Source organism: Hathewaya massiliensis, from assembly GCF_902143515.1.
GTDB lineage: Bacteria > Bacillota > Clostridia > Clostridiales > Clostridiaceae > Hathewaya > Hathewaya massiliensis.
Window position 1 is genome coordinate 115,343 of sequence record NZ_CABFVD010000008.1, and the last position, 57,671, is coordinate 173,013.

Genomic DNA, 57,671 nt, shown 5'->3' on the forward strand with positions numbered 1-57,671 from the left:
ATTTTCTTCCTTGAAGCCTCTATTGCTTAGAATTTTAACTCCATAATTTATTTCTGGTTTAAATTCATTTACTAACTGGTGTAAAACCTTCATAAAAGGTTCCTGTTTAATTTTCTCATTAAAGTATTGCAATGTTTTGTATTCTTTCCGGTTCTCTATAATCTTTTTTAAATAATTATTTGATGAATCATAATTTTCAAGTATAGTATTATTATCTATACCCTTGCCATAAGATGAATTGATAAAAGCATATTGATTTATATATACTTTAGGATACAATAAAGCCTTTAGCATAAGATAAAATTCCCTAACTGCAATACTTCTATAAAATTCTCCACTTACTTCTTTTTTGCAAATATAATCCTTTTTTTCTAGTTCTCTTACTATGTATTCTAAATCCCTATTAGACCGTACAAGTATGGCTATACTTTCTGATTCTAATCCCTCTTTCGCCCTGGATGCATTTCTTTTATTATTTTTCTTAATTTCATTTGTAATATACTCAATTACACCATCCTTATTAGTTTCATATCCATTTTTAAAAAGGCTTATAACTTCTTCTTTGGAGTTATTCTCTATTACTGGTTCTAACTTGTCTCCCTTGGTAAAAGTAAAATATTTAGTTTCTTCCCTTGATGTTTCTAAATTTGAAATATTATAAAAAAAATTATTTAGTTTATCTATAATAGCCTTGTTGGTACGGTAATTCTTTTTAAGACTTTTTTTAGTAATATTTTTTTCTTCCCCATTTCTCTTTAATTTATCTTCAAATTGTAGGAAAGCTGTATATTCTGCTCCTCTAAATCTATATATGCTTTGCTTAATATCCCCAACTATAAAAGTTTTACACCCCATATTTTCTATAAGCCATATAATAAAATCAACCTGTATTGTATCACTATCTTGAAATTCATCCACCATAATATACTTAATATTTACTGCATTCTGAATATTTACCGTATGTAAATATCTTTTTAGACTAATAACTAAATCATTTAATTCAATTATGCTATTTTCATATTTGTATTGTTTTACTTCTTCACATAAATTTAAAAGTAAAAACTCTAAGAAATGATTAAATTCCTCCTTATCTACACCAAAATTAATATTTTCCTTATTATCACTAACATTTAACCCCTTTGATGTTAAGTATTGTTCAATTTTTAGTATAGCCTTTATAAGTTTATACTGAGGTATATATCTAAATTTCTGATACTTCTCGCTAAATTTAAACCTATACTCATTTATAAGCTTCTCTAGAATTTTATATTTTTCATACTGTATACTTTTAATTTTGGACTTCCTATCAATATTAATTCTATCCCCCAAGAGCTCAATAAAATTCTTTGCAAAGGAATGTATGGTTTGAATTCTCATTGATACTATTTCATCAATCCATTCTAAATATTTAGTATCTTTTGTTGCCTCATAATAGGCTTCTAATCTTTCATATAACTTTTGTTTCATTTGATTTGCAGCCTTGTTTGTAAATGTAATCATAACCATATCTTTAAAAGTTGCTAATTCTTTATGTCTAAGATATATTGTTCTATCAATCATTGTTTTTGTCTTTCCTGTACCCGCCCCTGCCTTAATTATGATATGTTTATCTCTATTAAGATGCTCAATATCATACTGCTCTATATTAAAGCATTCCTCTTTCAATTCCTCTCTTAAATTCTCAGATATATTGCCATCTTCAATAATAAAATCATCTTTAAATTGAAAACTCAAGTTTATATTGTAGTTCATTGATAGCAAATATTTCTGTTCATAATATTTTATATCTTTTTTCTCTACATCTTGAATATAACTATATAAATCTACTTCATCAGATTCTGTTAAAAAATATACCTTAGTCCCTTCGCTTATATAATCCTTAATTAAATAAAAGGTATACTTGCTTACTTCCCTTTGATAAATTAGTACAGAATAAGCATTATTACTCATAATATCACCTGACTTTTTATTATTTTAACCTTAGACTATACATAGATTTTTACATTATGTGTCAATTACAACATTATGGAAAATGGTAAATAACTACTTTCATAGAGAGCTATTTACCATTAGTGTTTAGTATGTTTAATTGTATTTTAAAATTATTAAAGTCTTTATATATTATTATAACAATTATCATGGACTATTAATGTCCATATGATATTTTTTCTAATTCCTATTTAAATTAATACCTACTCATTCCCTATAAACAATTCTCTCCTCTTCATCTACATAAGCGAATCCCCTCTTTATTGCAATGTAAATTCCATTTTCCATTGCTAACTTTACAGCAGAGCCTATGCGCTGATATCCCATCTTTTTATAGGTTTCTTTTATTAAGTCATCCTTTGAAAGACTTATTTGGTTTAAAAGCACTTCTTTTACACAGGAAGCCACTTCTTCTGGTGGTAAGTCCTCGGGATTTCTTCTATCCTTTTCATTTTTAGAAACACGGAATATATTGTATTCTTCCGAGTTCAAACCTTGAGGCCAATAGAAGTTTACCCCATTATAACAAGTTGAGCATAGAGACATTGTTTTAAATATATCCTCAAAGTATCTGTCAATTCTAGCTCCCATTCTAGATATCCCCCAAGCTTGGAGTACACGTTTACATAAAAGTGGCCTGCTTATTGGGCCTTCCACTTCTATGACTTTTAAAATCTGCTCAGATATTTTAGTAAAGTTCTCCCTTAGATAAAACTCCTCAGAATTACTAGAAATACACTCTAAATCTGCAACTTTATACTCTATACTCTCTTCTTCTAATTCTTCTTTTGGTTCTATCTCTATAATAGATTCAATTCTCTTAAAAGGTATTGCTCTCTCAACTGTATTTTTAAGCAGTTTGTTTTCCACTGTGTTACTCTCTGAACATTCTTTTATGCGAAGAAGAATTTTTTCAACCTGTGATTTTGAATCTTCAAACCAATCAAGCGACCATACTCTATGAATATTCCACCCAAGTTGCTTTAACACACTGTTTCTAAGTATTTCTCGATCTTTTGCCGTTTTAGAACTTGCATATGCATGTCCGTCACATACAATACCTAAAATATATTTTCCTGGTTCCTTAGGATCCACTACGCCTAAATCTATCTTATATCCAGAGGATCCTACATGAAGCTTTACTTTATATCCTAAGTCTTCCAATTCCTTCGCTATTTGATTTTCAATTCCTGCCTTTTTAATAAAGGTTTTGCTTCCCTTTCTCAAGGATAATATTTCTTTACCTTTTTCAGCATATTCTAAAAAAGCTTTAAGTCCCATAACCCCTTGAGCATTTGAACATGTTACATCTATCTGCTCATGTCTTAAGGTTGAAAATACCTTCATTTCATATCTGGCACGTGAAACAGCAACATTAAGTCTGCGCCATCCACCCTCTCTATTAAGTGGTCCAAAATTCAAGCTAACCTTTCCATTAATATCCGGTCCATATCCAACAGAAAATAAAATTACATCCCTTTCATCACCTTGAACATTTTCAAGATTTTTAATGAATATAGGTTCTGATAGCTGTAATGCTATATTTTCTATTTCTGGATTCTTTTTAAAGGCTTCATCTAATAAATCTTCAATTAAAGTCTGCTGTACAGAACTAAAGGTTACAACTCCTATACTTCTTTCTCTTAATTTATGATCACTTAATCTATTTATTATCTCATTTACAACTGCTTCAGCTTCAGCATGATTTTGCCTTGTTTTACCCCTATCGTAAAATCCATCAACTGAACACAGGGTTACACTAGAAACTAAGTCCTTAGGTGATGGAAAGGTTAGAAGATTATTTTCATAATACTCCACATTACTAAATGTAATTAGGCTTTCGTGCTTACTTCTATAGTGCCATAATAAATGTTCCTGTGGAAGACCAATAGCCAAACAATCATCCAAAATGCTCTCCAAGTCTTCTGTTGCAATGGCCTCCTCATCTTCTTCACTGCGATTTGTTGTAAAAAAACTAGTTGGCGGCATTTGATTAGGATCCCCTACTACAATTACCTCTTTCCCTCTAGCCATAGCCCCTATAGCCTCACAGGTTGGAATCTGCGATGCTTCATCAAAAATAACTATATCAAAGGGTGGGTTTTTAGGGTCTAAATATTGAGCAACTGAAATAGGACTCATAAGCATACATGGACATAAACGAGGAAGTAAGTTTGGAATTCCATCTATAAGCTTACGTATGGAGATACCTCTTCCATTGCTACGGATTGCACGCTGAAGTATTCCGGCTTCTGAACTTTGTGCAGCTTCTTTAGTGAAATTAGGTACCTTACTTACAAGTCGCACATAAATTTCCTCTCTCGTTAACTCCTCAAATCTTTCGCTAATAATATTAAATTTATTGATTTTTTCTTCAAATAAACTACTTGAAAACTCTTTCAAACTAGGACTTTTAGATATTACGTATTCACTACAAGCCTTATATATTCCTTGCTCAAAAGCTGGTGTTACTTCTTCACCTTTTAATTTACCTTCTTTATAAGGATTTAATAAAGGAGAAAGTCCTGCCTCCTCTGCCTTTTTATGAACTCTTAACCAAGTGCACCAATTACGTAAGTTGTCCATATTATTCTTCCATAGATTTATTTTGTAAAAAATAAACTCAAACCACGCCTTCTCCCTTGCCTTATTTTTCATCTCTTCATAATCTATTGATAATAATTGTGATAGTTCACCTTCTATGTTATCAATATCTTTTTTAAGTTTTATATGCTTCTGAAGATAATCGGTGTTTTTTTCAAGAAATAAACTTCTACCATCTGAAATAATGGATGCAAATTTTCCCCTTAAATCTTTAGCCTTAAGACTATCCTTATATAATAAAACAGTAAGTTTATTAATCTCTAAAATCCATTTACAACTTTGCGAAACCTCTTTCCATTTTGCCTCACCATCACACCATAACCTTCCTAAAAACTTTGATGCAAACTCTTCAGAATTCCTTACAATTTTTTCTTCTTCTCTATACTTAATTAAAGACTGAAGGTCATTCTCTATGGTCTCTTTATTTATATTTATGTTAGAATTAGCCATGGATTTCATTGTTTTTATAATACGGTTTTGCCCCAAAAGTTTTGGTAAAAACCACTGCATATTAAGCTTTTGCCACTCTGAAAGTGCTAATTCCCCATTAAAATTAAGTATAGTTTCTCTATACCTTAAAAGAACATTATCACGTAATTGGTCACGCATTTCTCCATGTCTTGCAATAACTTCAATTTTTGAGATATTATCCTCTAAATTATCCCCCTTAAGAAGTTCCACTGATATTTCAGGCATATCTAAAAATTGCTCACATATATTAAAAACTAAATCTATTTCATTAGAAGTTTTAGACCCTAATTCTATTTGTAAAATATCCAAGACTTTTAAAAATGTATTATTATATTGTTCCAGTTTTTCTTTATAATTATTTAAAATATTTGCTGCCTGAGTTTTAAGAGTTTTGGAATACTCCATACAATTCGAATCCTGCCATGGATTTTCATATGGATGTCCACATTCTTTCCCTGCTATACTTATTTCCTTTGCTAATTCTATCCACTCTGAAAAGTTTTCCTTTGTTAACTCCCTAATCTCCTCTTTCTTAAATATGACCACCTCTGGTGAATTTTTAACCTCTCCATATCTAGTTAAAACCTCATATAAAGATAATCCAAAACCTTGCTTTTCATGAAGTGCTGTTACATAAATATTTAGCTCTTCTCTGGTCTTTGCTAATTTTTCTGCTTCTATGTTCCATTCTTCTAAAGATTTTACCCTACCTACTTCCATAGCCTTTTTCAACTGGTTAAGTACAGCTTTTTTAGTACTTTTATTTGAATGAAGTTCCAAGCAGAAGGGCTCTAATCCAATACCTTCTAATCGTTTTTGTACTACAGTAAGGGCCGCCATTTTTTCTGCAACAAAAAGTACTCTTTTACCAGTCCCCAAAGCATTAGCTATAATATTTGTTATGGTTTGAGATTTTCCTGTTCCTGGAGGACCATGAAGAACAAAACTCTTTCCTTCACTAGAAGAAGCAATTGCAAGTTTTTGTGATGAATCTGCACTTATAGGTAAAAATAAATCCTTAGGATCATACTTTTCATCTAAGTTAAGCTCTTCAGAAAAAGAATCCTCTGGTACCCAAGTTAGCTTTCCCTCTAATAAGCTAGCAACTACCTTATTTTTAGCAAGCTCTTCAGCACGATTTCTTATATCATTCCACATTACAAATTGGCTAAAAGAAAACAGTCCAAGACAGGCTCCTTCAACTACATCCCATCTTGATTTATTCATAATAATATATCTAAAATCTGCAAATATTCTTTTTAAATCAATTCCGCTTTCATCTTTTGGAAGAGGATCCATACCCCCTATGCTAATTCCAAAATCTTGTCTAAGCATCTCTAGTAAAGTAATATTTATTTGAGGCTCTTCATCCCTAGCTCTTATAATAAATCCTGATTTAACAGACTTTCTAATAATTTCAATAGGGATAAGAACTATAGGAGCAAAGCGTGGTGCTCTACTAATATCAGATTCATACCATTTTAGCATACCCAATGCTAAGTAAAGTGTACTAGCCCCATTCTCCTCCATAGCAATTCTAGCCGAACGATATAACTTTGTTATTCTCTCCAAAAGTTCTCTATTATCTAAATCTGCACGAAGTCTTTTATGGTGAAATTCCTCTTTTAAAAGTTCCCTTAGAGGATTATTATTTATTGTATTTTCATATAATTCAGCTGCTCTTGGGGTATGTTCCCAATCGGAGGGTCTTTGTAATATTTCAAAATCTTCCCCATAAGCAAGGGCATCTTCAAGATCACTTAATTCTGTAGCTAGTATAGGAACACTGCTCCTGGTCATCCTAAAATTTAAAAGTGAATTTCTAAGACTAAGATCCAGAAGCCTTCGTTCCCACTGTTTTTGCTTTGTAATAGGAACAGCTTTAACCTCTACTGGTTTAGTAAATATCTCTATTTCTTCAGGAGCATCAGTATGTTCCCTTTTCAGTTCTTCTGTCTTAGATATTTCCCATCCCTTATTAGTTAAAACCCTCATAGGTAAAGGTCTAACCTGGCTTGCCCTTGCCCTTTTAATATCAACAAAACAATAAAACTTATCTATATCTATTAAATTAGCTTCAGCTAATTTAATAGCTTCCTCGAAACTAATATTCTTTCCCGTAGTTACAGCCGTTGATTCTATAATACATAAATCTTGAATTCCTAAGGCAATTCGCTTTGTAATTAGTGAAACATCATCTTGAATGCTTTCAGAAAAAGTTTCATTAATAAGCCATAGGCCCACAAAGGCATGCCCCTCAGTAAATATAACTAAGGGATTTAATCCAACAGCTTCTAAACATCCTGCATAAAGAACTGTTAAATCTAGACAATTCCCCATACGATTCTCTAATAGATTATCCGCAAGCCTGACTCTTTGTCCTATATCTTCAAAACTTGCAGGTGCAACACAATATGTAATATTAATAGCTTGCAATGCTGCATATATTGCAGCTGCCTGCAAACGAACCCTGTTAGGATCATTAGTTTGATATGCATCAAAGGAAGGGTTTCCACTCCATTTCCCTAAGATTACTGAGGCTTCTTTTAAAACCTTCATTACTTCAGGATGGTTAGGAGTTACGAAAGCTCCAACTATCTCTGGCAAAATCCCAAGACCACTCCACTCATCAAAGGCAAGAACATCTATTGAAAAAACCTCTTCACAAAAAATTTTTTCATCTTTTAATACTTTAATAAAAAGACTACCAGCCATTCTTTCTGTTAGTCCTGAAAGATAAGAGGGTGACAACTGAAAATTAATAACCCCTAAATCAATAGTTTCCCCGGCTGGCAATACTTCTAAATTCATTTCAAAAGGTATTGCAAATCCTGGTTCTGCCGTAATACTAACTTTAAGCCCCGAAATGTTTTTTTCAGAACTATTAGTTAGGCATAGATTTCTCACAATAGGTACATGATTTTGCTGCATAGCAAAATTGACCACCGGACTATAGTTACACTTACATTTAATTACCTCTTTTAGTTCCATTGAAGATATCAACTCCCCATTAATACTCTCTTTCAACTTCTTTCTACATGTAATTATAGCATTATTTGACAACCTTTGCAGTAAAATAATAAGGTATAATTTCTTTAATAGTATATGTACCCTAATATATAAATAATGCATAATATATATATAGTGTAAATTTAAACAGGAAGGTGAAGTAATGAAGAAATTTCTATCTTTTAGGGGTAAAATTACTGCAATTAATGATTTTTATACAAGTTCAAATGTAGAGCAATCAGGATGTTATAAATTAATTTCTGTAGAAAATGAATATGGAGCCTTAGTAAATTTTGTTGTATCACCAACTACTTACTTTGTGGATTATGTAAGAGTTAAAGTAGGTGATATGATCACTGGATTCTATGATGGAAATGCACCGGTTCCTCTTATTTTTCCACCACAATATAATGCCCTGGTTATGGCAAAAGATAATCCATATGAAAATGTAAAAGTAGATTTTTTTAATAAGGAATTGGTGAGTAGTGACAATACTTTAAAATTAAATATTGCCCCTTCTACTGAAATATTGCTCCAAAATAATCAGGTTTTTACTAAGAATCTGGGCAATAGAGATTTAATTGTGGTATATGGTCCTAGTACCAAAAGTATACCAGCCCAAACAACTCCATATAAAATTATTGTTATGTGTTAAATAAATTTAATAATTCCCACTAAATGAAACATGGTAAATCCCTTAGATTACATTTCTAAGGCATTTACCATATTTAGGATTAATTTATATTATTAAATTCTTCTCTAATTATTGAATAATACCTAAATTTTTGGTTAAACAATTCTATATCTTTTATATATTTCATTCCCAACTTTTTTATTACATTTTGAGAATCTTTATTGAGGGGTTTTGATAGGGCAATAATTTCTTTAATCCCTAAAGTATTAAATCCATATTCCAAAGAAGCTTTTGCTGCTTCAGTACCGTATCCTTTCCCTCTACCGTCTTTGCCTAAGGCATAAAGTATCTCTACCTTATCAAGGCTTAATATTTTATTAAGTCCACAGTGTCCTATAATTTTCCCTGTATTTATATCCTTAACACCCCAAGCACCATACTCATATTTCTTCCAATGTTCTATAAAGTATTCCATAAGAGCTTTACTCTCTTCAAAAGAATATCCTTTTCCCTTAGGCAACCATTTACCTATAGCATCTTCCTCCATTATCTTAAAATACTCTTTTAAATCATTTTCAATTTTAAATTGTTCTAAGCTTAATCTAGGAGTCCTAATTTCTATTGCTTTGCAATTGCTAATCATACGCAGCCCTCCTATAATGTGTAATACATTTCATATTGACATAATGGCTCTTTTACAAACCCTATATATGTTAAAAATCCTTCTATGCTTGAATTATTAGTAAAACTCATGGAAAGTTTTTTAGGTTTTATATGGCCAGTTACATTTTTAATAAGATTTAATGCTATATTTTTGCCATTATAATCTTTATGAACCCATATAAAATAAATTTTGCCATTAGGATCTATGGATAAAGCTCCTATTAAGTTATTTTCTACATAAGCGCCATAATGCTTAATATTGTTTAATTTAGCCATATAATCAAAGTCATTTTGCCAATTAATATGAACATATTTTATATTATCATTAATATTCTTTATGTCATTAAGGCTGATTTCCTTAATATGAGTTTCTAATCTTTCCTCATAGTTTATAGAATTTGGATTGTTGTGAGAGTAATATTTTATATCGTAAATTTTTTCATAACCCAAGTTCTCATAAAATTTAATGGCTCTATGATTACCTACAATAACCTCCAAAAATAATTGCTTGCAATTTTCACTTATAGCAAGTTCTTTATGCATTTCAAACAACTTTTGACTTATACCTTGTCCTCTATACTCAGGATGAATGCATAAAGCTCCACATCTTAAAGTTTTTAGTCCTTCATAAATTTTTATACCTCCTAAATTTAATCCTATAGGTTTTTCATCATCAAAGGTTATAAAAGAATATTGAAGTGAATTCCCCTCTGGACCAAAAAACCTTTTTTCAAAAAAATCCTTAGAGATTTCTGTCTTTATAATATAATCTGAAAATCCATCTGTAAAAGCTTTGTAAATCTGATCCATACTTACTTTATTGCAACATTTATAGTTTATCATTTTCATACCCCTTTACTATTTTTTTTAATACCATATCCAAATAATTTTCTACAACTTCCTCTGTTATGGGAACTGACATAACACTTGAAACAAAACCTATACCATCCATAGTGGCTAATATTATATAACAAATAGATTCTATGTTAGTATCTTCAAGAAACTCCCCTTTCTCCATACCCTCTTTTATTATTAAAGATAGATCTCTATAAAAAAGCTTATATCTATCTATGGATTTCTCTCTCATTTCAGGATTCCTAGATACAACTGACCAAAACTCAAAAGTAAACCTAGCCCCCTTAGAAGTATTATCATCAAACAATCCAGTTAAAGTCCACTTAATATACTTGATAATTTTTTCCTTATTGGAAATATCCTCATGAAATTCACATACAATTTTATGTCTTTTGTTAAATCTACTTTCGGCGATAGCTAAGAAAATCTCTTCCTTACTTTTAAAATAGTTATATACACCTCCTTTACTCATTCCCAAGGATTGAACTATATCATCCATAGTAGTTTCCGTATATCCTTTTTCTGCAAATAAATCAAAAGCATGTTGAATAATTTTTTCTTTCCTTAAATTCTTTTCTTTTTCACTTATCTTAGGCATGTTTCCTCCATCAAAAACGACTGGTCGGTCTTTTTTTATTTTATTATAAAATATCTTCTTCTCTATTACAATATATTTTTAATTAAATTATCACATTTTATTTTCAGTAACTTATAAAATTTTAATAATAGTATATAAACCCCTTTAAAAGCACATATTATTTTTAAAAGTCTTATTAAAAATTCTTTATTTTATATATACTTAAAATTCATATATTGGAGGTAATTAAAGTGTCTAAAAAAACTAAAGGACATCTATCACTTTTATTAATAATGTTTATTATTTTCTCTCCTTTCACAATAAAAGCTGAAACAAATGAAAAAAATAATGTACCTAATAATTCAATAGATGAAGTGCATCTTGTGCTCGATACGAGAAACATTAATGATATTCCTAAAAATTTTCGTAAATCTTCTGATTTAATAGACAATAAAAATTTAAATCTTTTGGGATTAAATAATTTAAACATCTCGGGAAGTGCTCAATTTTCTGAGTTTAATCTCCCATTAATAATAGATAAGCTGGATACAGCATTACCTAAAATTGTTATTGATTTAAGACAAGAATCTCATGGTTTTATTAATGGACTTCCAGTTAGCTTTCATAATTCAAAAAATAATGCTAACATGGGTTTAACAAGGGAGGAAGTATTATCTACTGAAGCCAAGGATTTAGCAAGTATTAAGCTGAATACCCCTATTTCTTTTTATAATCATCCAAATGAACCTATAATTCCTAAAAAAGTTCAAAGTGAAGAAGAACTTGTTAAGTCTAAATCTTTATCATATATTCGTATCCCTGTTACTGATGGGAAAATTCCTACTGATGATATGGTTGACTATTTCGTCCAAAGAGTTAAAACTCAACCTAAAGACACATGGCTTCACTTTCATTGTAAGGCAGGTATAGGCAGGACTACCACTTTTATGATTATGTATGATATGATGAAAAACTATAATAATGCTACAGCTGATGATATAATAAAAAGACAGTTAGCACTTGCAAACTTTGATGAATCTCATATTGAATCTTTTTATAAACATGAACGAATTAACTTTTTACAAAATTTTTATAAGTACTGCAAAGAAAATGGTGATACATTTACTGTTAAATGGAGTAATTGGAATAAAAATTTTAATACTAATAATGCTATTAATTTACATCCTACTACTTCTCCACATAAAAATACTTCTAAATATATAAAAAATTCTAAATTGTCTAAATTTCTATATGTTATTTTTCAAAATAAAATGACCCCTAGTGAAAGAACCATGATATCTTCTCTTCAAGGTATAGTTAACAATCATTGTTCTTCACAAATATATACCTTAAATTCTTCTCAACCAGATTATGAAATATGGCTAGATGATTTAAGGTATAATTATAAAATTCCTTATAAAGTCATTTCAAATCCATGACAATTATTGGACTTATATAAAGATTATATAGATGGATATGTTCTTTATAGCCAGAAAAATAAAAAAGATCCATCTATAAATAATGCCTGCTCTTTTGCCTCCTTAAATAATTGTCTTGTAATAGATGAAGCTATCCAACATAAATTATTAGTGCATGGTATTAAAAATTTAAAATATGATTGCAGAAATACAGATAAAAGCTGGGCTTATAATAACTTGTGGAATAATGGTTTAAACCATTCCCTAGTAATACAACTTTCCCCTGAAAAAGATTGCTCTTTAAGAGACTATGCTTTAATGACAAAATCTTTAGTATTCTATGAGGATAGTATAAATGATTCTTCCCTTAGAGAAAAGGTTTTTTCCTCCATGGACTCCAACTCTATTTGTCTGGGTTGGGGGCCAGATGAATTTAATAACGTGAGTATAGCCTCAAAATATGGTATAAGTTTAGTTGCTACAGATTGGTCTTATAATTTAACCGTTTTAAGTTCCTTTCCATCATTACCTATGCCTCAAGGCCACTCAACAGATATACCTAAAGAAAAGTCTGCTCATTATGTAACATTTATTATGTCTGATGGAGATAACCAACAATGGTATCTTGGAACTAACTATGGATCTTCTAATTGGTACGGCTCTCCTTATAGAGGGAAATTTAACTTAGGATGGTCCATAAGTCCATCTTTATATTACTTAGCTCCTACTGTTTTTAATTTATATTATAAAAATGCCATTCATGGTAATATTAAAGATTATTTTATAGTATCTCCCTCTGGAAATGGTTATGTCTATCCAAGTAAATTTAACAAAAAATATTTAAATGAATATCTTGAAACATTAAATAATTATATGGCACAAGTAGATGAAAAGTATGTTGCCATCATTGATGATAGTTCATTTTATAATAGTAAACTTTGGGATAAGTTTACTACAAAACCTAATATACAAGGATTATTTTATCTTGATTATCATAGGCATGATAACTATCATGGAAAAATTATATGGTCTAATAATAAGCCTATAGTATCTTGTAGAGATTTACTTTGGAAAGGACTAGAAAATGAAGATGATTTAATTACTAATATTAACGAAAGAGTAGCCTTAGGGCAAACAGATCCCTGTAATCCTAATAGTTATACCTTTGTCTATGTGCATGCTTGGAGTAAAAACATAAGTGATGTACAAAAGGTAGTAAATGTTATAACCAAAAATGAAAAGGTAAAAGTAGTTACCCCAGAAACATTTATGAAGCTTATAGAAAAGAATGTTAAGCATTAAATTGTTTTTTAAATTTAGTATTGTTACCATAAAATATTATTATACAAATTAGTAATTATACTAGTGTACTCAAGTTATTAAAAATAATTTTTATCTTATAGCATGGGGATGTAACATTAGGAATAAATACTACAATATATTATGCTAATTTTAAATTTGCAAATCAATATATTGTATATAAATTTCTTAGTGCAACATCCCCATTAAATTTATAATATGGAAACTTAACTTTAACTAACTTCGTTTTTATAAACCTATTTCTATTGATAGTCTAATAAGAGTTATGTAAATACTATATGTGATATCTAGATTAACTTTAAACTAAACTTATATTTAATGTTCCAGCATTTTTAAAATATTTGAAGTTAGTTTTCCATATTCAGGATTACCTCTATCCCTAGGTCTTTTCATATCTATATTTATAACTTCTTTTATTGTGCCAGGGTTTTTACCCATTACTATTATCTTATCTGAAAGATAAACTGCCTCATCAACACTATGAGTTACAAATAATATAGTCTTTTTATGTGCCTCCCAAATTTTTAATAACTCTTCTTGCAGAATTATACGTGTATGGGCATCTAAAGCACCAAAAGGCTCGTCCATAAGTAATACATCTGGATTATTAACTAAGGCTCTTGCTATAGCCACCCTTTGTTGCATACCACCGGATAACTCATAAGGATATGCTTTTTCAAAGTTTTCCATATTTATTAGCTTTAAATACTCCTTTGCCTTTTTTCTTCTTTCTTTTTTATCTACACCTTTAAATTCTAAACCTAAAGCTATATTATCTATTACTGTTCTCCATTGAAGAAGTGAATAATTTTGAAAAACCATCCCTATATCTGATGTAGGTTCAGTCAATTCCTTATCCCTATAAATCATTTCTCCTGAAGTGGCGCTTTCAAGATTGGCTATTATTCTGAGTAATGTAGATTTTCCACATCCTGAAGGGCCTACAATGCATATAAAATCATTTTCTTCAACAGATAGGTTTATATCTTCTAATGCTTTTACCTCAAATTTTTCTTTTGTTTTAAATGTCTTGCTTAATCTATGAATTTTAATACAGGTAGACATATAAATCCCTCCTATCTATCCTTTCCTTGCCATGAAAAATATTTATGTTCAATAAACCTAAATACTCCATCTAACAAAGCCCCCACTGCTCCAATACAAATCATTCCTGTAATAACTAAATCAGTTCTTGCTAATTCGTAAGCATGAGTAATTAAATATCCCACCCCTGACAAGCTTCCTGGTAACATTTCTGCTGCTACTAAACATGCCCATGCTATACCTAAGCCAGTTCTAAGTCCAGTAATTATGGTAGGTGCTGCTGCTGGAATTAATATTTTAAAGAATATATCTCTTTCCCTTGCGCCTAGAACTTTTGCAGATTCAACCAAGGTTTTTGGAACCGTACTAACTGCAAACATAGTATTAGTTACTACAGGGAAAAATGTTCCTAGAGCAATAATAAACATCATAGAAAACTTAAAATTATTCAAATAGGCTTGAAGTTGTCCACCTTCTACATTGAATACAGTAGATAAGCTAGAGACACCAAACCAAGCTAAAACCAATGGAACCCATGCTATAGGTGGAACTGGTCTAAACACATTTATAAAATTTGAGAATAAGTCATTAACTGTTTTCTTATAACCCATTAATACTCCTATAGGAAGCGCTACTAAAACCCCAACTATGTATCCTGATAATACCCTTATTAAACTAACTACTATATTCTTAGGTATGGAACCTAAGCCTATAAAATTATCTGTAGCATGTTTAAAGTTATTTAACACTTTACTCACAGGTGGCAAAATTATAGGGTTTTTAATCTTGTTTGAAATAATAATCCAAATTATTATAAATAGCATTGGCACTATAAGGCTCACAAAAGATCTTTTTAATCTTTCTTGCATTCTTATTCCCCCTCTTTAAAAAAGCTCTCCTATGCTGTCTCTGCAAGGAAAGCTTTAATATACTATTCTATAAATTTAAATTCAAAAGATTTTTCCTTTACTTCCTCAAAGGATTTTCCTTTTAACTCTCCATTAAATTTACCCATTTCATTTAGTGCCTTTACATAAACTTTTATGCCATTGTACCAATTATCTGAAGGCTTTATAAAATATTTAATTTCACACATTTTTATAGCATTTTCTGATACTCCAATTATATCTGATAATACTTTTGCTACTTCTTCTTTGTTTTCATTACAGAACTTAGCATCATTTCCAATAAGCTTAATCAATGCTTTAGTTACTTCAGGATATTTGTCTATAACTTCTTGCCTAGCTGCAACTGAACAGCATGGGAAGTCATCCCAAGAACCTGTTGGTGGAAAGTTTTTTAAGGTTAGAGCAATGTTTCCTACTCCTGTATCTTGTGCTGCTTCTGGATGATGTGATGGACCAACCCAAGCATCAACTTGTTTACTTGATAAAGATGGCAATAAGTTGTTAATTCCTTTTAAATCTACTAATATAACATTGGCAGTAGTATCATTAGGATCCTCTGTTACCTTTAATCCTTCTGTTCTTAAAACAGATTCCATTACTATTCTGGGAGCACTTACAGGTGAATGGTATCCTATTTTAATTGGTGTCTTAGAATCTTTTATATATTTTTTTATTTCTTCCCATGAGTTAAATTTCTTATCTGGAGGAAAAACTAAAGCAATTCCATTACTTTGAAATGGACTTATGATTTTTAGTGATGCTCCATTATCTACAGCACTTAGCACTGCTGTACTAGAACAAACTCCATAGTCTAAGTGATTTTGACTCATCATGTTAGCTGTTTCTGAACCACCCTTTGTAGGAATAAAGTTTAATACAGCTAATTTTTTATTATTTTCAATAAGCTCAAATTTATCCTTTGATAATACGTTTAAGTATACCCCTTGTTTCTTAAACTCCTCAGTTTTTTTGGTAAGAACATTTAGTGCTCCTGTATGTAATTCATTACCCCAAGAAATTGATAACTCTGGCACCTTAGCATTTTCTTCCTTTGAAACCTTTGAATTTACAGTTTGAGTTTCCTTTTTTGATGAATCATTACATCCTACTAGCATAGTTAAAGATAATAGTGCACAGGCAACTAATGCCATAACTTTATTTTTCATTATTTCACTTCCTTTATGTATATTATTAATTATTATTAATTACAATAGCTATTCTATTTAATTATACAAATTTTGTACAATATTAATTTTAAATAATAAGTTTACCATCTATTATGTTTTATTATGTAGAAAAATACGGATTTTTAATTTTCACCTTTAACAACACATACATAAGAACTCCCAAGGTAATAAAACATCCTTCTACCATTTAGTATGTGCCATGATGGATGCACAGATTAAAAAAGAACCTAAATTGGATTCTCGCTTAAAAACAAGTTATTAAAAGGTTATATAGAATATCTTATAAATACTCTCTATAAGCTTTGTTAAGATCTTATTGTAATAGAAATTTATAATAGATATACCTATTTTTATAGTTATTTAAAATTTGATTTAAGATTACAAATACATTACATTTATATTGTATTTTAGAAAATCAATACTATAAAATAATAGGGGGTTGTTATGCATAATATTACAGTTGAAAATATTATGTTTTCATATGATAAGGAGCTTATTCTTAAAAACATAAATATGAAAATTGAAGCCGGAGATTTTGTTTGTCTGCTAGGTCAATCTGGTTGTGGTAAAAGCACTTTTCTTAGATTGATGGCAGGTTTATCAAAACCAAATTCAGGTAATATTTTTATTGGAGATAAGCGCTTACAGGGAGCAAGTCTAGATAGGGGTGTGGTGTTTCAGGATTATAGCTTGTTTCCATGGTTAACTACAGGGAAGAATATTATAATTTCCTTACAACAAAAATTTAAAAATGAAAGTAAAAAAGAATTAAAAAAACGTGTCCTTTATTATTTAAACAAAGTGGGGCTTGATGAGGCAACATTTTACAAATATCCAAATGAACTTTCTGGAGGTATGCGACAGCGTTCTGCTATATGCCGTTCTTTTGCATTGGATCCTCCTATTTTACTTATGGACGAGCCATTCGGTGCTTTAGATGCTATTACTCGTGCTAAATTGCAAGATATGCTATTAGACCTCTGGCAGAAAGACAAAAAAAACAGAAAAACTATTATATTTGTTACTCATGATGTTGATGAAGCTTTATTTTTAGCTACAAAAATATTTGTCTTTGGCTCAAGTCCAAGCAAAATCATTTACACACATGCTTTTAAGGATAAGCAAAACCTTAACAGAGATTCTTTCTTTAAAAATGAGGAGATTTTAAAATTACGAAATGAACTTATCTATATTCTAAATAAAGATATAGAAGAAAAAATTAATCAGGGAGAGATTATAAAATGAAACAAAAAAATATTTATTTTGGCATATTTACGTTTATTATACTTATATCAATAGGAATTATGACTGCTTGTGGAAATAAAGAAACTACCACAATCAAACAAACTGAAACTAAACAAGCTGAAAAAAAACAAACTGAGAACAAAGATTTACATAAAATAAAAGTAGCATATAATCCGGGAACAGGAAATATATTAGGATTTATTGCTATGGATAAAGGTATTGCTGCAGAAGAAGGTATTGAAATAGATCTTGTCCCTTTCTCTAATTCAACAGATGCTCTAACAGCTCTTCAAGCAAAAAAAATTGATATAGCCGTTTCTTTTGGGACTGCTGCACCTCTTACATATGTTGCAAATGGTTCAGACTTTACAATATTTGGTGGATACCTTTCAGGTGGACATCCTGTTTATGCTTCTCCTAAATTCGAATATAAAGATTTAAAATCCTTTGTAGGTAAAAAAATTGCTACAGCAAGAATGTATACCCCAGATGTAGTATGGCGTGGTGCTATGATAGAAGCTGGTTATGATTTAAAAAAAGATGTAACTATTCTAGAATTTAAAAAACCAAGTGAGGTCCTAGAAGCTGTTAAATCTGGTAATGCAGATGTTGGAATAGGTACAAATTCCACTTATCTTCAGTCTGTGGAAGCAGGTTTAAAAACTGTTGCTTGGAGTAATGATTTTTGGGATCCTGTACATGTTTGCTGTAGACCTGTTGCAAATACATCCTGGATTAATGAAAACAAAGATACTGTAAAAGCATTTTTACGTTCGTATATACGTGCAGAAAAAATATTAAATGAAGATCCAGACTATGCAGTTAAGTTAAATATGAAATATCTTAAATTGGATGAGAAAAAATCAAAATCACTTTTACTTGAAACTAATCAAATTTTTGATACAGACCCTAAAAGTGATGGAATTCGTTATATGTGGAATCGTTTAGTGGATATGAAATATATTGATTCAACCAATATAGATGTAAATGATCATATTAATATCAAAATATACAAAGAAGCTTTAGATGAACTTACAGCTAAAAATCCTGAAGATTCCTTTTACAAAGAACTCCAAAAAAAGTTTACAGATAATAACTCCAAACATTAAAATTCTTTTAGACAGATTTGAAAATATATACTATAGTGGGTGAGCTTAAATGTTAAAAGGCAAAAAGTTTATTAAAAAGTATATGGGAACTATTATAATTTTAATTGTAGCATTTTCACTTTATTCACTTGCTACTGATGTTTGCAATGTGCTAGACCCAATACTATTTCCAGGTTTTTTAAAAATCGGAGTTAAGTTCTATGACTCTATGCCTTTGCTTTGGAAAAGTCTTATTAGTTCTTTAAGTCTTTTAATACCTGGATATTTTGGAGCCGCATTTAGTGGCATTTTATTAGGAATTCTAATAGGTACTAATCCATGGTTAAATAAAAACTTAAGGCCAATTATATTTGCTTTAAATCCAATTCCACCCTCCATGATGACACCTTATCTTATTGCAATTATGCCAACCTTCTATTTATCATCTGTTGCAGTTATATTTATAGGATGCTTTTGGCCTTTCTTAAATGGTACAATAAATGGAATTGTTTTAATTGATCAAAAATATTTAGACAATGCTAAGATTCTAGAACTAAAAGGTTTTACAAAACTCTTTAAAGTAATGTTACCTGCTGCTGCTCCATCTATTTTAGCTGGAGCAGGAACAGCATTAAACTTTGCATTTATTTTGCTTGCCATAGCTGAAATGTTTGCAACAAACTCTGGACTTGGATACTTCATTCAATATTATGCAGATTTTTCAGATTACGCAAGAGTAATCGCTGGTTTGTTATTTATGGGATTTTTTATTGTTATAGTTATGCTTTTATTTGAAAAACTAAAAAAGAAAATTTTATTTTGGACTCTCAACGAAAATAAATAAAAAATATTGCTAAAGCCACAGTTGATTTATCATACTGTGGCTATACTTAAGAAAGGAAGCTTGTATATGAAAAAACTCAGAATTGGATGTGGAGCTGGCTGTTCTTATGACAGACTAGAACCAGCAATAGAACTTGTAGAAAAAGGAGAGCTTGATTATATTGTCTTTGAGTGTCTAGCTGAAAGGACAATTGCTGATAATCAACAACAAAAACTAAAGGATCCTTCAAAAGGATATACTCCTATGCTTGAAGTACGAATGAGGAGTATCTTAAAACAAGCAAAAGAAAATGGTGTAAAAATAGTTACAAATATGGGTGCTGCAAATCCTAAATCTGCCATTGATCTTATTTTAAAAATAGCAAAAGACTTGGAAATTACCAATATTAAAATTGCTATGGTTTCCGGAGATGACATAACCAATAAATTAGACAAATACAAAGATATAGTAATGTGGCAAAGTACAACCCCCCTTGGTGAACTTCATGGTGAAATACTGTCAGCAAATGTATATCTAGGTGCTGAAGGTATAAAGGAGGCCCTTGACAATGGAGCTGATATTGTAGTTACTGGACGTGTTGCTGATGTAGCATTATTTGTAGGCCCTATTATGCATGAATTTAAGTGGACTGAAAAAGATTTATATAAAATAGGTCAAGCAACTTTATTAGGACATCTTTTAGAATGTGGTGGACAAATTACAGGGGGATATTTTGCTGATCCTGGATATAAAGATGTAGACAATTTACACATTCTAGGTCATCCAATTGCTGTAATAGATGAAACTGGAGATTTTGTAGTTACAAAGGTACCAGGTTCTGGTGGTGAAGTTTCTCTTCGTACATGTAAAGAACAACTATTATATGAAATAACAGATCCATCATGCTATATTACTCCTAATTCTATAGTTGATTTCACAAATGTGGTTTTTAAACAGCTTGAAAAAGATGTTGTTCTTGTAACTGGTGCTATGTCAAAAGGGGCACCTCACACCTATAAGGTTAATATAGGGTACCATGATTGTTATATTGGAGAAGGCGAGGTAAGTTTTGGTGGATTAAATTCCCTTCCACGTGCTAAAATGTGTGCTGATATAATTGAAAAACGATTAAAGATTGTGGGGGCGAATATAGAGGAATACAGGATTGACTACCTTGGTTATAATTCTTTATATAAAACAAATATTTCAGATGTTTTTGCACCTAAAAAGCATAGTGAAATAAGACTTAGAATAAGTGGCAGAACAAAAACTTATGAAGATGCAATGCTTATAGCACAAGAGTTTGATTATCTTTATACCAATGGACCTGCAGGTTCTTCTGGAATCGAATCTCGTGTTAGAAAAGTATTATCCATAGGCGCAATTATTATTTCTAAAAAAGATGTAACTACTGAAACTACCTATTGGGAGGTGTAGAAATGAAACTTAAGAAAATAGCACATGCTAGAACTGGGGACAAAGGCAATATGTCAAATATTTCTGTTATTCCATATGATGAAAAGGATTATGCTTTACTAAAAAAATTTTTAACTGAAAAAAGAATAAGTGAATTTTTCTCTGAGATATGTTTAGGTGAGGTAAAAATATATACCCTTGATAATATCTCTGCCTTTAACATTGTATTAGAAAACTCCCTAGGTGGAGGTGTTACAAGAAGTCTTGCCATAGATAGGCATGGGAAATCTCTTGGAATGGCTCTTATGGAAATAGATATAGATGAAAATTAAAATTGCATTTTAAATCCCCCTAAAAAAGGGGGATATCCTAACTTTTATATTTTCCTCTATGATTTCCATAAGCTCCCTTTCATTTTATAAGCTTAATCTACTAATGTCTATTGCTTCAACCACTCTATATTGTATCACAAATATTAACGTTCTTTAGATACAATTTTAAAAGCATATTTTTTTTAAATACAATCTAATGTTTCTTCTCTGATTTATCTTCATTTATAATTATTCTTCATGAACACCCATGAGAAAATCCTTAACTTCTCTTAAGACTTCTTTACTATTTTTAAAAGTTAATAACTTAAGCATATCCTCATAGTTTAACCATGTAAACTCTTCAATTTCTGACTCCTGAATTTTTACATCTTGTTCTAAGGCTGTTCCTATGAAAAAAATCACTTCCTTTAGGTTACTTTTAGTTAATAAATATTCTATTTTTATTCTAAATTTAGGAAGTAAAACGATATTTAGACCTGTTTCTTCTAGAACTTCTCTTTTAGCTGTTTCTTCTTCACTTTCATTCCCTTCCACATGTCCTTTTGGAAACCCCCAATGCCCACTCCCTTTACTTTTTACAGCTAAAAATTCAATTTCTTCACCTAATTTTCTATATATCACAGCACCACATGATTTCTCTATATTCATTGATCTCACTCCCTGATTTTAATTACTTCATGCCATAAGTCAAATATTCTATATCCTTAGGTCCATCTTTCCCATCCCTAAAGCTTATTGGGTATTCTAAGGAACCTGAACTACTACTTATTTTAATTTTATAATTTGGAATTCCCTCTGGACGATAGCATTGAAGCTCTAAGGCAGAATTCTTTTTAGCGTTCTTTTTTTCAAACTTTAGCTGTTTTTCAACTAGTTTATCCTCAACATACTCCACAGTCCAAACCTGAATATCTACTCCATCTGCAGCACATACTAGAAAAATTTTTTCTTTACTATCATCTAAGGATACCTTGGCAATATCCTTAAAAGATTCATACTGATTATCATTTAACTTATTAATAATTAATGCAGCAGTATCTTTAGGCATATTCTCTTCCCAAAAGAATTTATTTTGCTCCCCTTCTTTTTTATTGTTTTGATTATTTTCATTTTTATTCTCTTGTTTATTCTCTTTATTTTCTTTATTGTTTTTTTCATTACTATTCTTTTGCTTTTCCTCTTGGGATTTAGAAGATGATATGCCCTTATCTTCTTTATTTGCTGAGCATCCCACTGCAGACATTAATGTCATTGTAATTATAAAGCATAAAGTTCCTAATTTTTTCTTACTTATCATACTTTACATTGATGAGACTATGCAGAAGTACCATTATATCTCACCAATATTCACCTCTTTCCTTTTAAAATATTTGAATAGCTATTTAAATCCAGTTAATAACTATATTATTGCTATTTTTATCCTAATAGTCAAATATATTTATTATAGATGCTTTTAAAACTTATATAATTATAACAAAAGGCACCTATACAAATAGATGCCTTTTGTTTACAATTATATTATAATTAACAGCTTATTCATTACCTGTCATTGCCTCTTTTATGGAGTCTAAGTTAGCTTCCTCATCCATTTCATTTTTTAAAACTTTATTTAACCAAAGAGCCATTATAAGTGTTTCTATAAATGCTAATCCATCTGCTGCAGTTTGGCAAAATATCACTCCATGTAATCCCATAAATTTAGGTAGTATGTACATTAGGGGTATATAAAATATTCCTTGCCTAGAGATGGATAATATAAAGGAACCTCCAGCTTTTCCCAAGGCTTGAAATAATACAGCATATGTATTTACAAATCCAAAAAGGGGAAACAATATACTTGCTGCTCTAAAGGATTTTACCCCTATTTTTATAACTTCCTTATCTCTTGTAAATATAATCATAAATCCTTCTGCAAAAATTATAAATAAAATAGATATAATAACAGCAGCTATAGTACTCCATTTAATAGATATTCTTGTAGCTTCTTTTAATCTAGTAAAATTCCTCGCTCCATAATTATATCCTGCAACTGGTTGGAACCCTTGTCCAATTCCAAACACTATATAAAATCCTATAGACATAACTCTAAATACTATACCCATGGCAGCTACTGCTACATCTCCATAAGGTTTTGCTCCTAAATTCATAAAACCTAAAGCAAAACTTGCCAGTACTTGAGTTGCAAAAATAGGAATACCTATCTTAAGTATTTCAAAAAACATATTAAAGGTTGGTTTTAAAAATTTAAAACTTAATCTTATATAACTTTTTTTAGAGTAATAATATCTTAAAAGAAAAATAAAGGATATTATCTGTGATATTACTGTAGCAATTGCTGCACCTTTTATACCCATATTAAATTTAAACATAAATATAGGATCTAGTATTATATTTATAACTCCACCTATACAGGTAGATATCATGCTATATCTGGAGTTTCCCTCTGCTCTTATAGTATTACTCATTATTGCTGTTCCAATAGTAAAAATTGATCCTAATACTATTATGTAACCATAATCTTTAGCATAGGGCATTGTAGTTTCCGTTGCGCCATACATTAATAAAAATTCATCCAAAAATATTATAGAAATCACAGTGAAAATTAAACTAAATATGCATCCAACTATGATAGTAGATGTTAGGGTCTTATCAGCTTCCATCTTTTTCTTTTCTCCAAGCAGTCTTGATAGATAAGAAGCACCTCCTGCACCAAACATGGTTCCTATAGCCCCAATGAACATAAATAATGGATATACTATAGATACTGCTGCAATAGCACTAGTATTATCTAACATACCAACAAATATAGTATCTACTATATTATAAACTGCATTAATTAACATAGCTATTATAGCAGGAACAGCTAATTTTAAAAGCACCTCTTTTATACTTTCTTTCTCCATCATATCTGCTGTAGATATTGTATTCTTCATATTGTATTTTGCCTAATAAAAGCCTAGAAAAGCTTAGACACGCCTCCCTTCATATTTAAACTTTATTTGTAAATTTTATCAGTTATATTGCTAGGCTTTGAGTGTATATATTAAAAAACCACTTTCTAATATACCATATTCTTTTTTTCTTAACAAATACAATAGTACTCGCTCATAATCCAGCTCTTCATCTTATATTAAATTACTCTTAGTTTTTTCACTAAAATAACTTCCAAGTTTTTCTGTATACTCTAATTTTTTCGAAATCCTATAACACTTTCATTTATCATATCATAATAAAAGGTAAACTGTGATGTATTATCTTGTACATAGCATATATTTAGTTCACTTATTATATTTTTTGTTGAAAAGTTTAACTCTTGTAATGAAGAATTAGTTACTTTTTCTTGAATAATAGCCCATCCCTCCCATACTAATTCAGATATTATTTTCTCCCTAAAATTATTATCAAGAATTACTTTAGTATATTTACTACCATTAACCTTTGTTCTTTCCATACATAAAAATAGCTGTACTCCCCTTTTAGGAGCAAATTCTACTATTAAATTTTTAATTGATTCATTCTCTTTATATTCATATATTATGTAATATTTCTGCTCTCCTGATTCATTTACCCCTAACTGAATAGACTGGTATATCTTATCTTTTAAATCTTTATCCATTTCAGTTAAGCCAGTGATTTTTCGAGAAATCATTTCCATAGTTGGTATATAAAACTCTGATTTTAATATCTCATTATAATCCTTTTCTTTAGGCTTGGAAAAACTTATATTTTCCGTATTAAATATAAAATCTAATCTACTAAATGGCTCCTGTTTAAGATTAGTATCCTTAGTATTTTTATGTATTACAGATTCATACTTATAGGTTGGAATCAAACTATCTAATTTAAATGAAAATAATCTATTAGCTAAAAAAACAATAAACACTGTAAAAACAAAAATAATAGTTGCAGACCTAGGTTTTATGTTTTTTTTCATATTAATTCCTCCCCAAAAAGCACTGTAACACAGGTACCTTTGCCTAATTCACTTTCAATTAAGAGTTGTGCTCCATGCAATGTGGCTATCTCTCTACAAAGTGCAAGTCCAAGACCTGCTCCACCAGCTTTACGGGTACGTGATTTATCTAACATATAAAAAGGTTGTATAACTTTATTCAGCTCCTCCTCTGGCATTCCACAGCCATAATCCCTAACACTTAAGGCAATTTTTCCATGGCTCCCGACTTTCAAAATTACTTCAACAATTCCTCCATCCTTATATGACTTTATAGCATTATCAATTAAATTCATAACTAGGGATCTAATAAGTTCCTTATCTATTTTAAGTATACAATATTCAGATACAACTTTAAGCTTAATACCCTTATTTTGAAATAAAGGTTTCATATGATTAAATATATTATTTATAAATTCACTTATTTCTACTTCTTCTATATGAATCTGTGTTCGCTCTAATAATATCATTTCCATAAGCTTATCAGATAATTTCTTAAAATATATGGCCTCATCATAAATGGAATTTGCATAATCAATTCTAGTTTCATTATCAACATTTCTTACGCTTCTAAGAAAATCAGAAAAACCTATAATAGAAGTAAGAGGAGTTTTCATTTCATGGGTTAGATTATCAATAAATTTTTTTCTAGACTCTGCTAAATCCTCTAATTCCCGCATATTTTTATTAATAGCAAGTACCATCTTGTTGAAATCTTTTGATAGCTCATTTATCTCATCATTCCCTCCAATATTCATGTGAATAGAATAATCTCCTTCAGCCACCTTACGAACTGCTTTAGTCATCTTTTTCATTCTAAGCATTAATACATATATAAGTCCCCATAATATAATTGCCATGGAAGATGATATAAGTAAATTTATTTTATTAAAAAAACTTATTTGTTGTCTACGAATATGAAAAATTGAGTCTATATCATAAGTAGACATTACTGTATATGTAAAATCATTCATCTTAATATTAGAAGCTACAACTAGCCTAGATTTTCCATCAATATCTTCTATTACTGTAGAAACTTCATCTTCTTTTAAATGCCTTTTTTTAGTATGGGGTTTAGGAGTGTTATTTGATGTGCTAAATATCGGTGTATCAAAATAGTGTAGCTCTAAATAAACCTCTGAATCAATATTGAAATTATCTAAAATATTAACCCTGTAAACATTTTTTATTGCACTTATTATGTCTTTTTCATCTGTTTTCATGGTTTGATTATTAAGTTTATCCATAAAGTTTTCTAAATAAATTAGATTTATTATCATATTATGTTCAGTTATCCTTCTTGAAGTCTCCCTCTCTACATTTATTTTATGATTATTTGAAATTATAAAATATGCTATAAGGTTTAAGGCTATCATATTAAATATTAAAGTAGATAGAAATATTTTCTGACCAAACTTCATATTAACTCTCCAATCTATAGCCTATTTTTGTAACTGTTTTTAATTTATCTTTTAAATTAAGTTTCTTTCTCAATTGTTGTACATGATAATCCACAGTACGTGTTTCAACCTGATAGGAAAATCCCCAAATTATAGATAATAATTTTTCTCTTGATAGGGCAATATCTATATTTTTTATAAAAAGAACAATTAACTCAAATTCTTTTGGTGTAAGGTCTATTATTGTACCTGCCTTTCGAACTTGATGTTCAGCAATGTTAATCTCAATATCTTCATATTGAAAAACTGTTTTTTCCTTACCTATCCGTCTCAATACAGCCTCAACTCTAGCAATAAGTTCTATTGATTCAAAGGGTTTTATAATATAATCATCAGCCCCTAATCTTAAACCTTTAACCCGATCTGCCACATCGCCTTTTGCAGTTAAAAAAATAACTGCAGTATTTTTTAGTTCCATCTTCTCCATTATTTCAAAACCATCCATATGAGGAAGCATAATATCTAAAAGCACAACGTCATAGTTATTTTCCATAATCATTTTAAGTGCTGTCTTGCCATCAAAGCACTTTTCAGTTATGTAACCTGCCATTCTAAGAGTTACATTAATAAGTTTTGAAATATTTAAATCATCTTCAACAATCAGTATTTTATACACATCTTCACCATCCTATATAGTATAGATCTCTTTTGCAATAATATATAATACAGACTATTTTGAAAAATTTATATATAATAAATATATTAAAAATCTAACTTCCTAGTTTTCACCCTGTTTTTTAAGGTAATCAATATATTCTTCTAAACAAAACTCCTTTGCTTTTATAACTTTTGCATGTTCTTTTCCAACATATCTAAAATGCCAAGGTTCATATGAAATTTTTGTTATATGTTCTTTTTCTTTAGGATATCTTAAAACAAAACCATATTTATGAGAATTTTTTAAGAGCCACCTAAAGACTGCACTATTTTGAAATTCAAGATCTACATAATTAAAATCAACAGCTAACCCTATCTCATGTTCACTTCTGCCAGGTTTAGCTACAGACATAGCTGCTAATCTTTCTGCTTCCTCCCTTGATGCCCCTTCATCCGTATATTGTTTAATTTCCTTATTGTATAATTCTTCTTGTGTATCTCTGTCTCTATATGTGGATTGTGCCCATATAGAACCCCCTGTCTCCTCTTCACAATCCTTTATAAGCTGTATAAGATGTCCTATAGCCCTTGAATCAAATTTTCTTATATTGTCTATATTAGAAAGTTCAAAGGAATATTCATCTGGCACTTTATTATCCTCATTTACCAATAAAATTTGCCAATCATCAATATAGCCCGCTTGTCCATAATTATTTTTTCCTTTATTATCCCTATTTTGTTTCCTTTCCTTCTCTTTTTTATTTTCTTCATGCTGTGAATTCATGATGTTTTGAGCATATATATTATTAGATTTTTCTTTCTGCTTTATATTCTTGGCCCCTGCCCCAATATTAAAAATACTCCACACTATCAGTAAAGTCATAATGGATAATCCAATACCAATATGTTTTATTCTCCTCTTTTTTCTTAAACCCCTTTTCTTTTTTCTCCTATTATATTTTTTATTCATCCCCCAACATCTCCCTTAACAAAATTTAATTCTTTAAGCCTATAAGGTAATTGTACATTTTTCTTATACATAAAATCCCCATAAAGTTGTAAGGAAGATGTAAGTATGTCTATTTCCATAGTAAATATTTCTTCTATAAAAGCAAACCATTATTCAGAAGCTAAGAGTATTTCTTTTTATACTTTACTATTTTAAGTATTGTTCTATATTTATTTCTACAGAATTCCTATTTATGTCCTCTCCCTCTTCATACAACACTAGATATAATGGTTCATTTGATTTTTCCTTATCTTCTGAATACACTGATAATTCTAACCACCCCTCTATTATATAGCTAGAATCCTTTCTTACCTGTTTATCTACTTGTCCATCTCTATATTCCCTATGTAAACCACCATTGAAGTTATCCCCAATAAAACCATACGTATTTTTGTATTCATCGCCCTTCTTGTGATAGAACTCTGATTTCATTTCTATTGGCATATATTTATACACTTTGCTATCTTTGCCTTCTTGATTAAAATCAAAATAAGTAAATCTAATTTTAACTGCACATGAATTACCGTGTAACCTGTCTGTGGACTGGCTAGTGTACTCATTAAACTTTGTCATGTCTTTTGCTACTCTGATTAATTCCACCTTACATTTAGCCTGGTATACCTCATTATCTTGTTTCTTTGAAACTTTAAATTCGCCCATTGGTATATTGACAGTTTTTCCAAGTAGGTCAAGTTTTTCTTTTTGTTGTAAAAGGTAGTTCTCCCCAAGCCCTTTTATATCTAAAAGGTATCCACTAATTGGTAGATATCTTACCTTTACCGCCCCACTATGTTGAGGATTTTTTAATTTTTTTCTAGAATATACTTCATCACCATTATCTAGAGAAAGGTCTCGTCCTTTAGTGTATTTTTCTATTTTTAACTTATAACTTCTTGTGTAAGGACTATATTCTGTTCTTAATCTTTTTCCTATTCTATTTGATATTTCAGTGTACCCCTGATATTCCCTAATATCTCCTTTGAGTATACTATACATATCAGCTGCTTCATCTCCGGTAATAACTAGTAGCACTAGACAGACTAATGTAAATCCTAACATTGCTAATTTTCCTTCTTTTGAGCCTCGTATCATTATCACTATAGCATATATTAACAATACTAATGCTGATATAAATAATGTTACATGGAATCCATAACTAATCATTGACAATGGCATGACATTTGAGTTAAGTAAATTTTCTATGACAGCTATTCCTAATATTGATACTATCCCTATAACTATTGATACAAATGCTAAAACCCACATAATTTTATTGCATCTCCTTACTGTTTATTTTATTGATTATGTATTATGCAATTTACTTTGCTATTTCCAATCTTATGACCAATAATTTGAAGGTATTCACTTAAAAAGCTCTAATGCTGGCCTTACCATATCTCCCTGAGTACACAACTTTTGTATCTTTCTCACTCCTTTGTTCTGTACTTTATAGCAAGTTAGATTGTTACCTTTTAAATTCAATACTTTCCGTTTGTTTTAAATTAAACGTATAATGACCTTTTATAATTTATTATACTAGTTAATAAATTTATTTCCAATACAAATAAAATCTATATATCTATACTAACCTGAAAATATTGCTTGCTAAACATAAAAAAACTTCCTGCTTTCCATGTAGTATAAAGCAGGGAGTTTTGAATTATTATTATTGGTTTATTTTGTAGAACCATTTCTCTTTATTCCACTTTAAAACCAGATATATTATTATTTAAATTAACTATAATTGAAGAAAGATTTGATATAGATGTAGAGATTTCTTCTGTTGATGCTGATTGTTCTTGAACTGATACCGCAATATTTTGCATATTATTAGAATTATTTTTTGGTATTTAAGTTATATTTTTGAAAGTTTCTTTAATTATTATAAAACTATTATTTACCTCTTCTAATTCATTACATAGTTCTTTTATTCTAGATTTATACTACATACTATTATAAATAAAAGAAAATAGATAGCTAGTTCTCAATACTAAAACTAGCTATCTATATTATTTTGTAAAAATATCGCAACCCCGTCTTCATCATTGCTTTTTGTTACAAAGTTAGCAACAGCCTTTAATTCATCCATAGCATTTTCCATAGCAACACCTATACCACAGTTTTCTATCATTTCTAAATCGTTATAATCATCTCCAAAGGCAATTACATCCGATATTCTACAGTTAAGATAATTAATAACATATTTAATACTATTCCATTTTGAAACTTCTGAATGCATTATTTGACACAATGTACCATTGTCTGTAATTACCCCTCTACAGTCTTTTGGTAAATATCTAAGTAATTCTGAATTTATTACTTGGTTAGTACAAATAATAACTTTAAAAGCTACTTCAAACTCTAATGTTTCTAAGTCTAAAACTTCACAGGGGATCTTACCAAAGTAATCAGTAACATCAAAATTTGAATAAAGCTTATCATTTATTTCAATACAAATATTATTGAGATTATACCTTTTTGCTATCTCTATAATTTCTAAGATAGTTTTTTTAGATATTTCCTTCTTATATAAAATTTCATTACCTTTAATTACAAGTGCACCATTATAACAAATAATAATATCATTCTTTAACTCATAGGGCATATACTTATATATATCCCTTGGAGGTCTTGCAGTAGCAAACATAAGTTGATTACCAGCCTCTTGGCACCTTTTTAAAATGTCAACAGAATAACCTGAGACTGTTTTATCACTTCTCAATAGTGTTCCATCTAAATCCGAAATAATAACTTTAGCCATAGATACTTTTCCCTTCTTTCAATTGAATATTTTTCATTTCTCATCATATACTTAATAATCATCCCCATCTTGTAGAGGAGTTCTTATCCATTCCCAATGGTTTAATATTTTTTCTTGAAGCATATCATTTTCCTCGTTATATCTATGTACATGAGGACATGGAAATTCTATCTATATGATTATTCTTAGGCGCAATTACCAATCTCTTAAATGATTCACCCTCTTCAATGCTCCATATATCATTATATTTAAACTCTTTTTCTTTACCATTAATTATAGCTCCAAACTTATACATCAGTCTTATCCCTCTTTTACTTTTTATATAACTCAAATTTATATTTAATCTCATCTAAAAATTTCGCTAGTCATATTTACTGGATTTGATAAATTTTATTAGGAACATATTTAAAAAAGTTATAAATTATATAATAATCAAATTTTTATTTCCTAGTATTTATTGTTTTTTCAGATATATAAGTTATTTGTTTTAAAAATTCATCATATGGTACATTATCTGAATTATCAACAACATAATCTGCAATATTAATAACATCTTTAGCGTTATGTTTTTCTTTAAAAAGATGACTTTCTTTAACTTTTTCAAGCATCTCCTCTAAAGTTATTTCACATTCGCCTTCAGCTTCTACTTTTTTATTTATTTTCAACATTTCTCTATATGCACGAACTTCAATAGGTGCTTCGATATAAATATTTGCAACCCTATCTCCTAATTCTCTCTTTAGAAACTCGCCTAAAGGTGCTCTATACAAACTTTCTATTGCTACTTTTGTAACCTTTTCCATTTTCATTTTTTCAATTAACCTAAATAAAAATTCTGTAAAAACTTGTTCTTGGTTATATTTATATAATTCAACAAAATAATCATTTTTCATTCCATTTGACAAGTCAAGACCAATGTCTTCCATCATTTCTCTTTCAATTTTAATTATTTTTTGTCTTTTTATTCCTAATGTTTCAAGATGCTTTCCAGCAGATGATTTTCCACATTCACTTAATCCACCTAATGTAAACAGAGCCTCTACATATGCTAAATTCTTTACATATTCTTCATTACTAAAGTTCATATTTAATCCTCCTCAAATTTGGTAAAATTAACATCATTATTTATCTACTTGAAAATCATAGACATACTTGCTTATACAAATGTAATATTATGTTAAATCAACTTTAAATATTCATCTATTAACTTAATATCTCTACTTTTTTAATTGTTTTTCAATTATAGAATCCTTAAACTCTTCATCAAGAATATCCAGGAATACTTCATCATACTGATGCTTTCCATATATAATTTATATAGTATGTATCATATGGTTCTTCTAAAACATAACCTAACTTTTCTGCTAAACTAACAGAATCAAGATTAGCTGCATCCCAATTAGGATATTTTCCTTTATCAAGACAATCTAAGATTAACGCTGCAGACGCCACAGTAGCTAATCCCTTTCTTCTATGAGCTGGATGAGTATCAACCTCAATCTCAATTCCATCATTGTAAACACTATATGATGATGCTCCACAGACAACTTGTCCATTGTGTAAAATACAATACCCTACCCCTTTATTGATATAGTCATCTATGGACTCAAACTGACTTGTGAAATCTTCTGAAAGATTTTGAAAAGATGTTTCAGAAGCTATAGATTTATCTATTCTTTTTAGTTCATAACTTTCTGGCAATTTTGATAAAAACCCCTCCATCTTATCACGTTTTAAATACTCATAATTCTTTTTAAATGCATATCTTTGGAATTTTTCTATACGTCCTTTATGAACAGTTTCTATGCGATTTTTCCATTCATCTGTATTTACAATAACTAAAATATTTTCTGGAATATTCAACAGTAACTCTTCAACAACCTTTGCATTGGGATCTCCAGCATAGAATACAAAGATGCCAACTAGTATTTGTGCAACTGTAGGATTTTCAACATCATCAACCCAGGCAACCCCCATATGTCCTTGAAGATATGAAAGAATCATGGTATCTTTCATATCTTTAAATATTGAATATAATTTCTCTCTTGAATTAATATCAACTTCATAAATCATTAAAATTCCTTCTTTCTCTGTAAGATTTATAATATCTAAATTTGTAATTTATACTACAATTTACTAATATATTTTTAAATAAGCTTCCATAACTCCATATTTTTAATTATCTTAAAATTATTTCTTTATATGTTAAATGAAGTTATAACATAATTTAAGTTAATCATTATTTGAAATAATAGCCTTAGTTTACTTATTTTATTTATCCTTAAACCTAAAAAAACATTCCAACTGACCATTCTGTCTGATAATAAAATTTATTTCATCCACTCTATTACTTCATCTGCTATTAGGCAAGGGTTGTCCCAATGAAGTAGATGTGTTGCTTCTACTCTTTTTACCAAAGAATTAGTACGTTTTTGAAATTCTTCTACTAATATAGTCCTAATTTCATTCCAAGATGCAGGAATTGTTGCTTGCAGTAGCAATATTGGCATTTCCAATTTTACCTACAGTTATATTATATATGTATTATTATTACTTTTCCATATAATTAGATATTAATGTCAAAAATTTGATTCTTAATTAATTTTGGTAAAAACATTTTAAAGGAACAGAAGTTATTGATGAGAGTATATGAGAAGATAAATCTTATGCAATTATATAGTGAAAGAACTACAACATCAGATAACAAAACATTTTAAAGGTGCATACTTAAAGAATGCACCTTCAAAATGGTATAAAAACCTTCGTGGTAAGATATAGCCAACCACTCTATATATGGGCTTATATACAATTAACTAAAAAGAATAAAAAGAAATTAGAAAAGCAAACTAACATTCTATAAATTTTACTAATTCTTCGTTAAATTCCTCACGTTGATCATAAAAGGATCCATGTCCGCTATACCTAAATGGTATAAGTTTTGAGTTTCTAATGCATTGTTTTTGGATTTCACCTAGTTCAAATGGAACAACTTTGTCATGAATTCCATGTATGATTAAAGTGGGAACATTTATTGTTCCTAAATCTGAAAATAACACTTCATTTATCCAAGTATTTTCAATAGCAGTTGTTGCCCATCCTGCTGCCTGAAATCCTAATTGAAGGAACCATTCTGAGAAGGCTTCAGATATATATTGATAGAAAAAAGTATTGCCAAAATTTTTAAGCATTTTAGGACGATCGCTATATGTTTCTTTAATCATTTGCAAAATATTTTCCTTATCAAGACCATAAGGAAATCCTGGACGCTTAATAAGGCTAGGTGCTGCTGCAACAAAAGGGCTAGTTTTGATACCCATTAATAGCCTCCCCTAAATAAGTAATCATATATATAGGATATTCAATTAAGTATAAAGTTGAACATTATTTAACTAATATATTCTTATCTATATTACCTTAAACCCTGTTCTTTTGCGTTCTTCCATAACAGCTTCCATTTTTGCTACAATTTCCGCCTTCGTAAATCCTTTTAATTTTTCTGGTTCCCCATATTCAACTCCAAAAGTCTCTACAGTAATACTTTCAATGTAAACCTTCTCTACAGCTCTATGTAAAAATCCATCTTCAACCGTCTCTACATTACCAATTCTATCAGCTTCATCCATACCTTCAATTACCTTAGCAAAAGCAACATATTCATCATCCAGCTTAGGTGTATCTACTAAAACAATGTAAAAGTCACTATTTTCTGTATTGTACTCAAATCTTCCTAAGCCTACAGTTCCTCTTGTAAATCTTAAATTATTATTAACCCCATTATTTTTACATTCACTCTTAATACAATATTCTAAAGCACCTGCCCCATCATTATCAGGACATCCACTTTGTATTAACTTGCCATTCTCTACCCTCCAAAAATATAAACCATCAAAAAACTTTCTTTTACTTAAACTTATAAAATTTTTAACTGACTCTGGAGCTTCACTTGGATATAACTCCATCTTTATAGTTTTACCCTTTTTAATTTTTAAAGTTGCTATTGGATTTTTCATTTTAAAATTCCCCCTTATTTCTATATAACCCTTTGATCTTTTTAAACAAATATAATATACCAACTGCTATGTTCAGTAGAATAGCTAACTAAAGATACTTACTGAATCTCTGATACTAAGTGTAGATAATTTATAATTTCAAATATATTCATATCCTGAACCACTCTTTCCATGAACTTCATCATAATAGAGTAATTCCTTCATCTTATTGGTGATACTTATTTAGTATCTTTTAGATTTTTTAGTTTACCCACTATTTCATAATACTCCTTGTCTAAAATTTCTAAATCTTCTTTTTTTAACTTTATTGATAACTTTCCTATAACTGCTGATAGTCGATTTTCAAGTATAATAATCTGTTTTTGAATTTCATCTCTATTATTTAGTCCCTTATCCTTTTTATTTAAATATTCATTGTAAGTTCCCATAAACATTTTTATTTTACTATCTTCTATTACCATTATTTGATTTGCAATAGCATTTATGAATTTTCTATCATGAGAAACAATTATCAATGTTTTATCATATTCTTTAAGACTCTCTTCTATTGCTTCCAAGGAATTTATGTCTAAATAATTAGTAGGCTCATCTAGTATTAGTAAATTAATATCTTGCAAAAATATTTTTACAAAGGAAACCTTGACTAATTCTCCACCACTTAATATACTAACCTTTTTATATATTGATTCTCCTTTAAATGAAAGTCTAGCAAGCAATAATCTTGCAAAATTCTCTGGATAAATGCTACTTTCCATTACATTATCTATGATGCTTAAGTTGCTGTTTAATATGCTCATATTTTGGCTAAAATATCCAATTTTTGCTCCTTGAGCAATCTTTATAGGATTATCACTATTTATTATCATATTGATTAAGGTGCTTTTTCCACATCCATTTGGACCTATTAATGCTATCTTAGCACCATTATAAATATTAAATTCAGCGTTTTTAAATATAATTTTATCGCCGAACCTTTTATTGATTTTCTTACCTTCTATAATAATTTTACTATAGAGCTTATTTGTGTCTAAAATATCTATGTTTATTTTTGTTTCTTCTTTAGGTTTTTCTTTTACCTCAAGGTGTTCAATTCTTTTTTCTAAATTTTTAACTTTCCTCTCAAGACTGGCCTTTGCTTTTTGTCCACCCATCTTATGAAGTCTAGCTTCAGAATTCCCCATCCTTTTAGGTGAACTTTTTATACTTTTCCCCTTCTGTTTGCTTTCATTAATAACACCCTCAAGACGTGTTTTTTCATGAATATATTTTTCGTACTCAAATTTTTCTCTATCTCTTTCTTGAATCTTTTGTCTTTTATATTCACTATAATTTCCTTTATATATTTTAATCTTACCATTTTCAATTTCTAGAATCTTATTGCATAACTTATCCAAAAAACTACGGTCATGAGAAATTATAATTAAGCTACCTTTATATTTATAAAACTTATCTTCAATTATTTCAATACCCTCTATATCTAAATTGCTGGTAGGTTCATCTGCAAATAATATTAAACTTTCATTATCTAAAGCCGAAGCTAATTTAAATCTTGTTTTTTCTCCACCACTCATCTGCTCATCCCAAGTAGTATTTATACCAAATTTCGAAGCCATTTCACTACTAATGTTTTTACAATCTGGAGACTTTATTAGCTGTGTTATATATTCAGCTTTTTCATATAACTTAACAATGCCTTCATCAGGCTCTACCCTATGACTCAATATGTTAATTAAAGTAGTTTTCCCTGCTCCATTTACCCCTACGATTCCTATTCTATCCTGAGAATAGATTTTTAAATTCTCTATATCTAATATCAATCTATTACCATAATATTTTTTAATCTTATTACATTCAATCAATAACATAAAAAAACCTCCTTTTATTTAAGGAGGATAGCAATTCTCTATTAATAACATTACTGAAGCTATGGTAAAGATTTTAAAATATTCACTATAGCAACATATAAGCATAATCCTAATTATTAATATTTTAAATATAATTAAGAAATATATAAGCAAGTTATTAACAACTATAAAAATACTATCCACCAATTAAATTAGATAAAATGTACAACAATAAAACCTTATTTAAGGTTAATTTAAATTCTATATTGTTTTCATCCTATATTAATAATTAATTGGTTATATACGCATTTCTATAAATACCTTGCCCTTTCCTAATTTATAATTTAAAAGTATTAACTATAATTTAACTTATTACTTGCATTACTGTCAAGTTAAATTAACCTAAAATTCTTTAAAACTTATTATTAATGCTCATAAAAATTTATACACCATAAATTAACACTGTTTCCTGATTCAATTATATAATATGGCGCTAATATTCAGTAACTGCAATTAATCCACTATTATCATCTTCCCAAGAAAATAGATACACTAAACTCCTCGTGTCCCTATTTTTCTCAAAATAGCTAGTTATTAAATACAATTTTGTGAATAAAGGGGACAACAAAAATTTAATTTTACAGTCACAAGATTTATACGCACCATATTTATCCATAAAACTTATTGTTAACCTAAAAAAAATATGCTACAATGTTATATATTGGTTAAAATACAAAATACAGAGGTGAATAGATGATGTGTAAAATTTATAAAATTAACTATAATAACTTCTCAACAAATGAAATTGAAAACTTATATTTAACCAATAAGAATATAACAAAAAAATATAATTTTTTAGATACCTATAAAAGTATTGAAGATTATAAAGCTTTATATTTATCATCTCTTAATGGAATTGATAATGAATTATTTGTACTTGAAAAGGATTCGTTAATTTACGGAATGATTACTTGCCGTAAAGCTGCTGACTAGAATGGAGAAGAACAATATAAATTAAATATTAATCTATGCGATTCACCAATTGATAAAGCTATGCTTAAGGCTATAACTCAATTGCTTCAAGAAAATATAACTCAACATTATGAACTTGCAATTATTACATACAAAAGGCTCCTCGTTTTCCTTACCAATTTATGATTGGAGTTGAAAGCTCCTATAGAGGAAGGAGTTTAGGAAAATGGCTCTATGCATCTATGTATAAGAGGTTATTAGAGACTGTTGATTTTGATAGGGTGCTTGTATGTCATCATCCTACAAACAAACATGCTATTAATATTAGTGAATGGATTGGATATAAATTTAACTATTTAATGACTACTAATATTTTATATAAATAATAAATATAATATACCTAATTTTATAAACATACTTCCCTGTGCATAATACATATATAGGGAAGTTGACCATGCTGTTTTAGGCAGTGTAATTGCAGAGAATATACTAAGAAATTTAGAATATGAAGAAGATAAAATTGAGAAAATAAAGCACTGTATTGTAGCACATAGATTCCGAACTGGAAATGAACCTAATTCAATAGAAGCAAAAATACTATTTGATGCGGATAAACTAGATGCTATAGGGGCAAGTGGAATTGCTCGTACTTTTATGTTAGCAGGACAGTTTGGACAAAGACTAACTGGAAATGAACCATTAAATGATTATCTCAAATCTAATACTGTTGAAAATGGAAGATTAAAGGATGTTTCGAAACATACACCTTTTATTGAATATGAGGTAAAGTTTAAAAAAATTCCAGATAAATTATATACTCAAAAAGCAAAAGAAATTGGAAGAGAGAGACTTAATTTTATGGAGATATATTTTGACAGATTAAAGTTAGAAATGCATGGTGTAAAATAAGTTATTTGTAAGTGCCAAATAATTTACGTATGGAATAATGCAATATTTTCTGATAAACTAAATCCAGTAGTAAGCAGTAAGGCTTTGCTACTGGATTTAGTTTTAGTCATTTTTGCTATGCTCTATTTAATAGTGTAAAGTTTAATTTTACCTACGACCCAATTTGGTTTTTATAGTTTTTATTATCATAAATCCTAATAGGATAATACCTACATACCCATTTATTACATATATTATATTTACCAGTCTATCAAATGGAACTTTTAAACCAATAAATACTCCTATTACAGCTAGGAATATAGTCAATATTCTGAATTTTTTGGTTTTTTCTTCTGAAAATCTAGCAACTACTTGCCATAAAAGTGGAACTGCTGTTGTATATATACCAGCTACTACTATAAATGAAAATATAATAGCCAATGTTGAATTTATATTTTTAGCTAATATTAATGATGGCACCATTGAACCAGCTAATTGTTCAATATTTGCAAGTATACCTAATGTGATAATTGCTAATGCCACGCTAAATCCTACTGCACCTAAGGCTACACCAATAACAGATTCCTTTTTACTTTCACTTGATGCACCCATAGATGTCATAAATCCTGCTAGCCATAGCATACAAAAACCTACATATGAAGCAGCTGCATAAAACCAATTAGAGGATGCCTTCAATAAATTAAGTTTTGGTATTACTTCATTTGCTGAAGCTAACCCCTGTGGATTTTTTACTATAGCAGATATTCCTAAAATAATTGTTAGGAATATTATAGCTGGTCCTATTTTACCAATTATATCTACTATTTTTCCCAAACCAAATATTACTGTTCCTGCTGCTAATATGCCCATCATTATTCCACCAACAAATGTAGGAAGTCCATATTGTTGATTTAAAGTAGCACCTGCTCCTCCTATCATAACTATAAATGACATATAAATAAATGCAACAGAGAAATAATCATAGAAACTTCCTATTATATTCCCACAGTAATATTTATATATATCGCTGCCTTTTGGAAATTTCTGATCTTGGCCTACAGTTACAAAATCCACACCTACATATAGAAATAATAAAAATACTACTACTACTCCTAATATTCCTAAATAACCATAGGAACTAAAATACTGTAATACCTCTTGACCTGTTGCAAATCCAGAGCCTATCAAAAATGCTATAAATGCACCAGCGTACGTCATAACCCTTCCCCAGCTTACTTTCTGTTTTTCCATAATTACCATCTCCTATCATTGTTAATAGTAACTTGTCCTATTATTCTAGGAAAAAAGGGCCAGATACGGCCCCTTTATCTTTTTATAATGGAATTTTCTCTTAGAATTGAGTAGCTTCTGTTACTTCAGTACTTAATGCTTTTAATGCTCTTTCAACCATTTTCTTTCTTAATCTATATTCTTCTTCCTTTGGAAGAGTTGGATTTCCAACTGGATAAGGAATTGCAATAGTTGGAACAATTCTATTGGCTCCTACTGATTCGGAGATTGTAGTTATAGTAGCCATATGAACTATAGGGATACCATATCTTTCAATTTCTTTTACCATGGTTGCACCGCAACGTGTACAAGTTCCTCATGTTGATGTTAGTATAACGCCATCTACTCCTGCTTCTTTAAGTTCTTTTCCTATTTCAGTACCAAATTTTATTGAATTTCCAACAGATGTTCCTGTACCAGTAGTAGTATAGAAATATTCAAATACATTACTGATAACCCCTTCTTTTTCATATTCTTTTAACATATCAAGAGGTGCTATTCTATCAGGAACTTCATTTGCATATACAGGGTCAAATCCACCGTGAATTGTACAATATTCTCCTGTAAGCGCATCTCTACCACTTACATCATATTTACCCCATTTTTGAGCACTAGCTGATTGGATTCTATCAGGGTTACCATGTGGAACCATACCACCACTAGTTACTAAAGCAATAGTCGCTTTACTTAAATCTTTAACAGCTGCTGCAGGCTCTACCCTATCAAATACTGGCATTGGTAATTCTGTTTTAAATTCTTCATTATTTAAGCGAGTTATTAGCATTTCTACTGCTCTTTGTGAACCTCTCTTATCTGATAAAACAGTAAGTCTCTTACCTTGTGAAATATATCCTTCTTCCTCTGGAAGACCTATCTCCTCATTTTTCATTAATTTAGTTGTCAATTTAGCCATTACAGATAATGCCTTACGCATACCAGCTGCTGAATCTGTTACACTTACAACTAATGCCTTAGATCTACATACATCTAAACCTGGGTTTTCTATATACATACCTGTTATCACAGGAATTCCCAACTCATCCACTACAACATTAGCAACTCCAGCACATGCCATTCCATATCTTCCTGCATTAAAAGCTGGTCCTGCAACAACCATATCTGGATTTTCTTCCTTTATTACTTTCATTATATATTCTAAAGCTTCTTCTTTATTTTCATTAAAGTAGTTATCACCACAAATTAATGTTCCTACTACTTCTCCTTCTTCTCCAAGAAGACCATTAAACCCTAATGCTGGTCCAATATTTTCATTCTTAAAAGTTGGTTTTATTCCAGCTTGTTCTTCTCCACCTATTTGACCAAAGAATTGATTAACATAATATAATACCTTGAATTTCATATTTCTTCCTCCTTTCTAAGCTAGTTAATATAATTTAACTGTACAGTTATGATATCCGATTTCTGATGTAGCCCCTATTACTGCATTTAATTCGCATTTCAAGCTTCCATCTTCTTCTAAGCAGCCTTCCCAACCTCCTGCTAAAGTTGCAATTGCTTTATCATTTCCTATTACTCTATCAGCTGGTGGTAATGTAACTACATGGCTAACATTTCCTGTAGATACTACTGCTACTGCTTCTTTAGTTGTATCTGCCAATGGTTGGCTCATTCCATCCCATCCTGAACATTCATCTGTTATTAATACTGTCTTTATTCCTGAGTCTTCTAATCTCTTACAAATCATTAGTAAGTCAGAGTCTGGATTACCATAACCTTCTTCAGATATAATAACTCCATCTGCACCTAAGTTCTTACATAATTTTGCTGTGTAATCACAAGTTCTAAATTTACCTTCAAGAGTAGTTAACTCTGGAGTAAGTATTACACCTAAGAAGTTGATAGTTTTACCATGTTGAGCATATAAATCAAGAATTGCTGAGTTATTTTGATGTTGATAAGTAGTTATCTTATCACATGCTGCAACACAGTTACCACTGATTACTGCCCCATCTAGCTCTTCATTTGGATGTAGAAGAGTTGGTAATATTAATTGGCTGTTAACTCCATAAATATATCCATCATGTAGTAATCCTTGAGAAATAAGCATTTCCACGTATGCAACCTTTGGTAAATGGGGATATGCTTTTCCTTCCTCTTCATGACTACCTATTTCATAGGTTAAAACTTCATTTGGTTCTATGCTTCTTCCAGCTTCCCCCACAAATTCTGCTGCTTTAAGTCCTGCTAATCTAACAGTTGTTTCATGAACATGTGGTGCTAATCCTTCTACAGGTACAATATCTACTACTAGGTTGAAAGTCTTTGAAAATGGAGTCCATTTTGCACCTTCACCCCACATATCAACTACACCTTCTTGGAATCCTACAATATCCCCTACAGTAACAATAGCGGCACCGTAAAGTACATTTACTTTTCCTTCTCCTAATTGAGCTATTTTAGTGGATACTCCTGGGAAACCATTTCCTGTTCCCTCAATTTTTACTCTTGGCTCAATAACATCTTTTACTGGAATAATTCTTACCTTTTCTCCAGGTCTAGCTACATCAAGCTTTACTTCCTTAATTCTTTCATCTTCTTTAAGTTTGCTAATTAGTTCCTCTTGGTTTACTGTTAAAACCCCATTTTTTACACTTGTTTCATTACCAAGTTGAATATCCTTGATATGGATTCTTCTAAGTTCAAGTTTCAAGGAAAGCACCTCCACTTTATTTTTAATTTTTAATTATAAATTCTTTCAAACTCCTCTAATGAGGATTTTAAAAGTTCGATATCAATTAAAGCATAGTCTTCAGCATTTACTATATCTGGTTTTCTAACTTTCATATGTTTTTTATAGTTTGATATGCTGTTTTCAATTGTTTCTACATGAATATCATTTATCTTTTGTAATTTCTCACCAATTATAATTGAACGATATGGGGAGAAAAACATTCTGATACTTGCTCCTAAAGGATGATTGATAAGTTCAAAACCTGAATGAACTAAATCTCTAACCTTAAATAACACATCTTCAAAGCCACCTTCAATAAAGATTACTTCTTCATAATTGTTTTTTACAGTTGGATTATTAGTTACTATCTGATAATTTATCTTGCTTCCCATTTGTTTATCTCCTTCCATATTGCTATTATCAATATTTTATACATTCTTCTATGGCTAGTCCTAATATGCCATCTATGTCACCAATAATAATTTTTGTATTATCATTAAAAATTTACCCCTTTCCACCTTCTTTCTTTTTTTGATTCAGTTTGTTAAATGTTTTTTACCTGTTTCTATTTATTATTCTACACGTATTCTTTATGTATTTCAAGTGTATTTTAATAAAATTCTGAAAATTTTCAAAAAATAAAAAACTCTGATTTGGAACGACTATACTCGTTCGAAATTAGAGCTTTTTGAAATTCCCTATAGCATTTCTTTTTTTATCTTGAGAACAAATTCATCTATATGGTCTCTCGAATACTTTTCCACCTTATCCAAGTCTTTTTCCTTTATACCTTCTAATACCTTCCCAAGGGTATGACTAAAAAGATCAATACTATCAAAATACTGCTCACAATAATGCCATAATCTTTCTGTATGGTAATGTAATGACTTTAAAATATCCTGTAGCCAAGGATTACCACAGGATGAAAAAATAATATTATGAAAACGTTCATCATCATTTATAGCATTTTGATAATCTTTGCTTATATTATAACTCTCAAGTCTAGATATTATTTCTTCAAGTTCAACAAGACTTTCATCACTTATTCTTTCAACAGCAAGTCTTGCAGCAAATGGATCTAACACCCTAGTTACTTCAAAAATAGATTTCATCTGTTTAAAATCTATAGGAGTGACTTGAGCCCCAAACCTTGGTACTATGTTTAAAAGTTTATCATTATTTAATAGCTGAAATACCCTTCTAATTGGTGTTCTGCTAATATTAAACTCATCAGCTACATCTACCTCATTTAGAACTTGCCCTGATCCATATTCAAGATGAATGATTCTCTGTTTCAATATTTCATAGATATCATCTGTATCTAATTTACTGTTGCTCATAATCATACCCCTTACTTATTAAAGTTATCATTAAATATTATTATATTGGTTAAACGTAAAATAATCAAATAAAAAAATTTAATAATTTACATCTCTTTTACGATTATTATATGTTTAACTTATCAAAAAAACAGCAAAATACTACTCTTTTTGCTATAAACCCCTGTTTCATTTACCTAAAACACAGAAAGCTATCTAATCTATTTAAAATCCCATGAAAATTATTAATCTATTTGCTTTTATCTATCAAGTTTTTCTATATCAGGATATTGAGAAAGAAGTTTTTCCCCTGCGAGCTCCATTTGTCTATAATAATTTGCATATGAAATACTTAGTTTCTTCATGGCTGGTATGAATATATCGTAGTAACCAATACTCTTGTTAAACTCTTTCATCAAAGATTGAATTTTATACACTGGTGAATTCTTGTATTGATCTGATTGCTTAAATTCTATGTATTGCTCTAAAAAACACTTGTTTTCAGATAAAAACTTTTCTGGATTTTTAATGGATTGCTTTGTGTTTTCTATGATATCGTTAATATCTTTTGTACCAATATGCTTTGTGCTTTCAATTAAAAATATTTGCAAATCTTCAGGAAAACTAAGTGATGGCACATTATCTAAAAATCCTATAATTTCCCTATATGCTGATTGCTGTTCAGCTGTAGTAATAGGTTCATTTAAGAACTGAGCAAAATGAAGGCAAATAAATCTGCCATAATACCCAGGAAACGCATCTATAAGTTTTTCCGTAACTGTTGCACCTTTCTCAATTACTTCTATATCCATACTTATTTCAGAATATTCCTTACCACAACAAAGCTTATCCATAATAACTTTCTTTGCTTGCTCTCTTTGAATATTCAGTTCCTTTTGAACTAACAGCTTTTGTAGCGTATCATCAGTTTCATCAGCAAGCACTGCTTTAGCTTCTTCTATACTAAGCCCAAGTTTACGAAAAATAGAAATCTTTTTTAACTGTTCTATATCCTCTTCACTAAATTTTCGGTATCCATTTTCTAAAATAGTAGGGAAAACTAATTCTTGTTCTATATAATACTCAATTGCTTTTTTGGTTAAGTTAGTTACTTTGCTAGTTTCATTAATTAACATCTCTATCACCTCAAAATAATCATAAACTAGCACCCAAGGTGATAGTCAATAGTTTTTGCGAAAAAGTAGAAATAACTAACATGTTTCAAAATTATACCCCTAAGTCAATCCAATAACGTTGGTCAATAGTTCCATCTTCATATATAATTTCATTTTCAAGAACACCTCCATTATTGATTATACTTTTCCCCGAACCTATATTATCCTTGGAACAAACCATAAGTACTCTATGAATTTTCAGTTTTTTACACTCTTCTAATGCTAAGGCTATCATTTTGGTAGCGTAGCCCTTTTTTCTTTCTGATGGTCTAATACCATCACCTATATGACCACCATTTTTAAGAAGTTCTTCATTCAAGCAATGCCTGATACTTACAGCTCCTACGATAATGTCACGTTCATCATGGTATGCCCATAATGTAGTTGCTGGAACGCCACCATACAAACAGCCATTTTTCTCTTCCTCAAACCCATTCAAGTATTCATCAAAATTTTTATAGTCCAATCTTCGTATGCTGTAGGGTACAATTTTCTCGCCTACGGTGTACCACTCATCCATCATCTCTCTATACTGCATCTCATATTTTTTATCTGGTTTTACTAACCTTAACATAATATTACCACCTCTATTTATTAGCTTTTTCATTTTTATTATGAATATTTTTATTCTGGAGCCTTGCATCTTCAGGTATCCCCTTAGCTTTTAATTTCTTAGCTGTAAATTCACTCTTAGGGAACATATGGTCAACATGGAACTTATGCCTTAAATCCGCCCAAGGGTATAAAATTGAAAGAATGGCTAGATTATCTCCGTGACCATACTTAGAGTATAGCATATAATAAACTGACTCTCGAAAGAACCTGCTTTTTACTTTACAAATATATAAATTCCAGTAAAAATATAATTTTTACTGGAATTTAAGTGCTAAATTTCTGTTTATGCGACAACCCGCTTGACAAACACCTGTTTTTCAAATAATGAAAATTCATTGCTTCACAATTATGCCAAAGTAATTTATGTTCACAAAATATTATTAATATTTATTTTTCGTAAATACTCTCAGTCTTATTTCCTAGATAATATGCACTATTTAGCGTTACCCTATACCCATCAACTAAGTCACTACCATTTTTATTTATAATTCTATTCTTTTTATCATTAGGCTCAATTGTATTTATTGTATTAATAACACCATCTAAGATATCCTGGAATTTATTATAATAAATCCCTAAACAAAGCTCTTCATCGTTCCACGAAGCATAATGTCTTGTTCCGGCGCAAAGCATAGAGATATTCATATCACTATTTTTATATGGGATTGTGGTTGATTCAAAGCATAATGCTTGATTACCAGCAAAGGTAAAATTTTTTTTCAATCCAAACTTATATGTATAACCTTGTGATATTCTCATTGCATTATATGCCTTTGTAACTACAATAACAACATCTGGAGTACTCTCCTTATACATATATAGTGGTTTAGCCATTATACCTATAGGGCAATGCTGGATACTCTCTATCTCTTGCACTGTTTTATATGAAATGGACATACTTTCATAAAATTGAAAATCCATATATGTTAATCCTGAAGAATACCTTTTATTAGGTTTTATAAAACCAAGTGTTCTACTTGCACCTTGGCAACTGCAATTCTCACCTCTTATTTTTAATGCATGACCTAAAGAAGCTGATTTAACCAAAACACAATATCTTATTTTACCTTTAATATCCAAGGCATTGGCCTCATTGTATTGTGCTTCATCATGTAAAAATTTTATTCCTACTATTTCTCTATTTAAGTCTAATACACGTTTAAACAATTCATCTAACTCTGCTGGGGTTTTCTTCATTTTTAATTACATGATATATTATTTAATATACCTTTTTCCTTTCATTTTTATATCGATTTACTTATTTGCTTACATAAAGAATAAGTTACTTTTCTTTAAATAATGTATAGCTTCCATCATACTCTTTATTAAATTTATCTTTAAAATCCTGAGTTTGAAATACTTCATTACAAGCTTTAACCCATTCAGAATTTTGATCACCATCTCTAACAATTAATCCTAATGGATATTCCTTAGATGTTTCATCTTCTATAATTATATCCTCCTTAGGAACTCCTCCTTTTTTAGCTATAGATGCACCTGAAATCATTGCATCAACATCTTTATAACTCCTTGTAACTGCAGTTATTTCAGCCTCAATTAAATTAAGGTTTTTAGGATTATCTTTTATATCCATAACAGAATAAAACTCACCTGTTTTCTTACCTAATTTTAATAATCCTAATCTTTCTAGGAATGTTAAATTTCTATCCATATTAGCTGGATCACCTTGTATTGTTATCTTTGCATTATTAGGTATATCTTTAACCGACCTATATTTGCTAGAATATAAATTGGTTTGTCCATAATATAAATAAGGTTCTACCATCACTAACTTACAATTGTTTTCTTTGTTAAACTTTTGAATCCATGGATTATGATTTAAAATAACTCCATCAATACTATTATCTTTTAACGCTGTTGCAGGTAATTGATTACCATCATAAGTTACTATCTCTATATTATATTCTTTTTCCTTTAATGCATCCTTTAATAATTTAGCTATAGGCTCTGTTATTGCCATTACACCTATCTTAATGTTTTTTCTACTGGCATCATCTTTTTTGTCTACTTTATTATTTCCACATCCTATCGCTGACATTGCTAATGTTACCACCATTGACATTACTACAAATTTTCTTAATTTCTTTAGCATTTCTTTTTCCTCCCTTTAAGTACTTTTTATTTTTGTATATTTTATCCCCTATTATTTGTACGATTTGAACCATAAAATACAATATAATAACAGCTGTATATAGTATTGCATCATTAAAACTCTGATATCCATAATTCAATGCTATAGAACCTAAGCCTCCTCCACCTACAGCTCCTGCTATGGTAGATCCTGCAATATTGGTAACACATGCTAGTGTTATAACTGATATTATAGCTGGTACAGATTCTTTAACAACTACATTCATAATAATTTGAAAATCTGAAGCACCAAAAGATTTCGCAGCTTCAATTAGTTGAGGGTCTATATCCTTATATGTATTAGATAAAGTTCTAGTAATAAATGCAGATGCAGCCAGTGCTAATGGCAATATTACTGCATTTGCACCAACTGAAGTACCTATAATTTTCCTAGTTATAGGTGACACTGCAACAATCAAAATCATTATTGGTATACTCCTAGTTAAATTAACTAAAAAATCAATTAACTTGTAAATTAATTTATTTGGTCTCAATCCCATTGGTGAATTAAGATACAATATAATAGATAGCGCAAATCCAACTACAAAACCTATAAGTACAGTTATAAATACAATCTTTATAGTAACTAATGTTGATGGTGCTATTAATTCACTAAAATATTTCCACCATTCTAAAACTGCTTCCTTATTCATAAGCCCTCCTATAAAAATTTCCATTCTATATGTTTCTCATTTAATATCTTTTTAATCGATTCAATTTTTGTTCTATCGAAATTAATAATAAATTTACCAAATTCTCCATTTCTAAATTTATATACAGCACCATCAACAATCATAACTCTAGTATCTAATACATGTGATATATCAGATATAGCATATTTTTCATCTGAGTTTTGATTTAGCATAAGCTTTATATTAACACCTTCACTAGGTAAAGATATTCTATTTTCACCTAATAAATTTTTTAGCCTGTCCTCTTGATTAAAAAATACATCTTTGGGACTTCCTACTGCCGTAAAAACCCCATTTTCCATAACTGAAACATTATCACATATTTCCCTTATAACCTCCATTTGATGTGTAACAAGAACAATTGTTATCCCAAATTTTTTATTTACTTCATCTAGTAATCCAAGAATAGACTTTGTTGTTTTAGGATCCAAAGCTGATGTTGATTCATCTGATAATATAATTTTAGGATTCATAGTTAATGCCCTTGCAATTGCCACTCTCTGCTTCTGACCACCAGACAACTCATATGGCATATAACTCAACTTATCAGAAATACCTATAATTTCTGCAAGTTCTTCAACTTTTTTATTAATTTCTTTTTTTTCATATTTCCACATTTTCATAGGCAAAGAAATATTGTCATAAACAGATAATCTATCTAGCAATGAAAACTGTTGGAATATCATTCCTACATCTTTTCTAAATATTCTAATCTGATTTTTATCGAAATCCTTAACTTCTTTATTATCCACCTTTATAGAACCACCATCATATGTAATCAATCCATTAATACATCTCAACAGTGTAGATTTTCCTGAGCCACTCTGACCTGCAATTCCATAAATTTCACCTTTTTTGATATGTAAATCTAATCCTTTTATTACCTCTGTACTACCAAATTGTTTCTGTAGTTTTTGTATTTTTATCAATTATTTCACTTCCATTCATACAAGCTAACTCTTTTCATATATAATGTTTAAGTTTAGCAACAAATAATAAACATTACATACTATTTTTAAATTGTATAAATACAATTTATTCCTATGTGTAAAATATTGTTTCTGACTACGTTATTTATATTACTGTATATACATTACCGATTCAAATACAAACTTCCTATAGACAACACTCTCTCTATTTCCTCTATAAATATACATAAAATTACATAATATTTTTTATTGTTAGTGATAAATTGAAATACAGTAGTTACTTCCTTGGGAATATGCCTATAGCTTTTTTTATATTTTAATGTGACTAGCTTTCTGTTTCTACAATATTATATAAATCTTAAATATCAATATACACTACCTCTTTATAGACAAGAAACTTACTTTGATATGCTTGGAGCAAGTATCTCTAGACAAACATTGTCTAATTGGATAATTGGTGCTGCAAAAGAATTTCAGTCGGTCTACGACCTAATGAAAGAAAAGCTATTAGAAAGCCATTATATTCAAGCTGATGAGACAACTGTAGTTGTAGTTGATTCAAAAGGCCAAGATTCTAAGGCTAAAAAATATATGTGGCTATATAAAACCGGTGAGTCTAAAACCCCTATAATTTTATATTACTATCAAAAGACACGCTCCGGTTCATGCCCAAAAGAATTCTTAAAAGGTTTTTCTAGAATTCTTCAAACAGATGGCTACACTGGTTATAACCAGGTTGAAAATGTTAAGCGGCTTTATTGCTTAGCTCATATAAGGAGAAAATACTTTGATATTGTTTCAAAGCTTAAAGATGAGGTCCTAAAAAATTCTAGAGCATTAATAGGGTTTAATTTTTGCGAACAACTTTATAAAATAGAAAAAGAACTAAAAGAAACATATTTTAATGATGCTGACTATTATAAAAAATGCTATGAAGTAAGACTTAAAAAATCAGCACCTATTATTGAAGAGTTTATAAATTATGTTGATATTGAACTAAAAAATGCTCTACCACGAAGCCCACTAGGCCAAGCCTTAGGATACAGTAAAAAGCTACTACCTAGCTTTAGAACTTTCTTAACAGACGGTTCAATAGAGATAGACAATAGTGGAGCTAAAAGAGCAATAAAACCATTTGTTATAGGAAGAAAAAATTGGCTTATGTGTAACACATCTAAGGGAGCTATTTCCAGTGCAATTATCTATAGCGTAGTAGAAACGGCGAAAGCCAATGGATTAGTAGTAGAAAAGTATCTTATATACTTAATGGATATGCTATGTACTATGGAAATCACTGATAAAGATACGCTATTAAAATATATGCCTTGGTCTAAGGATCTTCCTAAAGAAGTTAGGCTCCAAAATAAAAATATTCATAATAAAAAAGATTAAAGCTAAATCCAGTAGCGAAGCATTACGGCTTACTACTGGATTTAGTTTATCAGAAAACATTGATTTATTCCATACGTCAATTCTTTGATGCTTACAATTTTGTATAATAATTGCTCACCGTTTAAGCACAATTAAGAATTGTGATAAGATCTTTGTAATGTACTATAGTTGAAAGCGGATCCCATGAACAACTCGTCGCAAATGGAAGGTTATATAGCAAATTCCTAGATGTACAGGCTCTTAAAATATAGATAACATAATATAAAAACACGCTCATAGCGTGTTTTTAATTCTGTTGCATTTTATTTCACAAGTCCTCTTATATATCTAGTGGAAGCAAAGCATTGCTCACCATTTACCATGTATATAATTCTTTCTTTTTTATCAATGCTATTTATCTTATCCTTATTTACTATAAAAGAACGATGGCATCTGTAAAATCTATCATCTAAACCTTCTTCAATATCCTTTAATGTACCATAAAATTCAACTTGTCTGTTTTCTTGATGTATTCTAACTTTATGTACTTGCTCTGCAGTTTCAAAGAATAATATATCACAAAATCTTATATTTAAAACAGTATCATCACAATTTACAGTAAAGAATTTATCCTCCTTATTATTTTTAGAATAATAAAGATTATTAGCCTTTGCTATGCATTTATTTACTCTTTCTTTAATGTTTTGATAATTATCTTTTATTATATAATCCATGGCTTCCACCTTGTATTCAAAGGTTAAAAAGCTCATTTCAGAATGAGTTGTTACAAATATTATAAATCCATTAGGATCTAATTCTCTTATTTTCTCAGCTAGCTTTATACCATTCATAGAAGCATGTAAATCTACATCTAAAAAATATATTCCAACCATACTTTTATTATTTTCCATATAAGCTAATACTTCATTTGGATCTTGTGATGATACAGCAAGCTCCATATTAAATTCTTCCCTAAGAATTGTATTTTCCACTATTTGAGTTATTTTTTCACGTTGACTTTTATTGTCTTCACATATAACAACCTTTAACATAATTTCACCCTTTCCGTAATGTAAAATTCTTAATTGAGCATATTCAAACAAATAAATTATAGCAATTATCTATTTTTTATTAAAGCTGGCACCTAAAGTGCCGAATTAACGACTTCAGAAGGATATTTTATACTAGTGTGAAGTTTTCTTTTGTTAGGGTAATTAACTTCCATTTATAGAAATAGGAGACTTTTATTCTAAAATGTCGTTAAAATTTACCTTACGCATTATAATTATAGCTAGATACATTATCATAATTAACTGAACTCTCTTTTAAAACATCTTGAAATTTAACAATTAATTCTTGTTTAAAAAATTGATTTTCCATAGATGTATTTAAGGATACATTACTATATTTTTTATCAACTATTTCTTTAACATTACTAAGTCCAAGTCCTCTATTTTCTCCTTTTGTTGAAAAACCTTTCTCAAACATTTTATATATAGGTGGAGTATTCATATTACAAGAATTTACGATAACCATAACTACAGAATTTTTTCTATTTATAATTCCAAATTTTATACTAGGCTCACTACAATTAATGGAAGCTTCAATAGCATTATCAAATAAAATACCTATAATTCTGCAAATATCTATAATGTCCATATCCATTCTAGTAATATCTTCAGCTATATCTATAAATATATCAATTTCATTACTTTGAGCTTGTACAATTTTTGAAGATAATAATCCTTTTAAACCTGTGACTTTTATATGTTGTAAAAGTCCAAGTTTATTATTATTATTATTTATATTTTTACTTAGAGGAATTATATTTTCATTAAAATATCTTTCTAATCCATTAATATTCTTTTCATCAATATATCCATTTATAGTTGATATTATATTTATGTAATCATGCTTAAACTTTCTCATTTCATTATGCATATATTCAAGGTTATTAGTATATTCCTTAAGCTGATTAAATTCTTCTTGCCTATGCTTATGTAAAATATCTTTTTTTGCATAATTACCATAAAAAATTGATATACTTATAGTAGATATAAAGTAGATAATAAATAAAAAAATGTTTAATATAACTACAACCTTGCTTGTATTAACATATTTATTTATCATTGCAAGAACATACATTACTATACCAGCAGTTATTATATTTGTTACTACTAACATGGTTAGTTTAGTATTTACTTTTTCTAAGTATTCAGATATATTTATTTTTTTAATAAGTATTCCTATAATCTTACTTATTAAAAAAGTTAAAGTAAATACTGTCAAGTTAAGAATTACATAAAGATACTTATTTATGAATAATTCTTTTATAGATATATTAAATATATTTAAGAATGAATAACCACACATCATATCAATAGTTAAGAATAATATTACAGTCATTGCCACACTCATTATATTAATTACTATCCTTCTATTTTTTATAAATAAGTATGAAACATAGGTAATAAATATTAATGGTATATACAACGCCTCCCTTACTATAATGCTTAAAACAATTATTGGAAGAGCTAGTACACCTAATATAATTAAATCTTTATAATTTAATTTCACTAGATTTAAATTATAAAGGACAAATATAACTGCTAAACCAGAAAGTAAAGAAGTAAATATTATATATGCCATATAAATGTCTCCTTTTGTATATCTTGGGATTATTATATCATAATTATTTAATATTTGAAACGTTTGAAATTTATATATAAAAAAAAGAAAATAAAAGTTAAAACTTTTATTTTCTATTCTTCATTCATATATAAGGATTTCGGTATTTCAGGTTCATAAAAACCAAACCCAAAACACATAGTAGTTGAAGTTACACTTATCATCAGAGCTAATGCACCTATTACCATAGATGAACCTCTTTTTAAATTATACACCTTGTTTAATAAATTTTTCATAATTATCATACTCCTTTTTTAATATTTTATATGTTAATGGGGTTATACATAAACCTTCTGAAAGCACTGCAAGTGCTATTATGGTTTTACACATATTGTTTGGTACTATTAAAGCTATAATCATTAGTACTGATGCTGAAATTAATGCTTTTATTTTTAATTTTCTCCTTAATTTCTTACCTACAATAGGTCTAGCTTTAGTATCTGCTGGTGCGTATTTATACAAAAGTAAAAGGTTTAACATGAATATTATCGTTATTCCATAATTGTCTAGTCTTAAAATATTACTTAAATAAGTACCACCAAGAAATATTATTAAATTTGATAAGGTACAATTTAAACTCTTTTCTGCATGAACTCCAAAAGCAAAAGATCTTATAATCACAAAACATAAAAGGTATAAAAAAGTATATTTAAATATTCCAAGGGTAAATGCTGCAATAAGTAAAACTGTCATTTTGGTTATATTTATAAGAAGCACAGTTAAACCATATTTTAATTTTTCAAATTCCTCATCATCTTTTTTCATGTGCTGGTTTATATTTAGTGCTAAGTTATTACTTAGTTTTGATACTAAATCCATTTTTAAACCTCCTAGCTTGTTTATGTTTTATTATCATTTGTATTTGTTTTGTTTATTCCCTATGACATTATTATATAAAAAAAATTTCAGTTTAAGTTTATACTTATCTTAAATGTAAAATATTTGTACTTATAATGATTTTTTTTTATTTTTGTTATCATAAATGCATTAAATTTAATCACAATCGATGTAATTATATGGAATTTTAGTTTGTTATTTCACCTATTTATTAATCATTTACTTTTGTAAAATTTCTATAAAAAACACTTAAAACTATGGTTTCCCATAGTTTTAATTATTATTGGTTTCTTTCAGAAAGTATATATTTATACCGCTAATAATAGAAAGTATACCAACTATAACACCTTTTGCAATTAAAGGTATGAATGGTATAAATATTACAAAAAGTAAAACTAAAAATGTTACTATTAATGTAATATATGTATAAATTTTCATTTATCTACTCCTACTAAAATTTTTTATACTTACATTCACTAGTGTTTAATTTTTAGAAAATATTTTCATTGACATTTGTATTATAATCATTCTTTATAGTAAAATTCTTAAATTATGCTAATATAGAATAATATTCCTATAACAAAGGGCAGACTTGCCCGCATAGTGATAGCTTGTATGGAAGTATATGGTTTTATAGTTGCAGTTAGCCACCTAACCACTTCTCCCAAGAAAACAAGATATTATCTATTAATTTTGTAATTGAATGTTTTATTAATCTCTTTATTTTTAATAAGCCGTAGGCTGTTTTGGCTACGTCTTGTATTAGTTTTATTATAATGAATGTTATTATTGCCGAAACAATTTGCATCATAACTGCATTAAGGCTATGTCCTATGAATCTTTTAATTTTTAAATTTTGCTTAATCCATTTGAAGAATAGCTCGATATCCCAACGTTTTTTATATAACCATGCTATATCTTCACTAGTATATTGTAATATGTTAGTTACAAAGGTTAGTATTTGACCTTCAGAATCAACTACAGTGATAACCCTATACTGATTTTTTGTCATATTAATATCTTCTGTACCAAGATAGCAAATAATATCTTCAATGATATTTATAGAATCATCTAGTAGAGTAACGTCAGAGTAAGTTATTTCAAGCTTACTTACTTCAGTTATAGCAGCATTATCTTTTAATCGGGTAATAAAGCGTATTCCTTTATTGCTAAACTCATCAAACTTTTTATAGTCAACATAGCCTTTGTCAAAGACATATATACAGTTGTTTTCTGTAATAAGTTCTTTCATCTTAGTTCTATCATGTGGTTTAGCATTAGACACAATTATAAGCTCAGGAACTCCTTTGCTTAAGTTGAATTTTGTATGAAGCTTTATTCCTGCTTTTGTAGAGCGAAATTCTGCCCACTGAAAATAAGTCTTGGCCATACTTATAGTTGAAGAATCTATTAGTTTTATGGTTCCAAACTTTTTAAGTTTCTCATTTACAGGTAATTGTTTTAAAGCAGTATCAATTAGTTCGTTTAATATTGGAATGTAAACATTATAATCCATATAGTTATTATAATTAGACAACGTTCCCAAGCTAACGCTTTTTATTGACTCCTTTAGCTTAGAATCAGATTGCATAAAATCATCAACATCCCTTAAGCTATCTAGCTTCGCTAAATGAAAGTAAAGGTGAGTTTTCAAATGATTTGATGCTATATTATAGTCAACATCTAACTTATACGTAGATTTTTTCAAAGTGTTCCAGTTAACAATATCTAATAATTTTTCAAAAATAGTGATATAATTATTCATAGATAGTCAGCAACTCCTTTGCGATATGATTGTGGTAATTATATTAAAGCAAAGGTGCTGACTATTTTCATTTATATATTGCTGGTACACATAGAAATTTATTACAAGTTATTATTGTCAATAGGATTTTCAATCCATTAATTAAACACTAGTGACTTACATTATAATATATAAATATATAAAATATTTAATAAAAATAATAAACGCTTGTTTTAATGTCTTAAATAACTAATAACTTTGTTTTGGTACTAATAAAACGTATTCGCTTTTACCTTGCAATGTTTGCTTATTTATTGTAAATACATTTCTAATAGGAAGCATTATATCAACATTAATTTCATTATATAATTTTAATGTTGTAATAAATATAATTCTCTCAACGAAAAAGAAAATTAAAGATTGCTCCCCTATACCTATGTCAAATATCTCTTCGTTTAAGTGATTACTTTCAGGAATATTAAATTTTTCTGAAAATATAAGAGGACCAACTGAAATGTTATCTTTATCAACATTAATTGAGATAATGGCTGTATTTAAATTTTCTACTTCCTTTAGTTCACTTATAAGCGTGTCTTCAATAACAATAAATTCAAAGCTTTTTAGGTTTACTTCTTTAATAGATTTATAATCTATATACTCAAAATCAATAATTGGTAGTGAACTTAACATTTTTAATAAAAAATCAAATCTATTATCCTTTGTAATCAGCGCAACTCTTGTTTTACAATTAGTTGTTTTATATTTATTTATAAAATCTTCAATTTTAAAATAAGGATCTTTTCTAATAAATGAACTTCTAAAAGTTATTATATGATTGCGTAAGTAAGACTTCATAATGCATTCATCCTCTGTATTATTAGAGTCAAATAACTTAGGATATTTTTCTAATATTTGAATTGCATATCTTTGTTCATTAGTTATATCTATTACCTCTTTATCAAATCCCGTGTATAAAACCTTTTCTAACTTAGTAAAATTTATATTATTTAAATTAATAGCACAAGCTAAAGAATTATCAACTTCATTGTTTATTAAAATCATATTATTTTTTTTATACATATGATACTTTAA

The 57,671-nt window shown here is 29.2% G+C and carries 53 protein-coding genes and 3 pseudogenes (2 of these 56 running past the window's edge); 11 read left to right on the forward strand and 45 right to left on the reverse strand.

All coding sequences use genetic code 11. The features are described 5' to 3' along the window. On the reverse strand, positions 1-1,950 hold the 5' portion of the coding sequence (locus FNZ64_RS13710) for a UvrD-helicase domain-containing protein (protein WP_142415570.1). 567 nt of this gene lie to the left of the window's left edge; only the first 1,950 of its 2,517 coding nucleotides appear in the window; it begins with the start codon at positions 1,948-1,950; its stop codon lies off the left edge, out of view. Between the two features lie 246 nt (positions 1,951-2,196). Further along, positions 2,197-8,127 (reverse strand): DUF3320 domain-containing protein, encoded by a 5,931-nt coding sequence (locus FNZ64_RS13715; protein ID WP_185903798.1) that lies wholly within the window; start codon positions 8,125-8,127, stop codon positions 2,197-2,199. A gap of 109 nt (positions 8,128-8,236) precedes the next feature. Between FNZ64_RS13715 and FNZ64_RS13720 the strand changes: the two genes are divergently transcribed. After that, positions 8,237-8,728 (forward strand): hypothetical protein, encoded by a 492-nt coding sequence (locus tag FNZ64_RS13720; protein ID WP_142415572.1) that lies wholly within the window; start codon positions 8,237-8,239, stop codon positions 8,726-8,728. 79 nt (positions 8,729-8,807) lie between these two features. Here the strand turns inward: FNZ64_RS13720 and FNZ64_RS13725 are convergent, their stop codons facing one another. Genes FNZ64_RS13725 through FNZ64_RS13735 form a run of 3 tightly spaced genes read right to left on the reverse strand, consistent with a single transcriptional unit; the run spans position 8,808 to position 10,823 of the window. Continuing rightward, positions 8,808-9,350: a GNAT family N-acetyltransferase gene (locus tag FNZ64_RS13725; RefSeq protein WP_142415573.1), complete on the reverse strand. Its 543-nt coding sequence runs from the start codon at positions 9,348-9,350 to the stop codon at positions 8,808-8,810. 11 nt (positions 9,351-9,361) lie between these two features. Next, positions 9,362-10,213 (reverse strand): GNAT family N-acetyltransferase, encoded by an 852-nt coding sequence (locus tag FNZ64_RS13730; protein WP_142415574.1) that lies wholly within the window; start codon positions 10,211-10,213, stop codon positions 9,362-9,364. Beyond that, complete coding sequence (locus FNZ64_RS13735; protein WP_142415575.1) at positions 10,200-10,823, reverse strand: TetR/AcrR family transcriptional regulator; 624 nt, start codon at positions 10,821-10,823, stop codon at positions 10,200-10,202. Before FNZ64_RS13735 ends, FNZ64_RS13730 begins: the two co-directional genes overlap by 14 nt. Before the next feature lie 230 nt (positions 10,824-11,053). Here FNZ64_RS13735 and FNZ64_RS13740 point away from each other — a divergent pair. After that, a pseudogene (locus FNZ64_RS13740) lies at positions 11,054-13,522 on the forward strand (GxGYxYP domain-containing protein). 333 nt (positions 13,523-13,855) lie between these two features. On the opposite strand, the gene FNZ64_RS13745 reads toward FNZ64_RS13740, so the two are convergent. The 3 genes from FNZ64_RS13745 to FNZ64_RS13755 form a co-directional block, all read right to left on the reverse strand. Then, positions 13,856-14,605, reverse strand: coding sequence for an ABC transporter ATP-binding protein (locus FNZ64_RS13745; protein WP_142415576.1), 750 nt, complete (start codon positions 14,603-14,605; stop codon positions 13,856-13,858). A gap of 11 nt (positions 14,606-14,616) precedes the next feature. Then, positions 14,617-15,453: an ABC transporter permease gene (locus tag FNZ64_RS13750; RefSeq protein WP_142415577.1), complete on the reverse strand. Its 837-nt coding sequence runs from the start codon at positions 15,451-15,453 to the stop codon at positions 14,617-14,619. A gap of 62 nt (positions 15,454-15,515) precedes the next feature. Continuing rightward, the gene (locus tag FNZ64_RS13755; RefSeq protein ID WP_142415578.1) at positions 15,516-16,658 is read right to left on the reverse strand and encodes an ABC transporter substrate-binding protein; all 1,143 of its coding nucleotides are present in this window, start codon (positions 16,656-16,658) and stop codon (positions 15,516-15,518) included. Positions 16,659-17,123: 465 nt separating this feature from the next. On the opposite strand from FNZ64_RS13755, the gene FNZ64_RS13760 reads away from it, so the two are divergent. From FNZ64_RS13760 to FNZ64_RS13780, 5 genes are all read left to right on the forward strand, one after another. Then, positions 17,124-17,924 (forward strand): ABC transporter ATP-binding protein, encoded by an 801-nt coding sequence (locus FNZ64_RS13760; RefSeq protein WP_142415579.1) that lies wholly within the window; start codon positions 17,124-17,126, stop codon positions 17,922-17,924. Next, positions 17,921-19,033 (forward strand): ABC transporter substrate-binding protein, encoded by a 1,113-nt coding sequence (locus FNZ64_RS13765; RefSeq protein WP_142415580.1) that lies wholly within the window; start codon positions 17,921-17,923, stop codon positions 19,031-19,033. The genes FNZ64_RS13760 and FNZ64_RS13765 overlap by 4 nt, the downstream gene beginning before the upstream one ends. 49 nt (positions 19,034-19,082) lie before the next feature. After that, positions 19,083-19,856, forward strand: a complete 774-nt coding sequence (locus FNZ64_RS13770) for an ABC transporter permease (RefSeq protein ID WP_142415581.1) — start codon at positions 19,083-19,085, stop codon at positions 19,854-19,856. Between the two features lie 66 nt (positions 19,857-19,922). Further along, the gene (locus tag FNZ64_RS13775; protein ID WP_142415582.1) at positions 19,923-21,272 is read left to right on the forward strand and encodes an acyclic terpene utilization AtuA family protein; all 1,350 of its coding nucleotides are present in this window, start codon (positions 19,923-19,925) and stop codon (positions 21,270-21,272) included. A gap of 2 nt (positions 21,273-21,274) precedes the next feature. After that, positions 21,275-21,583, forward strand: coding sequence for an AtuA-related protein (locus tag FNZ64_RS13780; RefSeq protein ID WP_142415583.1), 309 nt, complete (start codon positions 21,275-21,277; stop codon positions 21,581-21,583). A 228-nt stretch (positions 21,584-21,811) separates the two neighbouring features. On the opposite strand, the gene FNZ64_RS13785 is transcribed toward FNZ64_RS13780, so the two are convergent. The 18 genes and pseudogenes from FNZ64_RS13785 to abc-f form a co-directional block, all read right to left on the reverse strand. Then, positions 21,812-22,231 carry a bis(5'-nucleosyl)-tetraphosphatase gene (locus tag FNZ64_RS13785; RefSeq protein WP_142415584.1) on the reverse strand — a complete coding sequence of 140 codons (420 nt, stop codon included), beginning with the start codon at positions 22,229-22,231 and terminating at the stop codon, positions 21,812-21,814. Positions 22,232-22,253: 22 nt separating this feature from the next. Beyond that, positions 22,254-22,880: a hypothetical protein gene (locus tag FNZ64_RS13790; protein WP_142415585.1), complete on the reverse strand. Its 627-nt coding sequence runs from the start codon at positions 22,878-22,880 to the stop codon at positions 22,254-22,256. A 235-nt stretch (positions 22,881-23,115) separates the two neighbouring features. After that, positions 23,116-24,516 carry an MATE family efflux transporter gene (locus tag FNZ64_RS13795; RefSeq protein ID WP_142415586.1) on the reverse strand — a complete coding sequence of 467 codons (1,401 nt, stop codon included), beginning with the start codon at positions 24,514-24,516 and terminating at the stop codon, positions 23,116-23,118. 251 nt (positions 24,517-24,767) lie between these two features. Beyond that, positions 24,768-25,517: a hypothetical protein gene (locus FNZ64_RS13800; protein WP_142415587.1), complete on the reverse strand. Its 750-nt coding sequence runs from the start codon at positions 25,515-25,517 to the stop codon at positions 24,768-24,770. Next, positions 25,514-26,956 (reverse strand): sensor histidine kinase, encoded by a 1,443-nt coding sequence (locus FNZ64_RS13805; RefSeq protein WP_142415588.1) that lies wholly within the window; start codon positions 26,954-26,956, stop codon positions 25,514-25,516. Before FNZ64_RS13805 ends, FNZ64_RS13800 begins: the two co-directional genes overlap by 4 nt. A gap of 1 nt (position 26,957) precedes the next feature. Next, positions 26,958-27,611 carry a response regulator transcription factor gene (locus FNZ64_RS13810; protein ID WP_142415589.1) on the reverse strand — a complete coding sequence of 218 codons (654 nt, stop codon included), beginning with the start codon at positions 27,609-27,611 and terminating at the stop codon, positions 26,958-26,960. 102 nt (positions 27,612-27,713) lie between these two features. Then, on the reverse strand, positions 27,714-28,562 hold the full coding sequence (locus FNZ64_RS13815; protein WP_142415590.1) for a M15 family metallopeptidase: 849 nt from the start codon (positions 28,560-28,562) through the stop codon (positions 27,714-27,716). Then, positions 28,559-28,681, reverse strand: a complete 123-nt coding sequence (locus FNZ64_RS15050; RefSeq protein ID WP_279233283.1) for a hypothetical protein — start codon at positions 28,679-28,681, stop codon at positions 28,559-28,561. Before FNZ64_RS15050 ends, FNZ64_RS13815 begins: the two co-directional genes overlap by 4 nt. Before the next feature lie 67 nt (positions 28,682-28,748). Then, a complete protein-coding gene (locus FNZ64_RS13820) occupies positions 28,749-29,867 on the reverse strand; it encodes a DUF4064 domain-containing protein (RefSeq protein ID WP_142415591.1) in 1,119 nt (372 codons plus the stop codon). A 431-nt stretch (positions 29,868-30,298) separates the two neighbouring features. Beyond that, on the reverse strand, positions 30,299-30,427 hold the full coding sequence (locus tag FNZ64_RS15055; protein WP_279233284.1) for a hypothetical protein: 129 nt from the start codon (positions 30,425-30,427) through the stop codon (positions 30,299-30,301). 170 nt (positions 30,428-30,597) lie between these two features. After that, positions 30,598-31,362: an HAD family hydrolase gene (locus FNZ64_RS13825; RefSeq protein WP_142415592.1), complete on the reverse strand. Its 765-nt coding sequence runs from the start codon at positions 31,360-31,362 to the stop codon at positions 30,598-30,600. A 142-nt stretch (positions 31,363-31,504) separates the two neighbouring features. Next, positions 31,505-31,657, reverse strand: coding sequence for a hypothetical protein (locus tag FNZ64_RS14820; protein ID WP_185903799.1), 153 nt, complete (start codon positions 31,655-31,657; stop codon positions 31,505-31,507). A gap of 145 nt (positions 31,658-31,802) precedes the next feature. Further along, complete coding sequence (locus FNZ64_RS13830) at positions 31,803-32,447, reverse strand: hypothetical protein (RefSeq protein ID WP_142415593.1); 645 nt, start codon at positions 32,445-32,447, stop codon at positions 31,803-31,805. Between the two features lie 202 nt (positions 32,448-32,649). After that, on the reverse strand, positions 32,650-33,435 hold the full coding sequence (locus FNZ64_RS13835; RefSeq protein ID WP_142415594.1) for a GNAT family N-acetyltransferase: 786 nt from the start codon (positions 33,433-33,435) through the stop codon (positions 32,650-32,652). Between the two features lie 257 nt (positions 33,436-33,692). Continuing rightward, on the reverse strand, positions 33,693-33,878 hold the full coding sequence (locus tag FNZ64_RS13840) for a hypothetical protein (RefSeq protein WP_185903800.1): 186 nt from the start codon (positions 33,876-33,878) through the stop codon (positions 33,693-33,695). Between the two features lie 330 nt (positions 33,879-34,208). Beyond that, positions 34,209-34,670, reverse strand: a pseudogene (locus FNZ64_RS13845) (alpha/beta fold hydrolase); the annotation flags it as partial. Between the two features lie 96 nt (positions 34,671-34,766). After that, positions 34,767-35,372 carry a peptidylprolyl isomerase gene (locus FNZ64_RS13850; protein WP_142415596.1) on the reverse strand — a complete coding sequence of 202 codons (606 nt, stop codon included), beginning with the start codon at positions 35,370-35,372 and terminating at the stop codon, positions 34,767-34,769. Between the two features lie 218 nt (positions 35,373-35,590). After that, positions 35,591-37,237, reverse strand: coding sequence for a ribosomal protection-like ABC-F family protein (gene abc-f / locus FNZ64_RS13855; RefSeq protein ID WP_142415597.1), 1,647 nt, complete (start codon positions 37,235-37,237; stop codon positions 35,591-35,593). Positions 37,238-37,969: 732 nt separating this feature from the next. Here abc-f and FNZ64_RS13860 point away from each other — a divergent pair. The 3 genes and pseudogenes from FNZ64_RS13860 to FNZ64_RS13870 all read left to right on the forward strand — a co-directional run. Then, the gene (locus FNZ64_RS13860) at positions 37,970-38,209 is read left to right on the forward strand and encodes a hypothetical protein (RefSeq protein ID WP_142415598.1); all 240 of its coding nucleotides are present in this window, start codon (positions 37,970-37,972) and stop codon (positions 38,207-38,209) included. A 128-nt stretch (positions 38,210-38,337) separates the two neighbouring features. Continuing rightward, on the forward strand, positions 38,338-38,574 hold the full coding sequence (locus tag FNZ64_RS13865; protein ID WP_341472640.1) for a GNAT family N-acetyltransferase: 237 nt from the start codon (positions 38,338-38,340) through the stop codon (positions 38,572-38,574). Between the two features lie 58 nt (positions 38,575-38,632). Then, positions 38,633-39,097: pseudogene (locus FNZ64_RS13870) on the forward strand (HD domain-containing protein); the annotation flags it as partial. Between the two features lie 147 nt (positions 39,098-39,244). On the opposite strand, the gene FNZ64_RS13875 reads toward FNZ64_RS13870, so the two are convergent. The 12 genes from FNZ64_RS13875 to FNZ64_RS13930 form a co-directional block, all read right to left on the reverse strand. Continuing rightward, the gene (locus FNZ64_RS13875; protein ID WP_142415601.1) at positions 39,245-40,327 is read right to left on the reverse strand and encodes a YkvI family membrane protein; all 1,083 of its coding nucleotides are present in this window, start codon (positions 40,325-40,327) and stop codon (positions 39,245-39,247) included. A gap of 100 nt (positions 40,328-40,427) precedes the next feature. Further along, positions 40,428-41,726 carry a glycine reductase complex selenoprotein B gene (gene grdB, locus FNZ64_RS13880; RefSeq protein WP_142415602.1) on the reverse strand — a complete coding sequence of 433 codons (1,299 nt, stop codon included), beginning with the start codon at positions 41,724-41,726 and terminating at the stop codon, positions 40,428-40,430. A gap of 24 nt (positions 41,727-41,750) precedes the next feature. Continuing rightward, entirely contained in the window at positions 41,751-43,037 is a 1,287-nt protein-coding gene (locus tag FNZ64_RS13885; protein ID WP_142415603.1) for a glycine/sarcosine/betaine reductase component B subunit, read from the reverse strand. Between the two features lie 29 nt (positions 43,038-43,066). After that, on the reverse strand, positions 43,067-43,450 hold the full coding sequence (locus FNZ64_RS13890; RefSeq protein WP_142415604.1) for a GrdX family protein: 384 nt from the start codon (positions 43,448-43,450) through the stop codon (positions 43,067-43,069). Positions 43,451-43,756: 306 nt separating this feature from the next. Beyond that, positions 43,757-44,398: a GntR family transcriptional regulator gene (locus FNZ64_RS13895; protein WP_142415605.1), complete on the reverse strand. Its 642-nt coding sequence runs from the start codon at positions 44,396-44,398 to the stop codon at positions 43,757-43,759. 239 nt (positions 44,399-44,637) lie between these two features. Then, entirely contained in the window at positions 44,638-45,513 is an 876-nt protein-coding gene (locus tag FNZ64_RS13900) for a MerR family transcriptional regulator (protein ID WP_142415606.1), read from the reverse strand. Positions 45,514-45,604: 91 nt separating this feature from the next. Then, entirely contained in the window at positions 45,605-46,126 is a 522-nt protein-coding gene (locus FNZ64_RS13905) for a GNAT family N-acetyltransferase (protein ID WP_207705534.1), read from the reverse strand. 13 nt (positions 46,127-46,139) lie between these two features. After that, positions 46,140-46,349, reverse strand: coding sequence for a hypothetical protein (locus FNZ64_RS13910; RefSeq protein ID WP_142415607.1), 210 nt, complete (start codon positions 46,347-46,349; stop codon positions 46,140-46,142). 205 nt (positions 46,350-46,554) lie between these two features. Further along, a complete protein-coding gene (locus FNZ64_RS13915; RefSeq protein ID WP_142415608.1) occupies positions 46,555-47,364 on the reverse strand; it encodes a DUF169 domain-containing protein in 810 nt (269 codons plus the stop codon). Between the two features lie 85 nt (positions 47,365-47,449). Then, entirely contained in the window at positions 47,450-48,280 is an 831-nt protein-coding gene (locus FNZ64_RS13920) for a MetQ/NlpA family ABC transporter substrate-binding protein (RefSeq protein ID WP_142415609.1), read from the reverse strand. Further along, positions 48,201-48,971: a methionine ABC transporter permease gene (locus FNZ64_RS13925; RefSeq protein ID WP_142415610.1), complete on the reverse strand. Its 771-nt coding sequence runs from the start codon at positions 48,969-48,971 to the stop codon at positions 48,201-48,203. The genes FNZ64_RS13920 and FNZ64_RS13925 overlap by 80 nt, the downstream gene beginning before the upstream one ends. Before the next feature lie 8 nt (positions 48,972-48,979). Further along, positions 48,980-49,939: a methionine ABC transporter ATP-binding protein gene (locus FNZ64_RS13930; RefSeq protein ID WP_142415611.1), complete on the reverse strand. Its 960-nt coding sequence runs from the start codon at positions 49,937-49,939 to the stop codon at positions 48,980-48,982. Positions 49,940-50,260: 321 nt separating this feature from the next. On the opposite strand from FNZ64_RS13930, the gene tnpC reads away from it, so the two are divergent. Continuing rightward, a complete protein-coding gene (gene tnpC / locus FNZ64_RS13935; protein ID WP_142415612.1) occupies positions 50,261-51,331 on the forward strand; it encodes an IS66 family transposase in 1,071 nt (356 codons plus the stop codon). Positions 51,332-51,633: 302 nt separating this feature from the next. On the opposite strand, the gene FNZ64_RS13940 is transcribed toward tnpC, so the two are convergent. The 7 genes from FNZ64_RS13940 to FNZ64_RS13965 all read right to left on the reverse strand — a co-directional run. Continuing rightward, positions 51,634-52,362 (reverse strand): LytR/AlgR family response regulator transcription factor, encoded by a 729-nt coding sequence (locus FNZ64_RS13940; RefSeq protein ID WP_142415613.1) that lies wholly within the window; start codon positions 52,360-52,362, stop codon positions 51,634-51,636. Between the two features lie 220 nt (positions 52,363-52,582). After that, complete coding sequence (locus tag FNZ64_RS13945) at positions 52,583-53,959, reverse strand: sensor histidine kinase (protein WP_142415614.1); 1,377 nt, start codon at positions 53,957-53,959, stop codon at positions 52,583-52,585. A 113-nt stretch (positions 53,960-54,072) separates the two neighbouring features. Next, positions 54,073-54,234 carry a cyclic lactone autoinducer peptide gene (locus FNZ64_RS13950; RefSeq protein ID WP_185903801.1) on the reverse strand — a complete coding sequence of 54 codons (162 nt, stop codon included), beginning with the start codon at positions 54,232-54,234 and terminating at the stop codon, positions 54,073-54,075. Continuing rightward, positions 54,206-54,817 (reverse strand): accessory gene regulator B family protein, encoded by a 612-nt coding sequence (locus FNZ64_RS13955; protein WP_142415616.1) that lies wholly within the window; start codon positions 54,815-54,817, stop codon positions 54,206-54,208. Before FNZ64_RS13955 ends, FNZ64_RS13950 begins: the two co-directional genes overlap by 29 nt. A 291-nt stretch (positions 54,818-55,108) precedes the next feature. Then, complete coding sequence (locus tag FNZ64_RS14825) at positions 55,109-55,273, reverse strand: hypothetical protein (RefSeq protein WP_185903802.1); 165 nt, start codon at positions 55,271-55,273, stop codon at positions 55,109-55,111. A 205-nt stretch (positions 55,274-55,478) separates the two neighbouring features. Then, positions 55,479-56,600, reverse strand: a complete 1,122-nt coding sequence (locus FNZ64_RS13960) for an IS4 family transposase (RefSeq protein WP_142412845.1) — start codon at positions 56,598-56,600, stop codon at positions 55,479-55,481. A 228-nt stretch (positions 56,601-56,828) separates the two neighbouring features. Further along, on the reverse strand, positions 56,829-57,671 hold the 3' portion of the coding sequence (locus tag FNZ64_RS13965; protein ID WP_142415617.1) for a hypothetical protein. 15 nt of this gene lie beyond the right edge of the window; the window shows 843 of its 858 coding nt (coding positions 16-858); its start codon lies beyond the right edge, outside the window; it ends in the stop codon at positions 56,829-56,831.

What these genes read in the sequence shown, in the direction of transcription:
- FNZ64_RS13720 (WP_142415572.1), top strand. Translation starts at nt 8,237, where the DNA reads ATGAAGAAATTTCTATCTTTTAGGGGTAAAATTACTGCAATTAATGAT.
- FNZ64_RS13725 (WP_142415573.1), bottom strand. Translation starts at nt 9,350, where the DNA reads ATGATTAGCAATTGCAAAGCAATAGAAATTAGGACTCCTAGATTAAGC.
- FNZ64_RS13730 (WP_142415574.1), bottom strand. Translation starts at nt 10,213, where the DNA reads ATGATAAACTATAAATGTTGCAATAAAGTAAGTATGGATCAGATTTAC.
- FNZ64_RS13735 (WP_142415575.1), bottom strand. Translation starts at nt 10,823, where the DNA reads ATGCCTAAGATAAGTGAAAAAGAAAAGAATTTAAGGAAAGAAAAAATT.
- FNZ64_RS13745 (WP_142415576.1), bottom strand. Translation starts at nt 14,605, where the DNA reads ATGTCTACCTGTATTAAAATTCATAGATTAAGCAAGACATTTAAAACA.
- FNZ64_RS13750 (WP_142415577.1), bottom strand. Translation starts at nt 15,453, where the DNA reads ATGCAAGAAAGATTAAAAAGATCTTTTGTGAGCCTTATAGTGCCAATG.
- FNZ64_RS13755 (WP_142415578.1), bottom strand. Translation starts at nt 16,658, where the DNA reads ATGAAAAATAAAGTTATGGCATTAGTTGCCTGTGCACTATTATCTTTA.
- FNZ64_RS13760 (WP_142415579.1), top strand. Translation starts at nt 17,124, where the DNA reads ATGCATAATATTACAGTTGAAAATATTATGTTTTCATATGATAAGGAG.
- FNZ64_RS13765 (WP_142415580.1), top strand. Translation starts at nt 17,921, where the DNA reads ATGAAACAAAAAAATATTTATTTTGGCATATTTACGTTTATTATACTT.
- FNZ64_RS13770 (WP_142415581.1), top strand. Translation starts at nt 19,083, where the DNA reads ATGTTAAAAGGCAAAAAGTTTATTAAAAAGTATATGGGAACTATTATA.
- FNZ64_RS13775 (WP_142415582.1), top strand. Translation starts at nt 19,923, where the DNA reads ATGAAAAAACTCAGAATTGGATGTGGAGCTGGCTGTTCTTATGACAGA.
- FNZ64_RS13780 (WP_142415583.1), top strand. Translation starts at nt 21,275, where the DNA reads ATGAAACTTAAGAAAATAGCACATGCTAGAACTGGGGACAAAGGCAAT.
- FNZ64_RS13785 (WP_142415584.1), bottom strand. Translation starts at nt 22,231, where the DNA reads ATGAATATAGAGAAATCATGTGGTGCTGTGATATATAGAAAATTAGGT.
- FNZ64_RS13790 (WP_142415585.1), bottom strand. Translation starts at nt 22,880, where the DNA reads ATGATAAGTAAGAAAAAATTAGGAACTTTATGCTTTATAATTACAATG.
- FNZ64_RS13795 (WP_142415586.1), bottom strand. Translation starts at nt 24,516, where the DNA reads ATGAAGAATACAATATCTACAGCAGATATGATGGAGAAAGAAAGTATA.
- FNZ64_RS13800 (WP_142415587.1), bottom strand. Translation starts at nt 25,517, where the DNA reads ATGAAAAAAAACATAAAACCTAGGTCTGCAACTATTATTTTTGTTTTT.
- FNZ64_RS13805 (WP_142415588.1), bottom strand. Translation starts at nt 26,956, where the DNA reads ATGAAGTTTGGTCAGAAAATATTTCTATCTACTTTAATATTTAATATG.
- FNZ64_RS13815 (WP_142415590.1), bottom strand. Translation starts at nt 28,562, where the DNA reads ATGAATAAAAAATATAATAGGAGAAAAAAGAAAAGGGGTTTAAGAAAA.
- FNZ64_RS15050 (WP_279233283.1), bottom strand. Translation starts at nt 28,681, where the DNA reads ATGGAAATAGACATACTTACATCTTCCTTACAACTTTATGGGGATTTT.
- FNZ64_RS13820 (WP_142415591.1), bottom strand. Translation starts at nt 29,867, where the DNA reads ATGTGGGTTTTAGCATTTGTATCAATAGTTATAGGGATAGTATCAATA.
- FNZ64_RS15055 (WP_279233284.1), bottom strand. Translation starts at nt 30,427, where the DNA reads ATGCAAAATATTGCGGTATCAGTTCAAGAACAATCAGCATCAACAGAA.
- FNZ64_RS13825 (WP_142415592.1), bottom strand. Translation starts at nt 31,362, where the DNA reads ATGGCTAAAGTTATTATTTCGGATTTAGATGGAACACTATTGAGAAGT.
- FNZ64_RS14820 (WP_185903799.1), bottom strand. Translation starts at nt 31,657, where the DNA reads ATGTATAAGTTTGGAGCTATAATTAATGGTAAAGAAAAAGAGTTTAAA.
- FNZ64_RS13830 (WP_142415593.1), bottom strand. Translation starts at nt 32,447, where the DNA reads ATGAACTTTAGTAATGAAGAATATGTAAAGAATTTAGCATATGTAGAG.
- FNZ64_RS13835 (WP_142415594.1), bottom strand. Translation starts at nt 33,435, where the DNA reads ATGATTTATGAAGTTGATATTAATTCAAGAGAGAAATTATATTCAATA.
- FNZ64_RS13850 (WP_142415596.1), bottom strand. Translation starts at nt 35,372, where the DNA reads ATGAAAAATCCAATAGCAACTTTAAAAATTAAAAAGGGTAAAACTATA.
- abc-f (WP_142415597.1), bottom strand. Translation starts at nt 37,237, where the DNA reads ATGTTATTGATTGAATGTAATAAGATTAAAAAATATTATGGTAATAGA.
- FNZ64_RS13860 (WP_142415598.1), top strand. Translation starts at nt 37,970, where the DNA reads ATGATGTGTAAAATTTATAAAATTAACTATAATAACTTCTCAACAAAT.
- FNZ64_RS13875 (WP_142415601.1), bottom strand. Translation starts at nt 40,327, where the DNA reads ATGGAAAAACAGAAAGTAAGCTGGGGAAGGGTTATGACGTACGCTGGT.
- FNZ64_RS13890 (WP_142415604.1), bottom strand. Translation starts at nt 43,450, where the DNA reads ATGGGAAGCAAGATAAATTATCAGATAGTAACTAATAATCCAACTGTA.
- FNZ64_RS13895 (WP_142415605.1), bottom strand. Translation starts at nt 44,398, where the DNA reads ATGAGCAACAGTAAATTAGATACAGATGATATCTATGAAATATTGAAA.
- FNZ64_RS13900 (WP_142415606.1), bottom strand. Translation starts at nt 45,513, where the DNA reads ATGTTAATTAATGAAACTAGCAAAGTAACTAACTTAACCAAAAAAGCA.
- FNZ64_RS13905 (WP_207705534.1), bottom strand. Translation starts at nt 46,126, where the DNA reads ATGTTAAGGTTAGTAAAACCAGATAAAAAATATGAGATGCAGTATAGA.
- FNZ64_RS13910 (WP_142415607.1), bottom strand. Translation starts at nt 46,349, where the DNA reads ATGCTATACTCTAAGTATGGTCACGGAGATAATCTAGCCATTCTTTCA.
- FNZ64_RS13915 (WP_142415608.1), bottom strand. Translation starts at nt 47,364, where the DNA reads ATGAAGAAAACCCCAGCAGAGTTAGATGAATTGTTTAAACGTGTATTA.
- FNZ64_RS13920 (WP_142415609.1), bottom strand. Translation starts at nt 48,280, where the DNA reads ATGCTAAAGAAATTAAGAAAATTTGTAGTAATGTCAATGGTGGTAACA.
- FNZ64_RS13925 (WP_142415610.1), bottom strand. Translation starts at nt 48,971, where the DNA reads ATGAATAAGGAAGCAGTTTTAGAATGGTGGAAATATTTTAGTGAATTA.
- FNZ64_RS13940 (WP_142415613.1), bottom strand. Translation starts at nt 52,362, where the DNA reads ATGTTAAAGGTTGTTATATGTGAAGACAATAAAAGTCAACGTGAAAAA.
- FNZ64_RS13945 (WP_142415614.1), bottom strand. Translation starts at nt 53,959, where the DNA reads ATGGCATATATAATATTTACTTCTTTACTTTCTGGTTTAGCAGTTATA.
- FNZ64_RS13950 (WP_185903801.1), bottom strand. Translation starts at nt 54,234, where the DNA reads ATGAAAAATTTATTAAACAAGGTGTATAATTTAAAAAGAGGTTCATCT.
- FNZ64_RS13955 (WP_142415616.1), bottom strand. Translation starts at nt 54,817, where the DNA reads ATGGATTTAGTATCAAAACTAAGTAATAACTTAGCACTAAATATAAAC.
- FNZ64_RS14825 (WP_185903802.1), bottom strand. Translation starts at nt 55,273, where the DNA reads ATGAAAATTTATACATATATTACATTAATAGTAACATTTTTAGTTTTA.
- FNZ64_RS13960 (WP_142412845.1), bottom strand. Translation starts at nt 56,600, where the DNA reads ATGAATAATTATATCACTATTTTTGAAAAATTATTAGATATTGTTAAC.